The sequence below is a fragment of the Planctomycetota bacterium genome (assembly GCA_016125255.1).
Lineage (GTDB): Bacteria > Planctomycetota > Phycisphaerae > Phycisphaerales > Zrk34 > RI-421.
In genome coordinates this window covers 920,639-977,751 of sequence record WGMD01000002.1, presented here as the reverse complement: position 1 = coordinate 977,751, position 57,113 = coordinate 920,639, and the positions used below count along the sequence as shown (strand labels likewise).

Genomic DNA, 57,113 nt, shown 5'->3' with positions numbered 1-57,113 from the left:
GGCATCAAGATGACGAGCTTCGACCGTCAACAGATCGATGCGATCCGAAAGGAACTGAATCAGACCTTCAACACCCAACACCAACCCGCCGTCCAGACACCCGCCCCTTCACGAATTTACAGCACGACAGGGACTTGACCAGAGGTCATCGCCGCGTTCATCGCTTTGATGTCGAATCTCTCACCGTTGTGTTCATCCTTGACCATGTGCATATGATCGGAGATTCTCACTTGTAGTCAACCATGGACGTGATCAGCCCCCATGAACGTAGCCGCATTATGTCGTTGGTGCGGAGCAAGGACACGGAGCCCGAACAGATCGTTCGTCGGCTGGCGCATCGATCGGGATATCGGTTCGGTCTGCATCACCGCGATTTGCCTGGATGCCCAGACTTGGTTTTTCGGGCCTGTCGGGCGGTGGTGTTCGTGAACGGCTGCTTTTGGCACCGGCATGATTGTCCCAATGGTTGTCGTCTGCCCAAGACACGGCGAAAATGGTGGTGCGACAAACTCGAAAAGAATCGAAAGCGCGATCAGGCGACACGCCGCCGACTGTATCGCATAGGGTGGCGTGTCATGGTCATTTGGGAGTGTCAGTTAAAGGACATTGACCGTGTGCGACGACGATTGGAGAGATTTCTTGGCAATTGATTCGACAGACCGACGGATTGATCGGTGGTCTACACGCGAGATAAATTAGGTTAAGCACAGCAGACCCTTTGCATGGGGCGAATGGGGATGCCAAGTCAACGGGATCGTGAATACGCAAGCGTACTGTGGCGAGGTGGTTTGCGATGGATGGTTTTGTTCATCGCAGCGCGATGGGGACGGCGGCGTTTCGTCGGGCTTGCGGGTGAGGAGACGGCGGAGGGGCAAGGCACCGACCCGGGACGGGTCGGCTATGTGGGGGATGAAGGCGGGGGGATGCTTGTTTGATATGACCAATGACAAATAGCAAATGCCTAATGACCAATGCATTTGCTATTAGGCATTGGGCATTTGTTATTAGTTAAGTCGGAGTGGGAAGCGGAAGATCGGGCGGAATGATATGTGCTTGACGGGTTTCAGCCCCGGCGGGGCGCGGGGGTGTAGCCACGGGTGGAGCGGAGCGGAACCCGTGGTTTGTGAGTCATTCGCGTCTCGTCCGTTTCCTCCGCCCCGGCGGGGCGGGGGGAGTGTTCGATGGGGACCACGGGTTGCGCGCCGCCGGGGCCGGCGGCGCTTCACCCGTGGCTACAGTCGGTCGCCCCGTCGGGGCTCGAGAGGGCGACGCGGGGGATACTTGATTGATATGACCCATGACAAATGGATGATGCCTGATGGCGAATGCATTGGTCATTAGGCATTAGGTATTTGTCATTGGTCATATCGGAGGGGACGGGGGGCGATTTTCCATTGGTCATTTTCCGGTTTCCATTTTCCAGTGTGGGGAGGGGGCGGGGGGGCGGCGTCCCTGCGGGACGGCCGCTAAGGGGGGGGTGGAAAGTTGTTGGCGCAAGTTTTGTGGGGGGTTATTGTTATGGGGTTTGTCGGGGGAGATTTGGTTCGGGGGTGTCCAGTTTCGAGGCGCGGCGACAAGATTAGAGTAGAGGACCATGTCGAAGCTCAGTCACGACCAATTCATGCGTCTTTACATCCGCGATCAGGGGCGGGTGTATCGGTACGTGCTCACGCTGATCGGGAATCCGACGGATGCGGAGGAGCTTTTTCAGGCGACTTCGCTGACGCTCTGGGAGCGGCGGGATCAGTTTGATCCGGGGGCGGGGGAGTTTGCGGGGTGGGCGTATGGGATCGCGCTTAATCATGTGCGGAACCATCTGCGGAAGCAGACGCGGCGGGGCGAGCGGGGGTATTTGAACGACGCGGCGCTGGCGCAGATCGCGGCGGTGCATGCGGCCCATGATGAAGATCTGGCGGCACGGTCGGCGGCGCTGACGGATTGTCTTTCGAAGTTGCCGGCGGGGCAGCGGCGGCTGGTGGAGGAGTATTACGATGCGGACCGGACGGTGCCGGAGCTGGCGGAGCGGATGGGGCAGACGGCGGAGGCGATTTACAAGACACTTCAGCGCGTGCGCAAGGCGCTGTTTGAATGCGTGAACAAGGCGATGGGGACGGAGGGGACGCCATGAGTTCGCTGCGGAACGATGCGACGTTTTTCGAGTTGCTCGACGCGGTGTGCGACGGGTCGGCGACGGCGGCGCAGTACGAGGCGCTGAGCGGCCGAGTGTCGGGCGATGCGGAAGCGGCGATGTGCTACGTGACGTATCTGCATCAGCATGCGGATTTGTACTGGCGGCGGCGCGGGGTGGCGACGGGTTTGCCGGCGGGACGGATCGTCGAGCCGATCGCAGTGAAGCGGACGGGTCATGTGAAGTGGGCGATGGGGCTGGCGGCGATGATTTTGTTGGCGCTCGGGATGGCGACGTTTTTCAAGCCGGTCGAGTTGAAACAGGATTTGCGCGAGCCGCGGATTGCGGGGGCGGTGGCGCTGCTATCGGATGTGTCGTCGGATGCATCGTTCGGTGAATCGACGTTGCCGACGGCGCTGGGGTCGGATTTGCCGCCGGGGCGGTTGGAATTGAAGACGGGCAGTGCGCAGGTGATGTTCCGGAGCGGTGCGGTGGTGGATCTGGTCGGGCCGTGTGCGTTTGAGATGACCGGGTCCAACCGTGGGCGGCTGGATCGGGGGTTGCTGCACGCGGTGGTGCCGCGCGGGGCGGTGGGTTTTTGCGTGACGACGCCGCATGCGCAGGTGATTGATCTGAGCACGGCGTTCGACGTTGATGTTCGCGCGTCGGATCAGACGGTGGTGCATGTGACGCAGGGTCATGTGCGTGTGATCGATTTGCGGTCGGAGCGGGGGTTGTTTTGGAAGGGCGATCGCGTGGTGATCGGGCCGGGCGGGATCGGGGAAGTGACGCGCGGGGCGATTTTCGATTCGATCGCGACGAACAGCAAGCTGCATTATGCGATCGCGGCGGGGCGGCTCGGTGAGGATGCTGTGGCGCACACGGATCGCGATTATCAGTGGAACGGTGTGACGAGCGAGGGGATGCCGCGGGAGCTTGTCGGTGCGGAGTACATTCAGACGCCGATGGGCGACAAGGCGAATCACGAATTGAAGGTCACGCTGACGCTGACGCGGCCGGCGGCGTTGTATGTGTTCATGAGCGATCGGGAGGCGCCGCCGGATTGGGTCACGGAGGCGGGATTTGTCGATACGGGATGGACGATCGGGCTGGACAATTCGGCGCGCGGTGTGGGGCTGGGCGTCGGTGCGGGGGCGAGTATTGATTTGACGTATCGGGTTTGGCGCTTGTCGGTGCGCGGGCCGGGTGATGTGGTGCTCGGGCCGGCGCAGATGGGGAGCAATTCGGAAATCGGGACGTACGGCATCGCGGCGGTGGAGCCGGATGTGACGACACGGAACACGACCCGCTCGGCGACGGGCGAGGCGCAATGAGAATCGCAGCACCCTGTACAGGAGAATCGAACATGCAACGTCGAAAGGGAATACAAGTCGCGGCGGCTCTGCTGGCGGCACTGATCGGAACGCAAACGCAGGCGGCGCTTCAGGTGGACTTCAACACCAGTTCATCGGCGACGCAGTCGGGGTTCGCGGGCGTGACGAAGTCGGGGGCGACGGGGATTGTGACGGATGTGGGCGTGGTCAATGTGACGCCGACGGTGGTGAAGGGCAGTGCATTTGACGATCGCGATCGCGGTGCGGTCGGGGGCGACGGGGCGTCGCTGTCGGATGTGCTGCGTGATTTTATTTTCACATCGATCGCCACGGGTTCGGTGACGCCGACGAACAAGCCGACCATTGATGTGACGATCACGGGGCTTAACGCGGGGCACTACAAGGTGGCGACGTTCCTGCATGACAACAACGTGGTGCAGGGCTTTTTCGACATCAGCATTTCGAACAACGGGGGCACGACGTACGTGCTCAAGAACGACAATGTGGAGGTTTCATCGACGACGATGCCTTCGCCGATCGGCACGGACACGTTCGACTTTTACGCGGACGGGACGCACAGTGTGAAGCTGCGCGTGGCGTACGACAGCGGCGGGGCGGTCGGTGCGGGCAATCGCATTGCGCTCATCAATGGTTTCACGATGACGCCGCGCACCGGGCTGTTCGTCGACTTCAACGACAATGACAACGAGCAGTCGGGGCAGAACGACGCAGGCATCAGCTTCACGCAGGCCGGGTACATCTCGGTGACGCAGAACGGCGCGACGGGCATCGCCAGCGCGGTCACGAAGCTCAACACGACGACGAGCATCTCCTTCAACTCGATCTCCGCCGGGGGCAATCCCGACCGTGACCGCGGGGCGCTCAACAGCGCGCAGGCCCAGAGCAGTCTGCTCCGCGACTTCATCTTCAATCAGGTCTCGACCTTCGACATCACCGTCACGAACATCCAGGCGGGCGATTACGAATTCACCGGCTACTTTCACGACAACACCGCCAATCAGGGCACGGTCGACGTGCTCGTGAGCACCGACGGCGGGTCGACGTTCACCAACGGCGTGCTCGGCGTGGCGTACTCGACCGGAACCAATCCCGCCGCGGTCGGCATGGGCCGATTCTACTTCCACACGGACGGGACGCAGAACCTCGTGTTCCGCGTCGACGGGTCGGGGACCAACAATGTGATCAACGGATTCGACCTGGTGCTGCTGCCGACGCCGGCGGCGCTGCCGGCGGGGTTGGCGATGATGGGCATGCTCATGATGAGACGGCGTTCATGAAACACGCATTGACGGATCGCATGGCGTATGGCGAAGCGCATTTAGCGGCGGGGCTTGCCCCCCGCGGCGGGCGCATCGAGCCGCGCGGGGCAAGCCCCGCCGCTAAATGGACGCGCCGTCGCGCGCGTCATGCCTTCACCTTGATCGAACTGCTCGTCGTCGTGACGATCATCGTGTTGCTCATCGCGATTTTATTGCCGTCGCTTTCCAAGGCGCGCGAAGCGTCGTACCGGGCGGTGTGCGGATCGCACCTCAAACAGCTCGGCACTTCCGCCACGATCTACACCGTCGAGAACAAGGGCTGGTACATCCCCTGCGCCAACCGCGCGATTCAATTGAACATCTGCTCGGCCGGCGCGTACGGCGCGAGCACGACGACTGGTTGGACGGCGACGGAGGCGAAGACGAACTGGATCGCCGAGTGGGCGCGGCTGGGCACGATCGGTTCGATCGGCAAGCAGAGCGTGGCGGTGAGCGGGATGGACGCGGAGGCGCCGCTGTGGGATTGCCCCAGCCGCAAGTATCACAGCCAATGGCAGGGCAATGATGTGGTGACGACGAACTATCAGTACTTCGGGGGGATCAAGCGGTGGACGAATCCGTGGTGGAACGGCAAGTCGCGCGCGCCGGTGCAGGCGGTCGACTCGGACGGCCAGTGGGTCCTCGCCGCCGACAGCATGATCCAGATCGACGGCGCCTGGGGCCAGGGCAACAGCCCCGCGACGCCCTACGCCTATGTCGACATGCCTTCGCACAAGTCGTCGTACGCCGACGGGCGACCGGAGGGCGGGAACCAGGTGCACGTCGACGGCTCGGTCGGATGGGTGGCGTTCAAGGATACGGCGTACGTGCATTCGTGGAACACGTCCGTGCGCTACGCCTACATCTATCAGCAGGACCTGGGCACGTACACGCCGCCCGCCGCCGCGCTGGGGTATTGAATCGACCGCTGAACGCCGAGGGATGGCCATCCCTCAGCTTTCTAACGAACAAGAAAATACGTCGGGCCCGCATATGCTTTAGCCATGCATGAAGCGTTCTGGCATCCGGTCACGGAAGTGTTGATCCTCCTCGCGGCGGCGTTGGTGTCGGGGCTGATCTTCGAGCGGCTCCGTCAAAGCGCCATGCTCGGTTACCTTCTGGCCGGGACGCTGCTGGGCCCCGGGGCGCTGGACTGGATTCACGAGCGCGATGTCGTGTCGGCGATGGCCGAGTTGGGCGTGGCGCTTTTGCTGTTCACCATCGGACTGGAGTTCTCCGTCCGCCGGCTCATTCGCATCGGACCCATCGGTCTCGGCGGCGGGACGGCCCAGGTCGTGCTCACCCTGCTCGTCACCGCCGCCGCCTGCTGGATCGCCGGCACGACGCCCTCCGCCGCCGTCGCCATCGGCGCGATGATCGCCCTCTCCAGCACCGCCTGCGTCCTGCGCGTCCTCTCCGACCGCGCGGAGATCGACAGCGTGTTCGGCCGCGGCGCCCTGGGCATCCTCCTGTTTCAGGACATCGCCCTCGTCCCCCTCGTGCTGATCGTCACGCAGCTCGGCTCCGGCGGATCGAGCGCCGAGATCGCCGCCGCCGTCGGCCGCACCGTGCTGATGATCGTCGCCATGGTCGGCGCGTTCTATCTGCTGAGCACCTATGTGCTCGCGCCCATGCTGCGCACGTCCACCATGCTCCGCAATCACGAATTGCTCGTGCTGCTCGCGGCCGTGCTCGCGCTGGGGGCGGCCTGGGCGGCGACGAAGCTGGAGCTTTCGCCGGCCATGGGCGCGTTCGTCGCCGGCATCATGCTCGCCGAATCCCCCTTCGCCGTGCAGGTCCGCTCCGACATCGGCGCGCTCCGCACGCTGTTCGTCACGCTCTTTTTCGCCTCCATCGGCATGCTCGCCGACCTCGGCTGGCTGATGGAGCATTGGATGAGCGTCGCGGGCGTCGTGGCGCTCATCATCGTGGGCAAGACGCTGGTCACGGCGGCGGTCGTGCGGGCGCTGCGCTATCGGGGCCGCGATGCGGTGGCGACGGGCGTGTGTCTGGCGCAGGTCGGGGAGTTCTCGTTCGTGCTCGCCGGCGTGGCGCGCGACGGCAAGGTCATCGACGATGCGATGTTCCGTCTTTTCGTCTCCGCCACCCTTGTCACGCTATTCGCCACGCCGTACCTCGTCGCCCTCGCCCCGCACGCCGCGGCATGGGTCGCCCGCTTCAGCCGCCGCGCCGTCGACGACACCGCCGCCGCCTCCGACGCCGCGCCGGCGCATCACGATCATGTGGTCATCATCGGGTTCGGCCCGGCCGGGCAACGCGTCGGCGAACTGATGCGCTTCCGCGAGATCCCCGCCGTCGTCATCGACATCGCGCCGCGCAATGTGACCCTCGCCCGCACGATGGGCATCGGCGGGCAGGTCGGCGACGGGTCGAGCCCCGAAGTGCTTCATCATGTGCACGCCGCCGACGCCCGCCTGATCGTCATCACGCTCCCCGACCGCCGCTCGACCCTTGAAACGGTGCACAAGATTCGCGCCCTGGCGCCGAACGTCCCGATCATCGCGCGCGCCCGCTATCACGCCTTCGTCCGCGACATCGAGCTCGCCGGCGCGCAGGTCGTCATCGATGAAGAGCAGCAGATCGGCCGGCGGCTGAGCGTCGAGGTCCGCCGCCTGCTCGCCCTCGCTCCCGGCCAGGTCGCCCCGCCGCGCACGGGCAATGAACAAGCCCTCTGGCGCACCAGCGAATCTTGACAGCACGCGCCCGCCGCATGAAGCTGGCGATATGAGCGCCGCGTCTTTTAGCAATTCACGCACACGGCTCCGCGTCAGCATCGTCGTGCTCCTGTCCTTCGTCGTCATCAGCACCGTCGGCTACTACTGGCTCGGCTGGCCGGACCGCCGCTTCGTCCACGCGCTCTACCTGACCGCCATGATCTTCTCCACCGTCGGCGCGATCCCCGATCACATGACCAGCGGCGAGGAAATGTGGACCCTCGCCATGATCTTCGTCGGCATCGGCAGCGCCGCCTACGCTTTCGGCAACGTCATGGCCGTCATGACCAGCGGACAAATCCAGGCCCTGCTCGGGAGGCGACAATTGACCGGCAAAATCGAATCAATGAGCGATCACTACATCGTGTGCGGTTACGGACGGATGGGGCGGAGCGTCTGCGCGTCGCTTGGCGATGCGGGCGTCGACTTCGTCCTCGTCGATCACGCCACCGACCGGACCGCCAAGGCCGGCGACCGCAACTATCCCTACATCGTCGGCGAGGCCGCCGACGAAGTGGTCCTCCGGGCCGCGGGCATCAGCCGGGCGCGCGGGCTCGTGACCTGCCTCCCCCATGACGCCGACAACGTGTTCGTCACGCTCACCGCGCGCGGCCTCAATGAACATCTGACCATCATCGCGCGCAGCGAATCCGAAGCCACCGAGTCGCGACTCATCCGATCCGGCGCCAATCGCGTCGTGACGCCGACGCTCATCGGCGCACACAAAATCACCCGCATGCTCCTGCACCCCGCCGTCGAAGACCTCATCGACGCCACCGCCGCGGCGGACCTGGCCATCGACCGGGTGAGCGTGGGGCATATGAAGGGACTGGCCGGGCGATCGCTCAAGGAACTGGCTCTGCCCAAGGCGTTCGGCGTCATGGTGCTCGCGGTCGAACAGGAAGCGGGCAAACGACTCTTCAATCCGCCCGCCGATCATGTGCTCAAGGAATCGGACCAGATCATCCTCGTCGGCCCCAAGGGGTCGATCGAGCGTTTTCTCCGCGATCATGAACCGTGAATCGCTTTGGTACGATAATAGTGCGGAAAGATGTCATGAACCGGTTGCTGCGTACATGCGTGCTGTTGCATTTACTGATCGCGCCCTCGGCGCGCGCGGTCGAGCCGCCCGTTGATACGGATCATCTCCAAGGCCCCGCTTCGTTCAACACGCTCAAGCTCCCCGCCTCCGAGCAGCGCTCCGGCGACCCGCAGCGCGGGCGCGAATACCTCATCACCGGCCAGTACATCCGCGGCGGACTCCCGCTCAAATATGTTCGGCAGTTCATGGGCGACGGAGCGGGCAATGCGCTGAAGCGCGACGGCGACAACGCCATCCTGCCGCCCGACCTGACCGCCACGACCGCACGCAACGGCGTCCCCGTGGCCGCGCCCAATTGCCTCGCCTGCCATGCCCAGATGCTCAACGGCAAACTCGTCGTCGGACTCGGCAACGCCACCCTCGACATGACCACCGACGGCAGTCAGGTTTCCTCCGTCATTCAATTCGCCATCAATCAATCCGCCGGCCCCGACTCGCCGGAGGCGATGGCCTACGACGATTTCCGCAAGGTCGTCGCCGTGATCGGCCCCCGCGTCAGGACGCCGACGATCGGCGTCAACTCCGCCGATCGACTCGCCTTCGTCCTCGCCGCGTATCGCGATCCGGTGACGCTCAAGTGGTCCGACACGCCGCGCGATCCCCTGCCCGATGATCAGCCGACGATTCCGACCGACGTCCCGCCGTGGTGGGTGCTCAAGAAGAAGCACGCGATGTTCTACACATCCGTCGGCCGCGGCGATTTCGCCCGGCTGATGATGGCCAGTTCGCTCATGACGCTGCGCGACACCGACGAGGCGGCGCAGATCGACGAGCATTTCGTGGATGTGCTGGCGTATCTGAACACGCTCGAGCCGCCGCGCTATCCCGGGCCGATCGACCGGGCGCTGGCGCGCAAAGGCCGCGGCGTGTTCAGGCGCGAGTGCGCCGTGTGTCACGGCTCCTACGACACGCCCGCCGATTATCCCAATTACCTGATCAGTCTCGACGAAGTCGGCACCGACCGCGCGCTGGCGGACGCGACCGTCCGCACGTTCGAGCGTCAGGTGCGCAGCTACAACCATTCGTGGTTCGCGCTGACGGCGCATGGCGCCAAGCTCGCGCCCCGGCTCGGGTACGTCGCGCCGCCGCTCGACGGCATCTGGGCCAGCGCGCCCTATCTGCACAACGGGTCCGTGCCGACGCTCGCCGCGCTCCTCGATTCAACGACGCGGCCCAAATACTGGCAGCGCTCCTTCGGCACCGGACCCGCCGACTATGACCCCGACGCCGTCGGCTGGCGCTACACCCGGCCGCCCGGCGGCAGCTCCAAGTTCATCTACGACACCACCCGCCCCGGCCACGGCAACGCCGGCCACACCTACGGCGACCACCTCGAACCCGACGAACGCGCCGCGGTCATCGAATATCTCAAAACCCTCTGACCCCCTCTCCCCCCGGGAGAGGGCCGGGGTGAGGGTGCTTCCGGAGTGGGGCGCGCCCCTTTTGGGGTGTCATCAGAGGTGGTCGAAAACGCGCACCGGCCCCAAAGTCCCCCTCCCATTCGGCCGATATCTGCCATTAGACGCTTTGTACCTTTTGGGAGACGCACTATGAATACGAACTCGGATCGGCGATTCGATTCACGCCAGGCGCGGCAGTGTCCGGTCAAGATTTTCGACCCGCTCCGCCGCCGATACGCCTCGGGCGTGTCGCGGAATCTTTCGCACGGCGGGGCGCTGATCGAATTGACGAGCCCGATCACGATCCGCGCGGGCGAAGCGGTGGGCGTCGCGGTGGATCTGACCGGCGGCCGGGCGGTGGTGCGCATGACCGACCTCGTCGCCGCGACCGTCGTCCGCCGCGATACCGATGACTCCCGCGCCCGGCTCATCGCCGTCCGCTACGTCTGCCCGCAGTCGATGGGCCAGACGGTCGCCGCCGAAGCCGATCGCCGCGCGGCCTGAGTCTCCGCAATACAACGTCTTGCCACGACGGCTCAAAATCGCTAGTTTTGACGTTCCCCGAAAACGGATTGGAGCGTCTACATGGCGAGTCTGAGTTTTGATTTGAGCGGCAAGGTCGTGCTGGTCACGGGCGGGACGAGCGGGATCGGTCTGGCGATCGCCGAGGCGATGCTCGACGCCGGGGCGAAAGTCGCCGTCGGCTCCCGCAAGCCCGAGAAGGTCACCGGCGCTCTCGAACAATTGTCCAAGGGGCGGCCGCAGGGCGTCGTGCTCAGCACGCAACTCGACGTCGCCGACCGTCATTCGATCGACGCCGCCATCGGCTCGACGCTCAACGCCTTCGGCCGCGTCGATGTACTCGTCAACTGCGCCGGGTCGAACCTCAAGAAGCCGACGATCGACGTGGAGGAAGCGGAGCACAAGTGGCTCTTCGACGTCAACTACTTCGGGCCGTTTTATGCTTCGCAGGCCTTCGCCCGCCAGTGCATCAAGCAGGGCAAGCCCGACGAAGCCGCCGGCGGATACAGCATCATCAATGTTTGCTCCGTCACGAGCTTTTTAGCGCTCAGTGAAGTGACCACGTACGCCTGCACCAAAGGCGCGCTGCTCGCTCTGACGCGCCAGCTCGCCGTCGAATGGCCGCGGCTTTACGGCATCCGCGTCAACGGCATCGCGCCGGGCTTCGTCCCCGCGGATCAGAATCGGCAGATTCTTCAGAGCGGCGACCGCGGCCGGCGCATTCTTGAATGCACCCCCATGCAGCGCTTCGGCACCCCCGACGAAATCGCCGGCGCCGTCGTCTACCTCGCCAGCCCCGCCGGCCGATTCGTCAACGGCGAATGCATCAACATCGACGGCGGCTTCATGATCCACGGCGTCAGCGACGCGATGAAGCCGCTGACTTAAAAGCTTTCAGCGGTCAGGCGTCAGCCGTCAGCAAAGGACGGCGGCGACGACTGGCTGATCGCTGACACCTGACCGCTGACACCTTTTTTAGGAGCCCCCCATGTCGCAATCGATTTCCCGCCGCACGATGATGCAGCTCGCCGCCGCCGGCAGCGCGCTTTCGATGACCGAGTTGCTGACGCCCAAGGCGCGCGCCGCTGATGGCGCTTCGCCGCTCAAGGAAGGGGCGGTGATTCTGTTTCAGGGCGACTCGATCACGGATGCGGGTCGCAATCGCGGGCGCGAAGGGTCGCCCAATGATCTGGGGCAGCTCGGCAACGGGTATCCGATGATGGCGGCGATGGCGCTGCTCGGAAAGTATCCGTACCAGAATCTGAAGATCTATAACCGCGGGATCAGCGGGCACAAGGTTCCCGACTTGCAGGCCCGGTGGCAGAAGGACACGCTGGACATCAAGCCGGACGTGCTGAGCATTCTGATCGGCGTCAACGACATCTGGCACAAGCTCGGCGGGCGCTACAACGGGACCGTCGAAGACTACGACACCGGTTTCACCAAGCTGCTGGCGGACACGAAGGCGGCGCTGCCGGACGTGAAGATCATCATCTGCGAGCCGTTCGTCCTCAAGACCGGCGCGGTCAATGACAAGTGGTTCCCCGAGTTCGACGAACGCCGCGCGGTCGCCAAGAAAGTCGCCGACGCCGCGGGGGCGACATGGATGGCGTGTCAGGCCATGTTCGACGAGGCGGCCAAACACGCCCCGATGAACCACTGGCTCGGCGACGGCGTGCACCCGACTACCGCCGGTCACGCACTCTTCGCCGCGACGTGGCTTGAAACGATGAAGCTGTGAAAAAGCGGTCAGCGTTCAGGTGTCCGCGGTCAGCCGGGAGCGCCATCGCCTTGAGCTGATTGCTGAGGGCTGATGCCTGACAGCTCTTAGAGCGGTTTCAGTAAATGTGTAGCCGCGCATCCTAACGAGCCGCGCGCGTCAGCAAGCGGTCGAGCCCGCATCCAATCACATTCCTTGACCGCTCCCTCACGGTCGCGGCTCGTGGGGAACGCGATTTGATTTGTGAAACCGCTCTAATCGTCCAGCTCGACTTTCAGATCGTCGTACGCGAGCCGGACGTGTTCGGGGAGGCGGGGTTCGAGGTCGGCGTGGGAGATTTCGTGGGCGATATGCGTGAGGTAGGCCCGCTTGGGTTTGACCTGTTCGATGACCGCCAGTGCCTGATCGACGGTCATGTGCGTCGGGTGATGCGTGTAGCGCAGGCCGTCGATGACCAGCACGTCCAGATCGTCAAGGTGCCGCCAGGTTTCCGGCGCGATCGCCGAGCAGTCGGTGCAGTAGGCCATCGCGCCGAGGCGGTAGCCGAGGATGGGCAGTCGGCCGTGCAGGATGCGCAGGGGCGTGATGTTCTCGTGTGCGATCGAGACCGCCTCGCCGGGGATCACCGGATGCAGAATGAGCTGCGGGACGAAGGAGCGGTTGGGATTGTGCTTGGGGTCGAACATGTAGCGGAAGGTTTCGCGGAGCCAGTCGATGACGTACTGCTCGGCGAAGATGTCCAGCGGGGCGTCCATCACGGCGTTGAACCGGCGCAGGTCGTCGATGCCGAAGACATGGTCGGCGTGGTTGTGCGTGTAGAGCACGGCGTCGAGGCGATGGACCTTGTGGCGGAGCATCTGATGACGCAGGTCGGGCGTGGTGTCGATGAGGATGAGCTTGTTGTCGCGCTTGACGAGGACGCTGGGGCGGTCGCGGCGATCGCGCGGATCGCTCGAATGACACACGGCGCAGTCACAGCCGATCAGCGGCACGCCGGCGCTGGTGCCGGTTCCGAGGAATGTCAGCGTCCAGGACATGGCAAGAGTGTATGTTGAAGTGGGGGAGGGGGGAAGTAAGTGGCGATGTGGCGAAGTAGTGAAGTGGTGAAGTCCCGATCCCCCAAGCCGCGTTCAACCCGCGGCTTTATGGATTTTGCATATCACCACATCACCACATCACCACATCACCACATCACCACATCACCACATCACCACATCACCATTTGTTCACCGCGTACGTTGTAGCTGCAGGCGCTGGTGATTGGCGGTGAAGTGGCTGAGCAGGTCGGTGAGGAAGGGTTTGTATTCGGGGAAGTGGTCGAAGTGGAAGCAGACGCCGACGCGGATGAGCTTGGCGTTTTCATCGCGCCAGTGCGCGACGCGGCTGACGGCGAAGAGGGGTTCTTCGATGTCGGGGAGCGTGATCTTGGTCCACAGCAGCGGGGCGGTCGGCAGGAGCCATTCAATGGTGCGCGGCAGAAGCATGCCCAGCCCGCCGCCGCTCACATCCATGACCATCGCGGCGAAATCCTCGCCGATCGGCGGTTCGGTCGGGGCTTTGAGTTCCTGCCGCTGCGACTCGGGCGTGCGGTGACGGAGCATGGTGTACTGCTGGTACTCGGCGCAGGATTCGATGTCCATCAGATGCCACAGGTGCACCGACGGAAAGGGCGAACCGGCCGTGTCGACGCGGAAAAAATCGCGCCGCTGACCGTCATGCACCTTCAGCGGGCGGCTCAGTCGCAGCGCGATCACCTTCTTGGATGCGTTGAGCGCGAACATCGACTGACCGAGCACGACGCACTGGAAGGTCCATCGTCGCTGGCCTTCGACCATCAAAACGTCCAGCAGCTCGTCACTCTCGATCGTGATCGACTTCTTGGCGGACCAGGGGCGCTCGACGATGATCGCCGCGCGGTCCATGTCGAAGGCCCGGACGCGCCAGGTATTGATGTTCGCCACCTGGTGCGACCCGTCGGCTTCGTGATGGATCGTCATCTGCTCGCAGGCGTCGGGCGTCTTGCGGCGCGACAGCTCGATCACGCCGGATCGTGCGGCGATGCGTCGGAAGACCTGCTCCCATTCGGGAATGGCGGTGGTGAAATGCGGCATGGTCCGAGGTCCGGAGCTGTGCGGAATATCCGCTTTTTTAGGGACATTCTGACCATCGGCGGGATCGCCGGCGGACTTGACCGGCGGGGGATTATCCGGACGTCATCACGCGCATCGTCCGCCGCAACCGCTCCAGATGACGCCCGATCCGCCGCGCCCGGTCCGCATCAAGCGGGCGGCCCCCGAAGCGGATCTCGTAAAACAGATCGGTCAGCGGCACGACCGTCTCGAAGCGATCCGGGTCGCGATGCGTCAGATGCTCCGCGAAGCTCGCCGGCGTCTGCCAGAGCGGCTTGGAAAATCCCGCCTTCTCGAGCACCTTGAGCATCTGCACGTAGAACTCAAGATGCTGGGCGAGCCGCCGCTGGAGCTTGCGCGGCGCGATCTCAAGCTGAAGCTGACGAATGTAGCGCCGGCGGCGGAGGATGGTGTGAACCAAAAGAACGATGCCCGAGAGGATCGATCCGAGCACGATGACGATCAGCACATAGCCCCAGAATCCGAACGTCCACCGCTCGCGGAAATCCTTGATCCACGCCACGATCGACTCCCACAACGATTGCCCCGCGCGCGTGACGGAGTTGAGGTTCGAGTCGATGTTGACCATGACGCTGCGCCGCTGGTTGGCATCGTAGGTGATGACGCCGTTGATCCAGTGGAACTCCATGTACTCGTAGAGGTCGCGGACGAGCGCGAGCAAGCCGGAGCCGGGGGCGTGGAGCCGCTCGATGGCCAGCGGCGGCGAGGGATCGAACGCGCGCCATCCGACGCCCGGTTGATACGCTTCGACCCAGGCATGGGCGTTCTTTTCGCGCACGACGTAGTACCCGCCGACGCTGTTGAACTCGGTGGCGCGGAAGCCGGTGACGACCCGGCTGGTCACGCCGATCGATCGGAGCAAAGCGGTCATCGCCGAGGCGAAATACTCGCAATGCCCGCGCTGATGCTCGAAGAGGAACGCCATGATCGGGTCGGTGCCGTCGGGCACGGCGGGGAGGTCGAGCGTGTAGGCCATGTGCGTTTGCAGATACTGCTCGATCGCCGCGGCGATCCGCATGTCCTGCGGGGTGGAGACAAGCTTGGGATCGCGGCTCAGATTCGCCACGCGCAGAATCCGCAGCGCCTCGGCCCGAAGGCGCGGCGAATCGAGCACGCGCTCGCGGTCGGTGTCGAGCGGCGCCGCTCCGCCGCGCTCTTCGAGCTGGGCGTACATCGGCGTCATGTCCAGCGTCGGCTCGGCCAGGGCGTCGACGGTGTACTGAATGCTCGGCGGGGCGGGCTGGCGGGCGCTGAGCACCTGATCATGCACGTTAAAGAGCATCGATCGCACCTGCGGGCAGACGATGCGCACCGGCGGATAAGCGGAGAACAAGACGCCGTGCGTCTGCGCCCGCAGCGTGATCTGCTGCGAGAGGATCGGCGTGCGGTCGGGGACTTGTGCGAGGACGGCGGCGCCCTGTGCGTCCATGTCCAGCGCATGATCGCCGCGCGTGCTGCGCGTCCAGCGATGGCTCGCCCGGTCGTAACGGTCCAGCGACGTGCCGCGCACCAGGAATGAAAAGTCGTCGGACCCGTAGGGTTGTCCGTCGCGCGTGAGCGTGATGTTCATGACGGGGACGCGGCTGGTGGCGATGTGGGTGCCGCTGGTCAGTTCGATGGTGTCGTCGAACCCGCTGACGTTGCGGCGCGTCGGCGGGGACCAGTCGCCGAGCAGCCCCTTGCCTTCGCCGCGCGGCATGGCGACGAACACGACCGCCGACAGCGCCATCGCGCCGATGCCGCAGCAGGCGGCGACGAGATTGAAGTGGCGTCGATGCCCGCGGGAGACGACGGGCTTGGGGCGGGTCGAGCGCTGGCCGGGCGGGGCCTGTTTTATTCCCGCCTCGCTCACTTCGTCGTAGCCCATCTTGAGCTGAAACTGGAGCAATGTGAAAAGCGTCAGCACCAGGTAGATGATCAGCAGGATGCCGAAGACGATTTCGGCGCTGATGATCGCGGCGCAGATCATCTGCATCCGACGCAGGACAATGAGCTGGGCGTAATCGCGATTGGATTTGCGTTCGTAGAGTTTGAAGATCTGGATGAAGAGGATGAATTCACCCAGGCCGAGGATCAGTTCCTGCTGCCGCGTGACCTGCGAGTAGAAGAGCCATGCGGTGACGCACAGGACGCCGAGATTGATGAGCCATCGGGGCAGCGGTTTGCCGCGCGGTCCTTCGACGACGTACCAACTGAGCGTGCCGAGGGTGCCGGCGACGAGGACCATGACGGCGCTCTGCTCGGCGACGGCGTAGGCGATGACGCCGAGGATCACCTGCGCGTACATGAGCCGGCGAAACGAGAGGATCATGCTCATGCGCTGTCCCTCCCGCGCCCGCCGCCGCGCCGGACGCGCGCCGCCAGATGGACCGGCCGATCCTTGCCCTCCGGCTGGGCGAGCCAACTGTCCAGGTCCGCATCGCTCAAGTGCTGCACGCCCGGCGGGCCGTAGCTCTCATCGATCGGCCCGGCGTGAATGACCAGCCAGTTGACCTCGTGCGCCCGGGGAATGGACCACGGGCTGATCTGCCCGCAGCTTAAGTCCAGTTCGCCCAGCGCATGGAGCATCCGCGTGCGGTGGATGCGGCCGTGATGCGGGGCGAAGGTATGACATTGCGCGCCCGCGACGGTGAGCCCGACGTCGAACCCGTCCAGATACGCCTGCACGATGATCGAGGCGGCGAACGAGATGGCGCGCTCGGCCCGAGCGTGCGGCCAGGGCCCGCGATTGCGAACGTCCAGCAGCACCATCAACTTCGGCGGCGTCAACCGCGTCATGTCCCGACACACCACGCGCGACGTCCGGGCCGTGTGCTTCCAATCGATGAGCTTCATCGAATCGCCGTGCCGATACTCGCGCAGGCCGAAGAACTCCTCGGTGCCGCCGCCCTCCGCGGCGTTGCGCGAGCCGGCCAGATCGCGCGCGTGGATGTCCCACAGACTTCGCCGGCGGAGGCGATAGAGCTTGGGGAACACGAGCACGCGTCCGGGCTGCGAAAGCGTGATGCTTTTTCGGAGGATGCCGAAGGGGAAAGTCGTGGCGATGCGGATGCGGTCGAAGTGGATGGCGCCGCGTCGGGTGGGCCAGCCGACGGTTTGGGCTTGCAGCGTCGCGCGCGGGCCGCAGTGCAGGACCCAACCGTGGGGCTTGCCGCGCATGGCGCCGTCGGCGTCGGCGTCGAGTTCGGCGATGATGAGCCCGAACGCGGGGATCATCCATTTACGGTTGTGCAGTTCGTAGCGCACGAGCAACGGTTCGTCGACCGTGCCGTGATCGGGAAGAAGTCGTTTGATGGACAGACCGATCATCATCAACCCGCTGAAGACCGCGGAGACGATCAGCCCGCCGACCATCAGACCGAACGTCCAGAACAGCAGATTGGTCTGCGAACTGATCGCGCCCAGGCCGATGAACATCGCCATCAACAAGTACACCCATCCCCCGAGCCGCAGGGCGTACCGGCGTTTGATGCGCGGTCGCTTCATGAGGGGCGATTATAACGAATGGGGCGAGGGGGGAGGGGGGAAAGGGGAGGGATGTGGTGATGTGGTGATGTGAAAATTCTACTAAGCCGAGGGATGAGCGCAGCGAATCCCCGGATTGTCCTGGTGCGCGAGATCCGGGGCTTCGCTTCGCTCAGCCCGCGGCTTGGCGGTGTCTTTACATCACCAGATCACCAGATCACTGCTTGGTGAGCGTCAGTTCGAGCACCTTGCCGGCGGTGGTCATGATGCGGCCGGCCCAGCCGCCTTTGCCGTCGGGTTCGAGGTCGAGGACGGCGTTGTCGGCGAAGGTGAATTCGCCTTCGATGCCCGCGGCCTTGGTGAGCGCGTTGATCTGGGCGAGGTTGTTGAGGCGGATGGCGATGGGGACGCTGACAAGCTGGGCGGACAGTTCGGGCGGGCCGATGAGGATGTTCTCGCCATTGACGGCGAGGTTGGTGGCGCCGAGTTGGGTGACCGCGCCCCCGTCGAGCCGCAGGGCGATGCGATACGCGCCCGGCGCTTTGGCGAGCTGGTCGGCGACAATCTTCTCGCGCACATCCTTCCAGACCTTCAGCAGCGTCTGTTTCTGCTCGATGGGGTCGGCGATGTTGCCGGCGGCGGCGAGGGCCTGCGTCTGAAAGCTGCGGGACTGATCGGGCGTCGGGTAGGTGACGGTGGCGAGCATGGCGTCGGCGCAGGCGAGGCCGTAGTCCTTGTCGGCGTTGACGATGCCCATGATCATCACATCCTGATCGCCGAGTGCGGCGGCCCAGTCGCGCGCGGTCGGGCGGAGGCGCTTGCTGACCTGCTCGCTGAACCAGGTGATCATCGGCGTGGGGTTGCCGGCGGTCTGGGGATCGGGGCGAATGAGTCCGGCGGCGAGCGGGGCGGTCATGTCCGGCTCGATCTTCGGCGCGTCGCCGCCGGGCGGGGGCGTCGCGGCCGAGGGCTCGGGGTAACGTTCGTACCAGACGCGCGCCGCCTGCTGGCGCTGATCGGGCGTGAGCTTGGTGAGCCAGGTGGGGAAGCCGCCGGTGATGAACGTCTGCATCGCCGCCATGGCGGACGGCCCGGTCGATTCGAGGGCGATGCGCTGCATCGCCGCCGTGCGCAGGTCCTGCGCGGACTGCGCATCGATGAATTCGACAAGCTGGCGCGGCGTGGGTTTGACGGTCAGGACGGCGTTGATGAAACCGGCGTAGATCTTGTCATTGGCGACGACTTCGGTCGGCGCGGCGGAAGTGCGATTGGTCGCGGCGCCGAGGGCGAAGTAGGGCAGGGCTTTCCACGCCAGATCGCGCAGCGGCCCGGCGGGCGCGGTCAGCAGCTTGATCAGCCCGTGGTCCGGCTTGTAGATCGACAGGCGGGTGCCGGGGACTTCGGGAGTGGTGATGTACTTGAGCGTGCGGAGCTGATAGTCCATGTCCGTCCCGCCGAGCAGTTGATCGGAGAGCCAGGCCTCGGCGAGCGGCTCGAACTTGGCGGCGCGATCGACGATGGTCTTGACCACCTCGTCGCGCCGGGCGGCGGGGGTCGCGGCGAGCTTGACCTGCTCGGCGAAGGGCGCGACGGTCGGGTACTGCTTGGCGGCGACGCTCAGCGGGACGGCGAGAATATTCGCCGGCGGCTGATCGGCGGCGTCGGCGAGCAGGCGCGTGGTGTTCTCGGCCATGGCGTGAATCTGATCGGGCGTGTACCTGGTCGTCTCGGTGGCGGCGGTGGACTGGGCCTGCATGGCGATGAGGCCGATCTGCGGATCGGCGTCGGCCATGGCGCGCGTGAGCATGGCGGAGGCGATCGGGATGCCGGTGATGTCGGCGGCGAGAGCTTTGATGAGCGTGGTGCGGGTCAGGGCGTCGCCCTTGGTGACGAGCTTCTCGACGGTAGGCACGAGCGGGCTGTCGGCGGTGATGTTGCGGAGGTTGGTGCTGGAGGCCAGAAGCATCGCGGCCATCCGCTGATTGTAAGGATGGTCGTTTGAGAGCAGATCGTTGATGACGACGCCGAGTTCGAGGGGATTGGCGTTGTTGGTCGCGCGCTTGATGCGTTCGAGCAGGTCGATGCTGATGCGCCAGGGCAGGGGCTCGGGGCCGGTCAGCTCGATGTCATGCTCGGTGGAGGGCAGATCGAAGATGGCCCAGATGACGGGCGGCGTGGGCTTGGAGAATTCGGTGGGAAGCTGGGTGGCGAGACGGATTTTGCGGTTGTAGGCGTCAAGTTGCTCGCGATAGGTGACCATCGCCGCGGCGCGTTCCTTGGAGCCGAGGCGTTCGACCTGCGGGGGCTCGGGGCGGGGCAGGGCGGCCCGGTTGACGACGATGACGTAGGCCTGATTGGCGTCGGTCGCTTCGCCGAACGTCACCCGCCGCGCCAACTCCCACGCGATCATCTTCTGCGGATGCACGGTGGCGCTGGTCGTGACATTGGGCGGGATCATCTGCAGATCGTTACTGGAGCCGGTCGCCAGCGCGTGGTTGACCTCGTCGGGCAAATCCCATGCGAGCATGCGCCCGCGGGTGATCTTGATGCTCTGTATGTCGATGGGCGTCGGGCTGGTGACGGGCTTGACGTTGAAGGGGATCATGAGGATGCGTCGCCCGGTCGGCGCGGTGAACTTCCAGACCGCGTCGGCGATCGAGGGATTGAGCACGTTCGGATCGGTCATGAGCGTCTGCAGGTCCAGCTCGACGGGCGCGGGACCGGCGGCGGCCGCGGCGGTTTCCTTCGCCTCCGTCGCCGCCTCCTTCTGCTCGCGCTCCATCTTGGCTTTCTGCAGCGCTTCCTGGGCTTTGCGGATCATCTCCTGCCGCTGCTGCTCTTCGCTGAGCGGCGGCGTGCCGGGAGTCTGGGCGATCAGACGCCCGGGCAAAAGACATCCGCAAGTCAACACGATCCAGACGGCCAGGCGGTGCATCGTCATGTGGCTCTCTCTGATGTTGGACCGGGTCGGGCGAGGTCAGCCCAGAGCGGGAAATGATCGGAGCAATAGGGCGCGAATCCGCCGCGCTCCACGTCCGCGCCCACCACGCGTTCGACAAGGTCGCTGCTGAGGAAGATGTAGTCTAATCGTAGCGCCGGGAAGCCGGTTGTAAAGGTCACGGCCGGGGCATCGGGATGACAAAGGTCATAGGCGTCGGCATACCCCGCCTTTTCGATGCGTGCGATCACATCGCGGTCGATTTTGCCACCGCGCTCGGCGAGCCGCTGACGCCGATGCGGGGCCAGCGCGGCCGAATCGACGTCCGCCGCCGGCGCCACGGCGTTCAAATCGCCCATGAGCATCGTCGGCCTATTTCCGGGCGTCATGGCGCGGAAGATCGCCTCCAGCTCCGCGAGCCGGTCCGCTTCGTGATCGAAATGCGGGGCCAGGTGCATGAGCACCACGCGCAGCGCTTCGCCGTCGACGTCGAGGACGCTCTCCATCGCCGCGCGATTCAGTTGCGGGGCCCCGACGCCGAGGTTGATCATCTGGACCACCGGCAGGCGGGTGAGCATGGCCACATGATGCGGCCCATTGGGCGACTCGGCGATGAGACATTGCATGCCGAGTTTGTCCGCCAGGTACTGCGCCCCCGCCGGGTCGTCGGCTTCGCAGAGGCCGATCACGTCGGCGTCGAGGTACGCGAGCGTTTCGTAGATCGGATCGAGCCGACCCAGCCCGCCGTTGAGGATGTTGTACGACACGAGGCGCAGCGGCTTGGGGAAAGTCGGCATGAACGAAGTTTAACGCAGGGAGCGGTGCGTGACCATGTCGGCGGGGGACCGGGGCCGCGTAGCGGCCCGGCTATCGAATGAAAGTGACATGAGCGCAAAAAAATCCCCCGTTTGCACGGGGGATTGATCAAAGTGCTGCATTGGAGCGATTCGCTCAGGGGACCGAGTAGAGCGACAGGTGCGTCGGGCGGTCCAGAAGCAGGATGCGGTCCAGATCATCCCAGACCTGCCGGCCGTTGGTGTCGAGCATGCGGGCGTGACGGGTGGTGCGCTCGGCGTGCGTCTCGGCGACGGACTCGAGCTCGGGGCTCATGTCCCACCACACATCGTTGGCGGTGATCTTCTTGGGCCCGCTGGACTTGAACCAGTTGCCGGGCCAGAGGGCGTCGCCCAGCCCTTCCTTGTTGTCGTCCTCGTAGGCGACGGTCTGCGGCTGGGGCTTGTCGTCATTGTCCCAGAACGCCAGCGATTCGAGCACGCCCTTCTTCTTGGGCTGCGCATCGGGCATCCCGATGCTGTTGTCGAGACTGGAGGTCTTCTCTTCCTGACAGCCGACGCTGAGCATGGCCAGGCACCCGACCATCGCCGCGACGTACAGTTGCTTCGTCATGAATGAACCTTTCGAAGAATTTGGCTCGACCCCTACTTGTAACACGGGTCCCGGAGACTGTCAAGCGTTAACCTGCCGCGCGGTCCGCGTTTGTGATCGTGCGGCAGGGAATTTACCCCCGCCTCAAAAAGCGTGTGTTATAATGGAGGCAGGTTCTTTGAAATCGGACCGTTGCCGGCGGGGTTCGAGACGCGATGCGTTATTTGCTCGAACCTAAGAACCCCAAGGGATCGCACATATGGGTGGCGACGATCAAGCCATCAACGAGTGGAAGATCAGGATCATCCGAGGCGTTCCCACCTGAACTTGGGGTTCGAGCAAATCCTTCGATACGGCCCAGCGGACAACGGACCTGAACCGAAAGCGACCCGCCGAAAGGCGGGTCGTTTTTTATGTGCGGGAGGCGGGGGGACTTGAGTCCCCCCGTTTACGCGATGATGTCCAGGATCGGCTCGCCGTTGGCGATGCGGCGGGGGCGGTTCAGGGCGTCGTTGATGTAGGTGTTGGGGTCGATGCCCAGCAGGTAATAGATCGTGGCGGCGATATCATCGGGGCGGACGGGGTTTTCGACGGGCTTCTCGCCGCGCTCGTCGCTCTTGCCATAGACGAACCCGCGCTTTACGCCGCCCCCGGCCATCAGCACGCTGTAGCACTGGGGCCAGTGGTCCCGGCTGGCGTTGGCGTTGATCTTGGGCGTTCGTCCGAACTCGCCCATCCAGACGACCAGCGTCTCATCGAGCATCCCCCGCTGCTCCAGATCCTCCAGCAGCACCGGCAGCGTCGCATCGGTCATCGGCAGGTGGAACGCTTCGATGATCGGGAACATGCGCGTGTTGTCGAACCCGTGCGTGTCCCATCCGCCTTCGGTCTTGCTCCGCCCGCCGATCGAGCGGGAGAAGTACACGGTCGTGAACTTGACGCCCGACTCGGCGAGCCGGCGGGCCAGCAGGCAGGCCTGCCCGTATTCCGTCCGCCCGTACCGGTCGCGGATCCACTTGGGTTCCTGCGACAAGTCGAAAGCGTTGCGCACATGATCGGATTGAAGCATCGCCATCGCGCGCTGGTAATACGCATCGATGCCGCGCGCTTCGGCGCTGTAGCTCATCAGGCGGCTCTGCTCGTCAATGAGCTGTTGGAGCCCGCGGCGGGCGTGGAGCCGATCGAGCGTGACGCGATCGGGCAGACTCAACTCCGGCAGCGAAAAGTCCGGGTCATTGGGGTCGCGCGGCACGAAGAGCGGATCGTGCTTCTTGCCCAGGAAACTGGCGTGCTGACCGGGTGTGATGGACCCATCGGAGATGACGTGCGGGTAGCTGACGAAGGTCGGCATCGTGCCGTGCACCGGGGCGAGCTGATCGACGACCGACCCGTACGCCGGGTAAAGGTCCAGCGAATCGCGCAGTCGCTGATCGTCCGTCGGCGGGGCGGCGCCCGTCAGCGCGTAGTATCCCGCCGAGTTGTGGTTCTTCATGTCGTGATGCACGCTGCGGATGACCGTTATCTTGTCCATCACCCTGGCAAGGCGCGGCAGATGTTCGTTGATCTCCAGGTCGTCGCAGGAGGTGCGAATCTGTTGATGCGGGCTGCGGTACTTGTCCGGCGCGCCGGGCTTCATGTCGAACATGTCGACATGACTGGGTCCGCCCCACTGGAACAGGAAGATCACCGACCGCGCCCGCACCGGCGGCGCGCTCCCCGCCGGCTGAACCGCCGCGGCGCGAAGCAGGTTCGGCGTGGTCAATCCCATCGCCGCCATGCCCCCCGCCTTGAGCAACTGCCGCCGCGAGAGCATCGTCGTCTGGCGGAAATTGCAGCAGGCCGTCGAATGCGTGCGTCGTTTCATGATCGTCTCAAATCAATGTCGCAGCAGGAACGTCTTGGCGTTGAGCACGCCCCAGGCCATGTCCTCCAAAGCCGCCCGCCGGTCCGGCGAATCGTGCAGATACTTGACCATCGCCACCAGCTCGCGCTCGCTCGGCCCCCGGTTCAGCGCCCGCCACAATAGCTCATCCACAATCTCGCCGTCCGACAACTTCGAATCGACCCACCGGCCCAACACGTTGTCCGTCCGCGTCAGTGCTTCATGAATCATCGGCCCGCTGGTCAGCTCCAGCACCTGACCCAACGCCGTCTCGTCCGATCGCTCGCATTCGCTCGATAAAAGTCGCGGCGGCTTCCCGAATAGCCGCAGAAACCGGGCGCCGTTCGTCAGTTCATGCCGCCCGAAAACCGCAGCGACGCCCGGCAACTGCACCGCGCGTAGGTCGCTCTCGTCCTCGCTGTACGCCACGGGCACGTCCAGCGTCCGGCTCACCGCGTCGGCGATCACCTCCGCCGGCAGGCGACGAACGATCGCGCTGGCGAAGTTGCGATCGTCGCCCGCGTTCGTCTCGTTGGGCTCCGACGAAAGCTGGTACACGCGCGAATTGGCGATGAAACGGATCATGTCCCGCAGGTCGTACCCGCTGGCGACGAATCGGCGCCTCAGCACATCGAGCAGCGCGGGATTCACCGGCGGGTTGGTGATGCGGAAATCATCGACCGGCTCCACCACGCCGCGACCCATCATGTGGTACCAGATGCGATTGGCCTGCACTTCGGCGAAGCGCTGCCCGCCGGCCGTCGACGGATCGGTGATCCACCGGGCCGCGGGTTCGAGGCGGTTCGACTCATCCGCGAACACCAGCTTCGTCGTCCCGTCCAGCATCGTCGGCTCCGGGTTCGCCTTCGTGCGCGGGTCCACCACTTCCCGCTTCCCGTCGAGCTGAACGATCTGTTCGCCGATGAACTGGTTCTTGTCGTTCTTGTCGGTGCGCTTGTTTTCGACGATGTCGTAGCCGATCCCGTCGAACGCCGCAGCGAAGCTGTAATACGTGGACTGGGTCAGCGGTTCATACGGATGATTGTGGCACTGGGCGCACTGGAGCCGCGTGCCGAGGAAGATCTGCGCGATGGTTTCGCTGCGGTTCGTCGGATGGCGCAGGGCGCGATAGAAATTGGCGGGCGGATTTTTGTAGCTGCTGCCGACGGTCGAAAGAATCTGCCGCGCGAAGACATCCAGCGGCATGCCTTCGTCGATCGCCTGCCGCACCCAGTCGTGAAACTTGCTCACGCCCGTCTTGTCGAGCACCTTCTCCTCATTGCGCAGAAGGTCCGACCACTTGAGCGCCCAGAAATCCGCGAATTCGGGGCGATTGAGCAGGGCGTCGATCACCCGCGCCCGTTTGTCCGCCGCGGTGTCGGCGACGAAACGGCGGGCTTCGTCGGCAGTGGGGGGCAGGCCGAGGATGTCCAGGTACGCCCGCCGGACGAACGTCGCGTCGTCGCACAAGGCCGACGGATCCATCCGCAGCGTCTTGAGTTTCGCGAAGACCGCCTTGTCGATGTCATTGCTCGCCGGGGGATCGGCCCAGACGAACCCCGGCCGGCGGGGCACGAACGCCAGGCGCACCGCCCGCTGCTGATTCAGATAGCGCACCACCACCGTGCTTTCGCCCGCCCGCTCGGTGGTGATGCGGCCGCGTGCATCGACTTCCGAGAGCAAGTCCGCCGGCTCGTACACCGCCAGATCGCTCACATCCCGCGTCGAACCATCGGAGAACACCGCGATGGCTTTGACCTCTACCGACCAGTTCGGCTCGGCGAGCACCGATTCCGCCGGTGTCACCTTCAGGTCCGTCAGCTTCGCCAGCCCCGCCGCGTCGTCATGCGCGCCATCCGCGATCCATGCGCGCAGAATGCGGAACGCCATCGAGTCCGCGTCAAATCGTTTGCCGCCTTCGTGCGTCACTTTGAGCGTCGGTTTGCGAAGGATGAGACTCGCATCGGGATCGGCGGGCACGACGCGCTTGGTGCTTTTGGTCAGTGCGACGAAGTCCAGGCCCGGGTCCTGCCCGCGCAATGAAAGTTGGAATCCGCCCTTGCCTTCCTTGCCGCCGTGACAGGCCCCCATGTTGCAACCGGCCTTGCTGAGCACAGCCATCACATCGCGCTGGAAGCTGACCGGTTCACCCGCCCACGCGCCCGCCGCCAGCGCCATCACGACGCCGACCGCCGCCCATCGGGCAAGCTCGCGTCGTGTTCGCATCGGTTGGGCCCTCACGGCGGATTCCCCTATTGGAGCGGATCATCAAAAGCCGATCCCCGTCGGCGATCGGATCGTTCAAGTATATCGCTCCCCCGGCGGTCGCGACCCCCGATTGATCGAAAAATCCCCATGAAATTCGCCCATCCGCCGCAGCGGTCAATCGGCAAGGCCCAGCACATCCTTCATGCCGTACCGACCCGCGGGCTTACCCGAAAGCCAGGCCGCCGCCTTGAGGGCGCCGCGGGCGAAGGTGTCCCGGCTCGAGGCCTTGTGCGTCAGCTCCAGCCGCTCGCCGACGCCGGCGAAGAAAGCCGTGTGCTCCCCGACGACGTCGCCCATGCGCAGCGACTGCATCGTGATCTTGCCGCGCTCGCGGACGCAGTCGTGCCCGACGCGCTCCATGACCAGATCGCCCGACATGCTCTTGCCCGTCGCCTTGCAGATCGACTCGGCGATCGCCAGCGCGGTCCCGGACGGGGCGTCTTTTTTATGGTGATGATGGGCTTCGAGAATCTCGATGTCGTAGTCGTCGCCGAGCTGCTGGGCCGTGCGGGCGACGAGCGAAAGCAGCAGATTGACGCCCAAGCTGGTGTTGGGGGCTTGCAGGACGGCGATGGTTTTGGCGGCTTCGTCGATCAGGGCGTGATCCTCCCCCGTCAGCCCGGTCGTGCCGATCACCATGCTCACATCGCGGTCCACGCACCTTGCGATCAGCGCCCGCGTCGCCGCCGGGGCGGTGAAGTCGATGACCACCGCGGCGGGGCTGTGGAACCCATCGGTGATGGGGACGCCGTTGGGCTTGATCCCCGCGGTCAGCCCGCTGTCAGCCCCGACGGCCGGGTTGCCGGGGGCTTCGAAGGCCCCGGCGAGGTGGAACTGCGGCATGGCGGCGGCCAGCGCGATGAGCCGTTGGCCCATGCGCCCGGCGGCCCCGGCGATGGCGAGTGCGATCGGATTGGCGTTGGCATTCATGAGGGGCATTGTAGCGTCTGACCCACTCGGCGCAACTGGCATCGACAGGTGATTGTGATACGATGAAGCTTTGGCCGGTCCGACCCGGTCGTTTCCTTCCGCAAGCACGAGATGCGCCATGCCCAGCATTACCATTGGTGACAAAGTCTGCACCTTCGAAGGCCGCAAGACCGTCCTTCAGGTCGCTCAGGAAAACGGCATCGAGATCCCCAGCTACTGCTATCACCCCGGTTTGAGCATCGTGGCCTCCTGCCGCATCTGTCTGGCGGAGGTGTCGGAGCCGAACCCGCGCGACAATGGCAAGCTGGCGTTGATCCCCAAGCTCGTGCCGACCTGTCAGCACCCCGCCGCCGACGGTGCGGTCGTGCACATGCAATCCGACAAGACGCAGGCGAATCAGAAGGCGGTCATGGAGTACCTGCTTCTGAATCACCCGCTGGACTGCCCCGTCTGCGATCAGGCCGGCGAGTGCTACCTGCAGGACTACAGCTATCGCTACGGCCGGGCCAGCTCGCGCTTCGAAGAGAACAAGGTCAAGCAGCCCAAAAAAGACATCGGCGAGCATGTGCTGCTCTACTCCGATCGCTGCATCATGTGCACCCGCTGCGTCCGCTTTACGCGCGAAGTCAGCGGCGAGGGCGAGTTGAGCGTGCAGGGCCGCGGCAACAAGGAGGAGATCGACGTGTTCCCCGGTCGCCCATTGGACAATGAACTGTCCGGCAACGTGGTGGACATCTGCCCCGTCGGGGCTTTACTTGATAAGGATTTTCTGTTCGAGCAGCGCGTGTGGTTCCTCAAGTCCACGCCGAGTATCGACCCGATCACGTGCTCGGGCGACAACATTTGGATCGATCACAATCAGGGCCGCATCTGGCGCATCAAGCCGCGGGAGAACGCCGCGGTCAACAAATGGTGGATCAGCGACGAAGTGCGCTACGGGTGGAAATTCGTGCATGACGAGTCGCGGCTTGTTTCGCCGATGGTCGATGGCGAACAGACGGACTGGAAGACCGCGCTGACCCGCGCGACGATGGGGCTGTCGGGCAAGAAAGTCGCCGTCGTGATCTCGCCCATGCTCAGTTGCGAAGACGCGTACACGATGGCGACGGCGATGCGGACGCTGCATCAGGGGGCGCTGCTGGCCGTCGGCCCGGTGCCGCGGCAGGGCGAAGACAAGACCTTCGGCGGCGGATACACCGTCTATGCCGAGAAAGCCCCCAACGCGCGCGGCGTGCGTCGCATGCTCGCTCAGATCGCCGGCGACAACGGGTTCGTCGAGTACAAGGATCTGATCGCCAAGCTCAAGGAAGTCGACGCCGTGGTGCTGACGGGCAATTACCCGTCGGCATGGGTCACGAAGGAGCTCGTCGACGTCGCCAGCGGCAAATTCACCGTGCTCATCGACACGCTGCCGAACGATCTGACGAAGAAGGCGAACGTGGTGCTGCCCGCCGCGACGTGGGCCGAGAAGGCCGGGACGTTCGAGAACGTGAACAATCGTCTTCAGGCCTTCGAGGCGGCGCTGCCGTTGGCGGAGTTCGTGCGGCCGGAGGGCCAGATCGCGCTGGACCTGCTCGTCGCCGCCGGGAAGATCGAGCCGGCGCGCTTCGACGTCGCCGCGGCGCGTCAGCAGATCGGCGGGGCGCTGGTCAGCGAAGTGCATCCGCCCGCCGGCAAGTCCGCCGCGCACGCGCAGATGCAGTACGTGGAGCTTTGACGGAAAATTTGCTTGATGTCGGTTCAGCGCCAATAATGAATAGTCGATTCTCAAAACATCAATGATTTTCAAAGGGGCTTGGGAGGTCTTCAGGACCATTGGGGCGAAACCCCACCCGGGCCTCCTTTTTTATGTTTATTCTTTACGTAGACGCTTCCGGCCAGCCTGAAGTCGCACATGGCGCTTCACCTCTGTATGCGATGGCGGGTATTTGTGTCCACGAAGGTACTTGGTTTGCACTCGAAAGCCGATTCAATACGCTCAAAGCACGTTACTCGTGTCCTGGCGTTGAGTTTGAACTTCACGCCAAGGACTTCTGCACGACCATCAGCGAACAGGATGAAATCGAAAATTTTTGTGAACTGAATTGGAATGAACGGCGATGTGCCGTATTGGAAAGGCGGTCCCAAAAAATCGCATTACTCAAGGGCGAGGAACGCCGCCGGAAGCTAAAAAAGTATCGAGCCACGGATCCGTTTGTCCACTTGCTGCGAAGTGAGCGAACGCGACTGTTGCAAGAAGCGATTGAATTGATTGGCACTCATACAGGCATTCAGTTGTTCGGCGAGGTTGTCGATAAAGGATACTTGGCGAAGCAAACGGGTGCGCGCGATGCTGTCGAACACACGTTCACACAGTTGGTTTCCCGTTTTGATATGTTTCTAGATCGTTATAATCGCAACGCCCCAGGTACGGGTGTCGACAAAGGCTTAATGGTCATGGATGATGAGCCGTCACATGCGGAGACAATGCGAGACCTATTCACGCGATTTCGCGCCCAAGGCCATCCTTGGGGTAAAGTCAATCATGTGCTTGAATCACCGTTCTTTGTTGACAGCAAGATGGTCTCCGCCGTTCAGGCAGTGGACTTGTGTGCATATGTGCTGAGGCGGTATGTGGAGCGGGCGAATACTCGGCCCAACTTGGAAGAAGTCAATTTTCGTCGCATTTTTCATCAGTTTGATCGAGCGGGCGGGCATCTGCACGGTTTGCGCCACTACTGCTCCAGGCAATCTTGCAGGTGCCTGATTTGTCAGGAAAAAGGACATGCGCCAGTGGATGCCGGGTTGTTTGAAGATGTCGACGACTTACGTGATGAGAATGGCGATGCCGGCAGAGCAACTTAAACGAACGGTCGGTCTCATCAGCGCGATTCTGCTCGGCCTTGGGTCGATTCTCGGCACGGGCGTGTTCATCAGTCTGGGCCTCGCCGCCGGTTCCGCCGGGCCGTCGCTGCTCGTCGCCATCGTTCTCGCCGGCGCCGCCGCCCTGTGCAGCGCCCTGTCCAGCGCCCAGCTCGCCGCCAGTTTCCCCGTCAGCGGCGGAACCTACGAATATGGCCACCGCTACCTCACGCCCGGTCTCGGGTTCCTCGCCGGCTGGATGTTCCTGACCGCCAAAAGCGCTTCCGCCGCCACCGCCGCGCTGGGCATCGCCGGCGCCGCCCTCGCCCTGACCGACATCACTTCGCCCGCCGTGCACGTCTGGGTCGCCGTCGGCTCCGCCGCGCTGCTCATCATCATCGCCGCCGGCGGCATTCGGCTCTCCAATCTCGTCAACGCCGCGCTCGTCGCCGTGACGCTGGCGGCGCTCCTGAGCTACATCGTCATCGGCATGCACCCGGCGATCGTCGGGTCCGTCGAGTACATGCATCCGTTCTGGCCCCAGGCGCCCGTCGACGTGAGCGGCGACTGGCAGCGGAACTTTTTCTCACTCCACGAATTCCTCGAAGCAGCCGCACTCGTCTTCGTCGCCTTCACCGGCTTCGGCCGCGTCGCCACGCTCGGCGAAGAGATCAAACACCCGCAGCGCAACATCCCCATCGCAATCGTCACTTCGCTGCTCATCGCCGTCGCGCTCTATCTGGCCGTCGCGTTCGTGAGCGTCGGCAACGTCGGCCCGCGCTTTTACCTGCACGCGACCGAGCACGGCAACGCGCCGCTTCAAGCCATCGCCGAGCAACTGGAAAAGCATCGGCTGGCGATCGCGCTGAGCATCGGGGCGATCACGGCGATGGGCGCGGTCCTGCTGAATCTGCTCTTGGGGCTCTCGCGGGTCGTGCTGGCGATGGGCCGGCGGCGCGACATGCCGCGCTTCCTCGCCTTGCTCGACGAAGAGGGGCAGACGCCTTATCTGGCCGTCCTGTTTGTAGGACTGATCGTGATCGGATTGATCTACATCGGCAATGTGCGCTACACATGGTCGCTCAGCGCCTTCACCGTGCTGATCTACTACGGGCTCACCAATCTCGCCGCGCTGTGTCTGCCGGCCAAACACCGCCGGTTTCCGCGCGTGTTCGCCGTGCTGGGCCTCTTGGCGTGTCTGTCTCTGGCGGCGTGCGTCGATCGCAAGGCGCTGATCACCGGGCTGATCCTGCTGGGCGTCGGTCTCGTGTGGCGCACCATCACGGCCTATTACCGCCATCGCACGATCGGCGGCTCCGTCCCGCCCGCTCCCGCCGAGCCCGACAAGTCCTCGACCCATTCAGGGTGAGGCGAGCTCCATCAGCTCCCGCGCGGTGCGGACAATGTCGTCCGCCGACAGACGCAGCAGCTTCAATAGATCATCGGGCGTCTTGCCGCTCTTGGGCACGCGCTCGACGGTCATCTGCTTGAGCGTGAAGCTTCCCCCGTCCTCCGCCAGCGCCGACGCCACCGCGCCGCCGACGCCCGCGCCGTAGTTGTCCTCGACGGTGAGCACCATGCCGTTGTTCTCCTGCGCCAGATCGAGCAGCGCCTCTTCGTCGAACGGCAGCGAGTACAGATCGACCAGCGTCGCCGAGATCCCCGCTTCCTCCAGTCCGTCGAGGGCGCGGTTCGCTTCGTGCACCATGTACCCGCTGGCGACGATCAAAAGATCGTTGCCCTCGGCGATGACCTCGTGTCCGCCGAGCGTGAACTCGGTCTTGTCGTCGTAGAGCAGCTCGGTGTCGGGTCGCAGCGTCCGCATGTAGCACGGCCCGTCATGCGCCGCCATCGCCTGCACCAGCGCATACGTCGCGAACGCATCGGACGGCTGAAGCACATACATCGCCGGCCTGCCGTCGGGCAACTTCACCGAGGTGAACGAGCGGAACCACGCCACGTCCGGCAGCGCCATCTGGCTCGGCCCGTCGGCGCCCAGCGAGACGCCCGCATGCGAGCCGATGAGCTTGAGGTTCGCGCCGCTGTTGATCGACATCTCGATCTGGTCGTACGCGCGCGTCAGGAACTTGGCGAACGTCGAGATGAACGGAATCTTCCCGCCCGCCGAGAAGCCCGCCGCGACGCTCACCATGTTCTGCTCGGCGATGCGGCAGTCGAAGAATCGCGCGGCCAGGTCGGCGTCCTTGGCGAAGTCGTCGGCGTAGGTCGAGCCGCGCACGTCGGCATCGAGCGCGACGATGCGCGGGTTGGCGTGACCGGCCGCTCGCACGGCGACGCCGTAGGCCCGCCGCGTCGAGAACTTGCCCTTGGCCAGCGCGTCCGCTTTGCCGAATTTGATCAGCGCTTCGGTGAACGAAGGCGCGGGCGTGACGGCCGGGGCGTCGGGAACCTTCGCGGTGATGGGCGCGATCGCCAGATCGCCATCGGTCCATGCCGCACCGACGTGCGCGGCCGTCGCGTCCAGCTCGGCGAAGATGTGGTCGACCTCATTGGGTTTGATCGGTGTGCCGTGATGACCGTTGCCCTGCATCGACGCGGCGCCCCATCCTTTGGTCGTGCGGGCGACGATGGCGATGGGCTGGCCGGGGCCGGCGTCAGCGCGGGCGGCGTGTTCGGCGAGCGCGGCGAGGATCGCATTGGGGTCGTGCCCATTGATGTCGCGCACGTCGTAGCCGAAGGCCTTGAGTTTGGCGACCATCGTGTCGGCCTGCTGCTGCGGGCTGGCCTTGTCCGACTGCGCGTACACGTTGCAGTTGAAGATCGGCAGGACGGCGGTGAGCTTGGCATCCATGATGTAGTCGAGCGCCTCGGCGACCTGCCCCTCGCGCGACTCGCCGTCGCCGATGATGCAGAAGATCCGCTTGGCGATCCCGTCGAGCTGCGCCGCCTGCGCCAAGCCCGCCGCCGTGGACAGTCCCTGCCCCAGCGAACCCGTCGCCGAATCGAAGAAGGGGAAGCCCTCCAGCGGATTGGGATGCCCGTCGACGACGGAGCCGACCTCGCGCAGCGTCATCGCATCGTCGCGCGTCATCGGATGCAATTTGCCCTTGCCGATGGCGACGCCCAGATCGGCGCACGCCGCGTAGACGATCGGCACGGCGTGGCCTTCGGAGAGCACGAGTCGATCGGAACCCGGATGCTTCGGGTTCGCCGGCTCGTAGCGCATGTGTTGATACATCAGGCAGGTGATCAGATGCGAGAGACTGGCCGCGGTGGACGGATGCCCGCTGCCCGCCGCCGTCGTCATCTGAATCGACAGCTTGGTAAGCTCGACCGCTTTGGCGTGAATGGAGGCGTCGATCGCCATGGTCGGAGTCCTTTCGATATTGAAGGCCGGATTATCCGCCATGCGCGCGACGGGAGCAAGCACGAATCGTCAAGAAACCTGCCCGTTTCACACCGGCGTCGCTTCGCATTCGAGCAGGTGGTACTCGAAGGCGTCGATGATGGCGGCCCATGCGGCTTCGACCACGTTCTCGCTCACGCCGATCGTCGAGAAGTAGCGGTCGGCCTTGTCCGGGTCGGCGACGGCGAAGTCGATGATGACGCGCACCTTCGCGGCCGTCTCGTCGGCGGCATTCACCACGCGGACCTTGAAGTCGCGCAGGTGCACGGTTTGAAGCTGCGGGTAGTGGTCCTTGAGGCATTTGCGCATGGCGGCGTCGAGAGCGTTGACCGGGCCGTCGCCTTCAGCCACGCGATGCTCGATCTCCCCGCCGACGGAAAGCTTGACGATCGCTTCGGTCGTCGGGGCGTCGCCGTTGGTTTTGAGAATCACGCAGCGGTAGTGATCGAGCTTCCAGTACGGGCGGCGCTTGCCCATCTCGCCATACAGCAAAAGCTCGAAGCTGGCGTTCGCCGCTTCAAATTGATAGCCGGCGTTCTCGAGTTTCTGCACACGCTCGAGCACGCGGCGCTGCACCTCCTTATCGTTTTCGATGTTGAACTTCCGCCCGAGCGTGGCGCTGATGTTCGACACGCCCGACAGTTCGCTGACGAGCACGCGGCGGGTGTTGCCCACCGATTCGGGCTCGACGTGCTCATAGCTGCGCGCGAGCCGGTTGACGGCATGCACGTGCATGCCCCCTTTATGCGCGAACGCCGCCGGGCCGACGTAGGGCTGATTCTCCCGCAGATTCATGTTCGCCAGCTCATACACGAACCGGCTCGTCTCGGTCAGGCGCTTCAGCGCATCGGCGCCGTTGTCGTGCAGACACGCGGTCCGGTACTTGAGTCGGAGGTTGGCGATGACGGTCGTCAGATCGACGTTGCCGCAGCGTTCGCCGATGCCGTTGATCGTGCCCTGCACCTGCATCGCGCCCTGTTTGAGCGCGGCGAGCGTGTTGGCGACGGCCAGACCGGCATCGTTATGCGGATGAATGCCGAAGTTCACATCGGCGCCGAGCGCTTCGCGCAGTTCGCTGACGACCTGCGCGACCCATTCGGGCATCGACCCGCCGTTGGTGTCGCAGAGTACGAGCCGGGTCGCTCCGCCTTCGAGCGCCGCCCGCAAAGTCTGCAAGGCGTATTCACGATTGGCGCGGTACCCGTCGAATAGATGCTCCGCATCATAAAACACCTCGCGTCCCGATTCAGAGCAGAACCGCACGGACTCGCGGATCATCGCCAGGTTTTCCTCACGCGAGACTTGAAGCACTTCGTCCACGTGCAGGTCCCATGTTTTGCCGACGATGGTGACGATCGGCGTCTGCGCGTTGACGAGGGCTTTCATGCCGACGTCGTCCGCCGCCTTGACGCCGCGCCGACGGGTCATGCCGAAGGCGCAGACTTTGGCGTGCTTGAGCCGCGTGCGCGCCATCTCCTCGAAGAACGCGATGTCCTTGGGATTCGAGAGCGGGAACCCGCCTTCGATGTAGTCCACGCCGAGGGCGTCAAGGTGATGAGCGATCTTGACCTTGTCGATGAGCGAGAAGCTCACGCCTTCGCCCTGTGTGCCGTCGCGCAGGGTGGTGTCGTAGATTTCAACGCGGGTTGGTAGATGCGGTTGATCGGTGCTCATGGGGGTTCTCGAAAGTGGCTCTACAAAAAAACCCTGCTCGGCGGCAGGGTTTGGTGGTTCGTGTGTATGATCGCCAGCCCTACCGTTTGGTATGGTTTGAAATAATAATGATGCTGGCGATTCGGCTGTTCATACGGACTCCATTATACCCCTCTCATCGGCGAAAACAACATGACGCATCAGTCCCCGCAGAGCCCGATGGTCCATCCCTTCACGCTCGGCCCGTGGCAGACGAACTGTTACGTGACCCACCCGGCCGGTTCCAAAGCGTGCTGGATCATTGACGCCGGGTTCAATCCGCAGCCGATGATCGACGCCATTCGTCAGCGGCATCTCGCGCCCGAACTGATCGTGCTGACCCATGCCCACGCCGACCACATCGCCGGTCTGCGTGAAGTGCGCGATGCTTTCCCGGATGTCCCGATTCTGATTCACGAGGCGGAGGCGGATTTTCTAACCGATGCGGAGTTGAATCTCTCGGCGGGGTTCGGGTTTCCGATCGTTGCGCCCGCCGCCGATCGACTTTTGCATCACGGTGACACGCTCTCGCTCGCCGATCTGACTTTTGAAATCCGTCACACCCCCGGCCACAGCCCCGGCGGCATCTGTCTCCATCAGCCCGATCATCAACTCGCCTTCACCGGCGACACACTCTTCCGCGATTCGATCGGCCGCTACGACTTTCCGACGTCCGATCCGCAGGCGCTGATGCGATCGATTCATGAGCAGCTTCTGACCCTGCCCGACGAAACGAAGATTTACCCCGGTCACATGCAGAGCACGACCATCGGCCGGGAGCGCCGGATGAATCCATATCTGCAATGATGTTTCATCATCGCCGCAGGCGACGCGAGCTGATGAGCACCAAGCTGAGCATGACAAAGCCGGCGGTTGGTTCGGGGACGGCGCCGATCGGGCGGCCGTTTTCATCGACGAGGATGAGACCGATGCCGTCGGTGTTGGAGAACAGGCCGGCCTGAAGCGTGTTGAAGAAATCGGAGAAGGCGCCGTTGACGGAGTTGGGCAGGATGTCGCCGTTGAGCGTCGGGCCGCCGTAGGGCAGCAGTCCGCCGACGCCGCTGACGTTCGTGGTCAACTCGACCTGAAGCGCGACCAGATCGCCGACGTGGACCGCCCCATCCGCAAAGAAATGCTCCACATCCTCAAACGCATTCTCGATGAATCGTGAGACATTGACGGACCAGAAATTGACGTCCGACGCCGAGGGAATCTTTTCGAGAAGGAACGTATTGACGGGGTCCACCGTATCGTTCAACCCCCGGCCGTTGCGCGCCACGTCAGCGACGGTGAACGCGGCTCCATCGAAGAGCACGGCGGTGCGGCCGTCGACGGTGACGGAGATTTTCAGACTGATTTCCGAATGGGGGAAGACGGGCGAATTATTGGATGTCTCATCGGTCAGGGGCGGGAAGGTGCCGTCGTCGGCCTGAAGGAAACCGTCGAAGGTGAAGGCCAGGCCGACGGTCGTCGGATCGCCGAGATTCCCGCCGATCGCACGGTAATAGGAAACCGCTTTGGCGATGGCCTGAACTTCGGTGAAGGTGCTGCGGCGGCGCAGCTCCGGATCGGAGTTGATGTCGGCGTTGTAGGATTTTTCGTACTGGGCGGCGCTAATGGCGCGGACCACCGGGCCGAAGACGCCGGGCATGAAGGGCAGTTCCTGCTCGGTCGCCTCGGCGTTGACCCGGGCGAAGTTTTCATCGAACGAGACATCCGCCACCGCGCCCGGCGGCTGAAGATTGTAGCTGGGCGTGAGCTTGCGCTGGACCGAAGCGAAGGTGCGGTCATCGACGACTTCATCGATATTGCTGACGACCTGATAGACCGTGTCGGGAAGCACTTTCAGGAAGGTCAGATCGTCGTGATGCTCGAGATGGGCTTCGACGTGAAATCCGCGCCGGGGCAGGGCGGCGTCGGGGTCGGCCCCGTTTTCGAGGTCGACGTAGTAAAGCCCGTTGCCGCCGTCTTCATAGTCGGTGTAGACGATGGCGTGCCTTCCGTCGAAGGCGTCCTTGCTGAGCCGGATGCCGGCGATGGTGCGGCCGTCGATCTGATCGCCGGCGGACAGCAGCGGCGTGTAGGTCATGTCGGTGCCGTCGCTCAGGGCGTGATAGAGCGTTCCGTCTTCGGTGAACAGCACGTTGGCTTTGCCCTGCGTGACGGTGCCGAAGGCCAGATCGCCGAAGTTTGAGAAGTTGCCGCCGGTGGGCCGGACGGAGGTGTTGTTGACGATGAGGATCGGATCGGTCGAACCGCCGATCAGCGCGTAAAACCCGCTGTTTCCCCCGGTGCCGGAGAATCCGAAGAAGGCCATCCCGCTGTCGCGCGCCGAAAGACTCTCATATTGCGTGAACTGGCCGGACCCGTCGGGGATCGGCGTGGTATTGTCCAAGACGGTCGAAAGCGACGCCGTGCCGGGGTCGACGCGCTGGAGCCGCTCCTGAATCGGCCCGCCGGAGTAGAAAGCGCCCTGCGATGTGAGCGTGGGGTTGAACACCTTTTCGGTCGGCGGTGCGATTTCCTTCACGCTCGTTCCGTTCCAGAAATACAAGCCGCGCCCGCTCGAGATCGTCGGACTGCCGTTGAAGATGACGCCCTGCGGCCCGACGCTCACATCGTTGGGGAACTGCACGCTTGTCGTGCCGCCGCCGATCAGATCGACCGGCGTCGTTGTGGTGGCCACTTCATGGAAATCCTTGAAAAAGCCGTCGTAGTACATGAGCTTCGTCTGCCCGTTGACGCCGGCGCGGAAGGCGACGTTGCCATCGTAGATCGAGATGTCGCGGAACCCGCCGTTGAAGGCACCGCCGCCGGGCGCTGCGGTGTTCTGATCCGCCAGCAGAATGATGTTGCCCGGCCCCAGCGCTTCGTACAGCACGCGATTGCCGTCGTCGAGCGTCGCGCCGAAAATCGCCGTGCCCCGATCCAATGCCGGCAGCGGCGATGATTCCTCCGATAGATCGCCGATCGTCGACATCGTTCCCGGCGCCGCGCCGCCCGAAGCGACCAAGAGATCAAACGTCACCGCCGACGCCGATCGACAACAGATCGCCACGACAACCGCCATGCCGCATGCAACGGACCACTTTCTCCACATGTGTCGATTCCTTGAAATGGAGTACCCGACCCGAAACAAGAACTATTCTAATGCCTCCCATTCCGAAGGCAAGCTAATTTATCTCACTAAAACATCACATTTCCCAGCATTTTGGCCTCAATTTAACCGAATTCGGGCATTTTGCTGATGGGTCTTGAACATCAATCCGTTCTAAAGGACGCTCCTCTTTGTGATGGGAGCATTGGAAATGATTGGAAAGTCGTTGGCTGCGTTGTGCCTGCTTTGTTCCACCGCGTTCGGCATCGTCACGCATGTCGATCTTTCGCAATATGACCTGACGGGGACGTTCGACCTCGACCCCATCCTCGCGTCGGAAGCGTCGGCGATGGCGTACAACTTCGACACCGACACGTTCTTCGTGCTCGGCGACGAAGGCGATGCGGTGGTTGAGGTCGATCGCATGGGTGTGACGCTTTCGTCGATGACGCTGACAAACTTCGACGACACGGAAGGCATGACGTACATCGGCAACGGACAGTTCGTGCTTACCGAGGAGCGATTGCAGGATCTGTTCAAGTCCACTTATGTGTCCGGCGGCACGGTGGATCGTTCGAGTTTGAAGAGCGTTTCACTCGGGCCGACGATCGGGAACATCGGCATCGAGGGCGTGTCGTTCGAGCCGTCGACCGGCAAGTATTACGCCGTGAAGGAAAAGCAACTTCAGGCGGCGTACGAGGTGGACGCGGACTTTGACGCCGGGACGGCGGCGGTGATGGACCTGTTCACGCCGAACCTTGGCGTCACGGACCTGTCGGACATTCAGGTGCTTTCGATCGTGCCTTCGCTGGCCGGCTCCATGGATCGCGACAATCTGCTGATCATCAGCCAGGAGTCGCAGAAGCTTCTTGAAGTCGATCGCGACGGCAACGTGCTGAGCATGTTCGACCTGACCGGGCTCGGCGGGGACCTAGAAGGTGTGACCATCGACTTCGACGGCAACATCTACATCGTCGGCGAAGCGCCCAAGCTCTTCGTGCTGACGCCGCGTGCTTCGCTCACGCCCGAGCCCGCCAGCGGACTCGTCGGCTTCGCCGCACTGGCGGGCCTTCGCCTTCGCAAGCGCCGCGCGATGAAAACCTGCTGAAAAGTTCGAGAAAGCACCCTTTTATGCCTGTCGTTCACGCAGGCGGGAGACCACCATGTTCGCAAAGAAGAATGCGTTTTTGTCCGTGATGATGTTCGCCGTCGCTTTCGCCGCCGCGAGCCCGGCTCACGCGGTCGTCCGCATCACCGAATGGATGTACTCAGGCGTGCCCGGCGAGTATGTCGAGTTCACGAACGTCGGCTTGACGAGCGTCGATCTGACCGGATGGTCGTATGACGATGACAGCCGCACGCCCGGCGTGCTGGACCTGTCGGCCTTCGGCACGCTCGCCGCCGGCGAATCGGTCGTCATCACCGAAGCCACCGAAGCCGACTTCCGCGCCGCGTGGAGTCTGCCCAACTCGGTGAAGGTCATCGGCGAGTACACCAACAACCTCGGCCGTAATGACGAGATCAACCTGTTCGACGACATGGGCAACCTCGTGGATCGTCTGACCTACGGCGATCAGAACTTCCCCGGCACGCTCCGCACGCAGGACGTCAGCGGGAACATTCAGCTTGGCGCGCTGGGCACGAACGATCCGTCGGCCGTTGATACTTCGTTCGTCGGCGACGTGTACGGTTCGTATCTGGCCACGTCCGGCGACCTGGGCAACCCCGGCCAGTACCTCGTGTTCGGGCCGGTCCCCGAGCCGGCCTCGCTGAGCATCCTTCTCGCCGGCGCCGCGCTGATCGGTCGCCGCCGTCGTCGGTGATGAATTGACTTCAATGCTTCAGCATGAGAGCAGCGCTGCGTTCGATTCCAGAAACTGTTGGTGCCAGAGGTAATGGTCGAGGAGGCCGGTCGTGTCCCGGCCGAGGAGGTGGTACGCGATGAACAGCGCCTCAATGCTCGCCAGTCCGCGCGTCGGGTCGGGGCAGGCGGTTTGGCAGCGAGGGTACGCCGTGACGAAATCGCCCGGCAGGGAGCGCGGGATAGTTGTCGCCAGTTCACGCCGCAGGCCGCTGGTCATCCGCTCCGCATGACGCCACGTTGCATCCAGCAGCACCAGCCCCGTGTCGGCATCGTCGCGCGACAGCGGCGGGGCGTCGAGCGTCAGCGCGATGCGGCCGGTCAAATCGATCGGCCCCTTGAGCGGATAGCGCAGCATCTTCACCTCCGCCCGCGCGCTGATGCCTTTGAGTGAACACTTGGCGAGGTTCTCTTTCTGATGTCGAATGATGATCGTCGCAGGCGCATCGGGCATGATTCGATTCTACCGCTTCGCGACGCCGCTCGCGGCGGGCTCGACTATAATGGCACGCATGTCGGAGCCGCAGCACATGAAACGGATTCAACGACTGACCGCCGTGATCGAACGCGAATCGGACGGTTTTGTCGCGCTGTGTCCCGAACTGGACATCGCCAGCCAGGGGGCGAGCGTCGAAGAAGCGCAGCGGAACCTGACCGAGGCGGTGGAACAGTTTTTCGAGTCCGCTGACCCGCGCGAAGTCGAGCAGCGGATCCCGGCGAACCCCGTTGAGTGAGAGCGGGGTTCGATATGACCAATGACAAATGCCTGATGCCTAATGACAAATGCATTGGTCATTAGGCATTAGGCATTTGTCAATTGTCATCGCAAGGCAAAAGACGACGCCGCTCGCGGCGGGTGAGTCGAGCGTGTACCGTATCGTGATGCACGAACCCAATCGCAAACAGGCGCAGGCGCTGGTGATGAAGATGATGGCGATCCCCGGGCAATGGGGGCGCGAGACGCAGATCGCGGCGTTCATCATCGAGCAGCTTCGCGCCGCCGCTGTACCCGCTTCTTCAATCAAGCGCGACAAGGCGCATACGGAAAGCCCCTTCGGCGGCGAATGCGGGAATATCATCGTGACGCTCCCCGGCTCGACCGGCCGCACGCGCGAACCACGCCGCATGCTCTCGGCCCACATGGACACCGTGCCCATCTGCGTCGGATGCAAACCCGTCCGGCGCGGCAACCGCATCGTCTCCGCCGATCGCAACACCGGACTCGGCGGCGACGATCGCGCCGGTTCGGCGGTGATCCTCACGGCGCTCACGACGCTGCTGAAGTACAAACTCCCCCACCCGCCACTGACGTTCCTGTGGTGCGTGCAGGAGGAAGTCGGGCTCATCGGGGCGCGGCATGTGGATGTGAAACTGCTCAAATCGCCGCGGCTGGGGTTCAACTTCGACGGCGGGAAGCCGGCGGAGCTCGTCATCGGGGCGACGGGGGCGTATCGGATGAACATCGACATCCGCGGCGTGGCGTCGCATGCGGGCGTGCATCCGGAGCGCGGCGTCAGCGCGACCGTCATCGCCGCCCGCGCCATCGCCGACCTCGACGCCGGCGGATGGCACGGCCTCGTCCGCAAAGGTCGCCACCGCGGCACGAGCAACGTCGGCGTCATCGAAGGCGGGGCGGCGACGAACGTCGTCACCGATCATCTGCGCCTCCGCGCCGAAGCGCGCGCTCACGATCGCGCCTTCCGCAAGCGCATCGTCGCCGCGTATCGCAAGGCGTTCGCCTCAGCGGCGCGGCACGTGAGGAATGATGCGGGTCGCCGCGGCTCGGTGAAGATCAGCGTGCAGCACGACTACGAGGCATTCGCGCTGCGCCCGACGGCGCCCGTCGTCCTCGCCGCCGCCGAGGCCGCCCGCGCCGCCGGGCTCAAGGCGACGTACCGGATCGCCAACGGTGGGCTCGACGCCAATTACCTCAACGCGCACGGCATCGCCACCGTGACCCTCGGCGCCGGTCAGAAGGACATTCACACGACGAAGGAATCGCTCAATCTCCCGCAGTATCACGCCGCCTGCCGCATCGCCCTGCGTCTGGCTGGGGCATGATTTTGCGAGGGGCTGGGATTTTTCGATTGTCGTGATTTCTCGTGGTTTGTATACTGATTTGGAACGCTCATCGCGCCGGTTGGGGGCGATACGGTGCGTGGGCAGCGCTTTCACTTCGTGGATGATGACATTGCGACGAGGCACGGCTTTCACGTTAATCGAGCTTCTGGTGGTGGTGGCGATCATTGCGCTGTTGATCGCCATTCTGCTCCCCTCGCTGACCGAGGCGCGGAACGTCGCGAAGGTGACGGTGTGCGCATCGAATCAGCGTCAGGTCCGCATCGCCACCGAGTTCTACATGCAGGCCTACCGGCAGACGGAGCCGTGGATCTTCGGCAATGGCACGGCGGACTACGGTTGGGAAGGGCAGGAGGAGGCGTTCCCCAACAAGCTGGGCAATCCCGCCATCGCGCTGATCGGCCTGCGCTCCGATCAACTCGAACCCGGCAAGCCCACCGCGCAGGCCAAGCCCGGCGGATTCCTTTCGGAGAAGGACCACTATCTGTTCTTCTGTCCGCTCTCGGAATATGACCGGGACAAGCAGTACACACCCAACCCGCCCGACGCGGGCGATCCGGCCCTGGGCAAGTACTGGGGCTCGTACACGTGGTTCTGGAAGCATCAGACCATGGATGAGGACCGCTTCGATCAGGGCGGCGGGAAGCTGCACTCCAATCAGATTCTCTTCGTCGGCGAGCAGTCGCGCGACAAGCTGGTCATGTCCGACTATCAAAGTCTCACCTACGACCACTACAACGCCCTGATGATCGACGGCTCGGTGCAGCTCATCACCAAGGACTTTTCCGAGTTCCGCAGGTGGCTCTGGGGCCCCGGCGGGACGGCGTATTGATTGCATTTGGTGCGCGGCGCGGCGGTGTGATATCATCCGCGCGTGTGCCGATTCCCGTTCAACAACCGCTCATTTACCGGCTGGGGGCTTCCATGCTGATGCGTCATCCTGTCCTTGCGCTGCTGCTGTTCGTGTGCATTCAAAACGCCCTGATGGCGCAGCCGACGCCAACCGCGCCGCCCGCCCCGACCGACACGCCCGCGCAGGTCGACAAGGTGCGCGAGTCGGTGGTGAAGATCCTCTCGACCGTCCGGCGGCCCAACGTCTTTCGCCCATGGGCCAAGGAGAACCCCGCCGATATCAGCGGGTCCGGCTCCGTCATCGATGGGCACCGCATTCTCACCAACGCGCACGTCGTGGCGTTCGCGAGTCAGATTTACGTGCAGCCCAATCACTCGGCCCAGAAGATCGCCGCGAAAGTCGAGTTCGTCGCGCCGGGCATGGATCTGGCGATCCTCAAGCTCGATGACGAATCGTTCTTCGACACGCACGAACCGCTCAAGCTCGCCGCGGCCCTACCGGCGATGCGCGCCAATGTCACGGTGTACGGCTACCCGATGGGCGGGACCGAAATGTCCGTCACGCAGGGCATCGTCTCGCGCATCGAGTACGGCACGTACTACCACAGCGTCGGCGGACTCCGCATGCAGATCGACGCGGCCCTGAACCCCGGCAACTCCGGCGGCCCCGCCATCGTCGACGGCGTCATCACCGGCGTCGTCTTCAGCCGCATGCAGGAAGCCGAGAACATCGGCTACCTCATCCCCGCCGAGGAAGTGAAGCGCTTTCTCGACGATGTCGCCGACGGTCAGTACGACGGCAAGCCGACGCTTTCGACGATGCTCTTTCAGGATGTCGAGAACGAGGCGCTGCGGGCGCGGCTCAAACTGCCCGAAGGGACGGGCGGCGTGATGGTCGAAAAGCTCTTCGACCCGGATGCATCGCTCTTGTCCGGTGATGTGATCACGAAAATCGGCGACCATCCGATCGACTCCGAGGGCAGCGTCGCCGTCGGCTCCGACCTGCGCCTGCGATTCGACTACCTTGTGCCGATATTGGCCAAGGACGGCAAGCTCGACGTCACGGTTCTCCGCGACGGCAAGCCGATGCCCATGCAATTGCCCGTCGAGACGCATCGGCCGCGACTGATTCCCGCCAACGACGATCACTATCCGCGCTACTTCGTGTACGGCCCGCTCGTGTTCAGCCCCGCCGATACGCTGACCCTTCAGTCCGCCGGCCGGCTCATCGGCTATCTGGCCGTGTCGGCCAGCCCGCTGGTGACGCGCACGCTCGATCAGCCCGGCGAGGTTCAGGAGTTGGTGATCATCGCTTCGCCCTTCCTCCCGCACAAACTCGTCAAGGGCTATTCCGATCACACGATGCAGGTCGTGTCGAGCGTCAACGGCGTAGAGGTCAAGAGTCTGCATCAATTGGCGCAGCTCCTCCGCGACGCCAAGGACGAGTACATCACCTTCGAGTTCGCGGGCAATCACGGCGAGATGCTCGTCTTCCGCCGCGCCGAGATCGAGGCGGCGTCGGAGGACATTCTCAACGACAACGGCATCCGCCAGCCGTACTCCGACGATCTGCGCGATGTGTTCGAGAAGAAGACGCCGTGATGGAGTGATGCGGTGATGTCGAGCCCCTACGCGCAGCTCATCGACCACGTTCAGCGGATCGGCCTGCTCAATTCGACGGTCGCGCTGCTCAATTGGGATCAGGAAGTGATGATGCCGCGGCACGGCGGGGCGGTGGAGTTTCGCGCCCGGCAGATCGCGCAGACGGCGCGGCTCGTGCATGAATGGCGCACCGATCCGCGCATGGACGAATGGTTGAGCGCGTGCGAGGCCGACGCGTCGTTGACGAACGATCCGCTAAGCGTCAGCGCGGTCAATCTGCGGGAAATCCGCCGGGATTTCGACCGGAATACGAAGCTGCCCGCGTCGCTGGTCGAAGCGCTGTCGCAGGCGGTGACGCTGTCCAAGAGCGCATGGGCGGAGGCGCGGAAGCGCGATGACTTCGCGGCCTTCGAGCCGTGGTTGAAGAAGATCGTCGGGCTGCTGCGTGAGAAGGCGGCTTGTTTGGGCTGGGGGGAGGGCGAGCCGTGGGACGCGCTGGCGGACGGGTTCGAGCCGGGGTTGACGGCGGTGCAGTCGGCGGCCCTGTTCGCGCCGCTGCGCGGCGAGTTGGTCGAGCTTGTGGGCGAGCTGCTCGATGACGGGACGCCGCCGAGCGATGCGTTCAATACGCTCGAGCTTCCGATCGACAAACAGCGCGCGTTCGTGCGTCACGTCGCCGAGCAGGTCGGCTTCGATTTTTCGCGGGGGCGGGTCGATGAGTCGTCGCATCCGTTCTGTCTGCCGCTGCATCGTGATGATGTGCGCATGACGACGCGGTTTCAGAAGTACATGCTCAACGATTCGCTGGGCTCGACCCTGCACGAATCCGGGCACGGCATCTACAACCAGCACGTCCCCGGCGGCGAGCACACCGGGACGCCGATGGGCAACGCCGTGCGGCTGTCGATTCACGAAAGCCAGTCGCGCCTGATCGAGAATCAGGTCGGCCGCAGCGCCGCGTTCTGGCGATGGTGCTATCCGAAGCTGCGCGAATTTTTCGGCGCGGCGACGGACGGGTTGACCTTCGACGACGTCTACGGCGGGGCGAACATCGTCGCACGCAGTCTCATCCGCACCGAGTCCGACGAAGCGACCTACAACCTGCACATCATGGTGCGCTTCGACCTGGAGCGGGCGCTGGTCCGCGGGGACTTAAGCGCGGCGGACGTGCCCGCGGCCTGGAACGAGAAGTACAGGCAATACCTGGGCATCGACGTGCCGGACAATCGGCGGGGATGTTTGCAGGACATGCACTGGGCGCAGGGCGCGATCGGATATTTTCCGACGTACACGCTGGGCAATCTTTACGCGGCCCAATTCTACGAACAGGCCCGGCGGGACATCGGCGATCTGGACGGGCGCTTCGCCGCGGGTGACTTTGCGCCGCTGGTCGACTGGCTCGCGGCGAACATTCATCAGCATGCGATGCGCTACCGGGCGGACGAATTGTGCATGCACGTGACGGGCGAAGCGCTCAGCGCTGAGCCGCTTCTGCGCCATCTGCGGCAAAAACTGCGGCCGATTTACGGATTGAAGTGACGGCCGATCATTCGGTGGGCAGGAGCGCGGGGGGATTCATCGGCGTGGACTCGGTGTTCCAGGTCAGGCCCCAAAGGTCGGCCAGCTCGATGCGTCGGGCGCTGCCGTCGGCGAAGACGACGTTGATCGCGCCTTGATGGCGATCGATGCAGATGCGGCCGGCCCCGCCGTTGGCGCCGGTCAGTCGCGTCGGCGGGAAGGTGATCGAGCCGTTCTTGTTGTTCTGGAACCAGTTGTCGACCCACATGCCGTCGGACCAGAGCGGGGCTAGGTCGGTGAGCTTGGGTTTGGACAAGCCGTTGAAATGCTTTTTGTAGTCGGCGGCGTCGGAGGCGGGGCTGGCGCCGTCGGTGATGCCGTAGTTGCGTCCGCCGTGCATCCATGCGTTCCAGGTGTACGACCCGTCGAAGCCCTTGATGAATCCGCCGCCGGTGTCGGGGGCGCCCCATGCGACGCTGACCGTGCCCCATCCGCTGTAGGGATGCACGGTGTCGGTGGTGTAGTCCCATTGATGTTCGTAATCGACGGGCGCTTCGGGGCAGAGGAGGACGCGGTCGTCATCGCCGATGTAGGGGCTGATGACGTGCATCCAGAAATGGTCATAGGGGAGGCCGCCGGTGGAGATGCCGCCTGATTTGTAGTAGGGGAAGATGTGATCGCGATACTCGACGGAGTAGGAAGCGAGCGCCACGCCGAGCTGGCGCAGATGCGTGGCGCAGACGAGACTCTTGGCGTCCTTGCGCGCCTGCGAAAGCGAGGGGAGCAGGATCGCGATGAGCAAAGCGATGATGCTCACGACGACGAGGAGTTCGATGAGGGTGAACGCCCGGCTGAACGGCGCGCCGCGGACAGCGCGTTTAGCGGCGGGGCTTGCCCCGCGCGGCGTGCGCATCTGGCCGCGCGTGGCAAGCCCCGCCGCCAAATGCGCTTCGGATTGGACATATCGATTTGTCATTTTCTGCGTCGCACCAGGATCATTCCCATCAGCGCGAGTCCGGCGGGCAGCGCGGCGGGCGTCGGGACGGCGGCAATGGCGTAGTCGATGTTGTAGCTGTCGTTGGAATCGTTGCCGTTGGACCCGACGCCGACGGCGACGTAGACGACGTCGCCGGCGGAGAGGAAGCCCAGCGCGGTGTTGAAGTGCGCATCGGTCACGCCGGCGAAGGTGGTGTCGAAGAGCGCGGTGAGTGCGTCGAGACTGGTGAAGACGCGGACGTTGTTGCCGTCGCCCTGCGCGTCGCCGGTGCTGAAGTGGCTGTCGATGATTTCGTAGAGGCCGTCGGTGTCGATGGTGTAGGCGTAGATGACGTAGCGGTCCTGATTGTTGCCGATGCCTTCGCCTTGGGTGAAACCGGCGCCGGGGTGACCGGAGACGAGGGAGCCGCTGAGGTTGCCGGTGTTGAGATAGCGCGAGGGCGGACCGTCGTTGTTGAGCGCGTCGCCGTCGGGGCTCCATCGTCCGCCGCCGGCCTTGAGGAATTCGAAGTCTGCGATCGAGGTGATCGCGCCGGTGGAGCCGTCGCTGCTGGTGGTTCCGTCCCAGTCGGCGGGCGCGTTCCAGAGGTAGGCCCATCCGGTGCCAAGGTTGGCGAAGGACGCCTGGGTGCCGTCGGCGAAGGAGCCGGAGAGTTTGTAATCGTCATGCAGGTCGGCGACGACGATCGGCCCGTTGACGGAGTTGGCGAAATGCGAGAGGGTGAAGTCGAGGGCGAAGCCGTCGGACCCGTCGGCGCCATCGGGGCTGACGGCGACGTAGACGGTGTCGCCGACATTGAGGTTGCCGAGGGCGGCGTCGAAGCTGATGGGGGCGAGGGCGGTCTGGACTTTGTTGACGACGAGCGTGTCATTGACGTAGACCAGAGCGCGGAGCGTGCCGGTGTGCGTCGGGTTCGTGCCTTGCAGAAGCGTGTTGGTCAGATACACGGGACCCGCATCGCCGGCCTGGAGGGTGTACGCGGCGATGGGGGCGCGGTCCTGATTGTTGCCGATGCCGTCGGATTGCGTGGACCCGCGGCCGGGGTGTCCGCCGGTGCTGGTAAGCAAGAGAAAATCGGCGGGGAAGCCATTGTTATTGAGCGTGTCATTATCGGCGCGCCAGGTGCCGCTGACCGGATTGAGCGCGACGTAATTGGCGGAGGTGCCCAGCGGATTCGTCGACGCGTCGCTGCTGCTGGACCCGTTCCAATCGAGCGGGGCGTTCCAGAGGTACTGCCATCCGGTCGGGAACGCCGTGCCGGAAAAGTCATCGCGGAAGTCGGCGATGTTCGCGGCGTTGGCGAGCGAAGCGGCGGAGAGAATCAGACCGGTCGTGACAAGCTTGGCGCATCTCATGGGGGTTCTCCTGAAAATGATCTTCTCGGTTTCCTTCAAGGTTTTTGCTCTTGGGCGGCCGGTCGAATGACCGGGGTGAACGCGATGGAGAAGTCGAGCGTGAACGAGTCGGAGCCGTCGGCGCCATTGGGTCCGACGGCGACGTAGATCGTCTGTCCGGCGCGGAGGTAGCCCAGGTCGGCGTCGAACGAAGCAGCGGCGCCGTCGGCGGGGACGACTTCGTCCACCAGCGCGCGGACGGCGGAGTACGAAGTGAACACGCGGACGTTGAGGCCGTTGCTCGGCTCGTTGGTCGAAGCGAGGGCGCTGTGCGTGATGGCGTAGAACCCGTCATGATCGGCGGTCCACGCGGCGATGGCGAAGCGGTCGCGCCGGTTGGGTTTGATCGGGGCGAGGCCTTGGGGCAGTTCGGTCTCCGGCTGCGTCATGCCGCGGCCGGGGTGCCCGCCGATTTTCGTGAGCGTCAGAAACCGGGCGGGCGACCCATTGGTCGGATCGCGATCGCCGTCGGCGGTCCACGCCCCGCCGGCGGGAAAGAGCGGGCGATAGCCGGCCAGGTCCCAGATCGCGCCATCGGATTCGTCGCGGCTGATGCCCTGATGCCAATCGCGCGGCGCGTTCCAGAGATAGCGCCATCCCGCCGGCAGATGATCGGCGGCAAAGTCATCCGCATAATCAGCGACGATCATCGGCACCGCGTCACGGTCCTGCGAAACGCCCGGCGGCGGCGTCTGACGCACGGCATCCTGCGGGGGCTCGAATCGATCGGCGTCGAGCGCGAGGGGTTCGACGGTTCCGTCGGGCTGCACGGCGGCGGCGAAGCCGGACGTGACGCGACGGAGTGTGTGGTTGTCGGCGTCACGCAGCTCGACTTCGCCCACCAGCACGTGCAGTTCGACCCGGCCGGAGGGTTCGACGATGCTGGCGAATTCGGTGCCCAGGTCGATCATGCTCACGCGCGACGGCGTGGCGAGCACAAAGCCGCGCGCCGCGACGGGGATGTATGCCTGAATCGTGCCGCGCCGGAGCAGACCGCGGTTAAGCCCGGTCAGTTCGAAGTCGCATGGGCCGGTCAGGTCGACGACGGCGCCGGAGTGGAACATGATCTGCGCGGTGCCGGCGTGGAGCGTGAGCCGCCCGGTGGAAAGCTCGCTGCCCAGCGCGGTCGGCAACATCGTGTCGCCCCAGTCGGCGCCGACGGCGTCGGAGAGCATTGCGATGGTGTTGGCGTGGGGAGCGGGGAGTGCGGAGCGGGGAGCAGTCGGCAGGAAGAAGAAGAGGAGCGCGGCGGCGAGCATGATCAGCGCGGCGAGATACCAGACGCTTCGCCGCGAAGCGCGGCTCAGCGTCGGCGTGGAGGATTCATCCGCAGCGCGCCACGCCGACGCTGAGGCGGCTTTGAGCCGAAGCGTCTGGTACCGCGGCGCCGGCACGCCCGCACATTCAAATCGCAGATCGGCGGCCAACAGCATCGACTCGACATACAGCCGCCGGGCTTCCCCATCGCGCACGATCAGCGACTGGAGCGCCGCGGTCTGCACGGGATCGAGCAGCCCTTCGCGGGCGCCGTCGATGAGTGCGACAAGTTGGGCGTTTTCGTGCGTCATGTTCAGACCTGCTCCGCCATGCGGCGGCGCACGCAGGCGAGCAGCGCCTGATGAGCGGCACTGAGCATGCGGTAAATCGTCTTGCTGGATCGGCCCAACTGCTGCGCGATCGACTCGACGCTCGCGTCCTGCTGGTAACGCAGGTCGATGAGCTGGCGATGGCCGGGCTCGAGATCGTTCATGCACGAGCGCAGGGCTTCGAGGCGGTGATCGAGCTGCGGGCCCAGCGCGTGCATGTCGTCGGCGAGGAGGTCGAGCGTGGCGGGGTCGAACGCCGGGCCGGCGTCGCGCTTCGTGCGATGGCGATATTCCAGCACGCGCAGCTTGGCGACCTTTAAGGCCCATGCGGCAAAGTCCGTCCCCGGCTGAAACTGCTCGAACATCCGCCACATCGCCATGAGCGTTTCCTGGTACACGTCCTCCGCATCGCCGGGGCGGGGGACCATCACGCGGATGTACCCGTAGATGCGGCGTTGATGCGCGGCGAAGAGGCCCATGAACCGCTCGACCTGTCGGCCGGCGACGGGGGTATCGTCGGATGTGGGGAACTGCGTCATGGGTCAGACCGCTGCGCGTTTTCCGAACGACCGCAAAACAATGACATGGGCCTCATTCCATAGTGGATAGGACGCACCCGCCCGGATTTTCTCAAAAATGCTCCCCCATTTTAGAATCTTTTTTCACCCGGCCCGCCGGGCAAATCGGCGGCGATCGGGCTCGGCGGTTTAACACGCCGCTCATTCGGCTACAATGGCGTTGACGCATCAAGGATCGATCCGTCCGTATCACCCACGGAGTCCAGAGCCCATGAGCGATGTCGAACCGATACACCCCACCGGGGGCGCGGGAATTTCCGGCAGCGGGCGGCCCAAATGGGGCCTCTTCGCCGCGGCACTCTTACTGACGATTGCGATCTACGGCGTGGCCTTCGCCCAAAACGCCCCCGATGCGGCGGCCGCCGGCGGGTCCGTGCCGGGGGTCGAAATGGGCAAGGGCGTGCCGACGGTCTGGGCGCTGTTCATGACCAGCAAGTACATCAACGGCGCGATTCTCGCGCTGTCGGTGATCGCGCTGTTGCTGTTCCTTTTTCTGCTGCTGACGCTCACGAGCGGGTCGTTCAATCCGCCGCGGTTCGTCGATGATGTGACGAAGCTGATCCTCAATCGGAACTTCGAGCAGGCGACGCACCTGTGCCAGCAGCGGAGCCACATCTTTTCGTCGAGCATCATTCAGCGGCTCATCGAAAATCGCGACAAGGAACTGGGCGTGCTCATGGAGATTCTCTCGGCGGAGGGCCGGCGCAGAAGCGAAGTGATCTGGAACCGCGTCGGCTACCTGGCGGAGATTTCCAACATCGCGCCGATGCTCGGGCTGCTCGGCACGGTGGTCGGCATGATCAAGGTGTTCTTCACGTTGACGGAGCGCATCGCCGGCCCGAACGTCGGGGCGCTGTCGGCGGGGATCGCGGAGGCGATGAGCACGACGATGTTCGGGCTGATCGTGGCGATCGCGGCGGGCGTGTTCTACACGATCATCCGCTCGCGCGCCACGGCCGCGCTGACCGAAGCCGAGCAGGTCTGCCACACAATCGCTGATCACACGCACCGGGCGGCGTCGGATCCGCGCTTGAAGAAGATTGACGCGCTGGCGGAAGCGGCGCGGCAGAAATTGGCGACGCGCCAGAGCGGGGGGACGGCATGAGCTTCGCGCAGCCCGTGGAGCAGCGCCGCCGCGCGAGTGTGCCGCTGGCGCCGATGCTCGACATCATGTTTCTGCTGCTGATCTTCTTTGTGACGACCAGTTCGTTCCGCGCGGAGGAGCAGCAGATCGATGTGAAGCTGCCGACGGCGCAGGCGTCGAGCCCGACTCAGCCGCGGCGCACGGAGGTCATCGTCAACGTGAAGTCCGACGGGACCATCGTCGTCGGCAATCAGTCGTACAATCCCCCGGCGCTCTTTGAGATGATGCGCTCGCTCACGACGGACTATCCCGATGAGCACGTCATCATCCGCGGCGACAAGGACACGCGCTACGAGACGATCGTCTCGGTGATGGACGTGGCCCGCTCCGCCGGCGTCAAGAGCATCTACTTCGCCACCGTCAAGGAAGGGCGGCAAGTGGGCAAGTGAACATTGATGTGGCTTGAAGGCATCACGAGACGGAAGCTGTGGCACGGCCGCCCCCGGCCGTGCGATTGTCATGTTGCACCCGCCCAGCCGAGGGCGGCTGGGCCACAGCGTCAGCGACGCACGTCGATCGTGATGATGGCGATTGTGCTCGTGGTGACTTCACTGGTTGTCGCCTCCCCCGACGGCGATCGCCAGTTCACCTTTGCCGTGCGGCTCATGCAGCAGGGCGAGCGGAAGCTGGCGGAGGATGCATGGAACGAGTTCGTCAACAAATACGCCAACGATCCGCGCGTGCCCGATGCGCATTACTACATGGCGCTATTGGCCCGGCAGCGCGGCGATCTGAAGGCGGCGGATGCGCAGCTCGGCATGGTCGTCAATCCCCTGCATGTCACGCCCGAAGCCGTCGGCGTCCTGCGCGGGCAGATCAAACTCGAGAGCGGCGACGCGGCGGGCGCGGTCGGCATCCTCGAAAAGATCGACGCGGCGAAACTGCCCGATGCCGAGTCGAAGGCGTCGTGGGCGTATCTGCTCGGCGTGGCTTATCGGGGCGTGGGGAACATGACCGGGGCGGCGAAGCAGTTCGACCTCGCGTCCGAAGCGGGGTCGCGCGTGCGGGGCATGGCGCTGATCGAACTCGGCAAGGCGCGCATCGCGCTCAATCAGCCCCCGGCGGCGATCGAGGCGCTGACCGCCGCCGTGCAGACGCCTGACCTTGACGCCGACGCCGCCGCGGAGGCGCGCAGTCTCGCCGCCGACCTGGCGTACAGCCAGAAGCAGTACGCCATGGCCGCGGACCTGTATCAGCAGATCATCGCGCACAACCAGAGCAGCGCGTATTTCAAGTCGGCGCTGATCGGCATGCTGCGCTCGCACTACGCGGCCGGTCAGGATGCGGAACTGCTGCGTCAATATGACGCGGTGCAGAAGCTCTTGCCGATCGATGCGCAGGCGCAGGCCCTGTATCTCGTCGCGGCTTCGCAGGTCCGGCTCGAAAAATACGCCGACGCCATGAAAAGTCTGACTGACTTCTTCAACCGCGGCGGGCGCGACAGCGATCTGGCGGACGAGGCGGCGTACCTCTATGCCGTGTGCTACTTCCACACCGATCTGCCCGGCTTCGAGAAATGGATCGCCACCGTGGAAGCGCAGCTTCCGAAGATGGCGCATCACGATCAACTTCAATATCTGCGGGCGCAGGCGGCGGTGCAGCTCAACAAGCCCGCCGAGGCGGCTCGCTATCTGGCGCCGCTGATCGATCAGCCCGACAACGTCTACGCCCGCCAGTCCCTCCTTCAGCGCGCCGGCTTGTACGAACAGCTCAGCGAACCCGACAAGGCCGCCGCCGATTACGCGCTTTATTCGCAGCGCTACGGGCAGGACCCCAAGGCGACGGAAGCCGGCCGCCGCGCGATCGATCTCGCCTTTGCAGCGGGCAAGTTCGATCAGGTCGCCGAGCTGGCGCAGGCCTGGCTCATGCAAAAGAATCTTGACGCCACCGAAGCCGCCCCCGTGCAGTTGCGACTCGCTCTGTGTCTCATCAAGCTCGGCCGCAGCGACGGCGCGATGGCGACGCTCGACAAACTCCTCGCCGACAAACCCCCCGCGGCGATCGACGCGCTGGCCCATTATTACCGCGGCCTCCTCCTCGCCGGCCGCGCTTCGGCGCCGGAGGCGGGTCGGCCCGACACGATCACCCCCGCGCTCGACGAACTCAAAGCCGCGCTCGCCGGGGCGCTGCCGGCCGATCAGCAGGTGGAGGCCTCCTCGCTCGCCGCGCGGCTGCACCGCATGGCCGGCCGGGATGATCAGGCGATCGCCCAGTACGAAGACCTCCGCAAGCGTCACTCCGCCGCAAGCTTCGATACGCCGACCGCGCTGTGGGTCGCGCAGGGACTCAAACAGCGCGGTGAACATGAAGCGTCGCTGGCGTGGGCGCTGGCGGTGCTCGATCGCAAGGAGGAGTCGCCCGATGCGCTGGCCGAGGCGATGGACCTCGCCGGCGAGGCGTATCAAAAGCTTGGCAAGTTCGACGAGGCCGTCAACACGTTTCGCCAGCTCATCGCCTATTCGCACGGCTACGGCGATCAGGCCCGGCTCGGCCTCGCTCAGTGCCTCTCCGCGCAGAACAAGAACGACGCCGCGATGGACGAATACGACGGGCTCATCAGCGCCCCGGCCAGCGCCATCGCCGCCGCCGCGCTGTACGAAAGCGCCATGCTTCGTCGCGATCACGCCGCCGCGCTGGAAAAGGCCGGCGACCAGGTCAAGGCCGACGCCGAGCGCGAGGAAGCCCGCAAGCGGCTCCATCGCGTGGTGATTCTTTACGACCTGCCCGAACTGGCCCCGTTGCCGGTGCGCGCGATGATGGCGCTGGGGCGCATGGAGGCCGACGGCGGCGAGCGCGACAAGGCCCGCAAGACGTTCGAGTCGATCACGCAGCGGGCGGACAAGTCCGCGTGGCAGACGGCCGCGCAGGCGGAGTTGCTTTTGGTGGACGGCAAACGTGGCGATGCGCTGTTTCTGATGCGTAAAATGCTCAAGGACGCGCCCGGCGATTCGGCCGCGGCGTACGTCCGCGAGCGTCTGGGTCAGCTCGGAGAAACGCCATGAATCTGCGCCAGCGTCTCTCGATGTTCTTCGCGACGGGATTGAGTCTGCTGCTTCATGCGCTGGTGATCTGGCAGGTGATGAATCTGACGATCGGCGGGTCGAGTCAGTCGTCGCTCTTCGCCGCGGTGCCCGAGCGGAAGCCCGAAGCGGCGATGCGCGTTTTTCGCGCCAATGAGGACGAGATCGTTGAGGAGGCGCCGCTGACGCCGGCGGTCGATGCGATCAAGCCCGAGTCGGATGCGAAGAAGGTGCAGGCGCAGACGAAGAAGCTGCTGGAGACGATCGACGCGAGCAAGGTGCTTCCGCCCAAGCCGCTCAGCGAAGCGAATCTCAAGCCGGACACGGATCTTCATAATGATGCGCCGTCGCCGCCGGGCGTGACGCCGACGCCGGGACCGTCGCGGGCGCTGGACACGACGGACAAGTTGCTTCGGATGGCTCAGCCGTCGATCGTGCTGCCCAAGTACGTCGGCCCGACGGACGAGATTCGCACGCCCACGCCGGGCAATGGCGCGATCGACCCGGGGGCGAAGATCGACGTGAGCGAGATGCGCAAGCTTGATGCGCTGCTCGGCGGATCGGGCGTGGCGGGATCGGGCATTGCGGGCGGCGCGACGAATACCACGGGTGGCTTGGCGTCGACGGCTCCGGTGGCGCCGCCGCCGATTGATGAGCCGGCGATGAAAAAGCCGATCGAAGTCGCCAAGGCCGCCCCGCCGAAGTTGCCGGATCTGATCAAGACCGTCACGCCGCCGACCGTCGGGCCCGGCGACGATGGGTCCAGGAAAGAGCCGATCCATCTCGACAATGACTTCGACTACAAGCTGCGCAAGTATTACGCGCCGCCGCGCCGCACCGGCGGGCTCTTCGGCCTCGGCGCTCAGACGCTCGAGCAGGAACCGGGTTGGTTCCAGATTCAGATCACGCCCAAGCGTTCCCTCCGCCGTCTGACCGCGCTGCACAAGGATGTCGTCTGGGTCATCGACACGTCCGGCTCCATCCGCGAGAAATGGGTCGAACAGGTCAAAGCCGGCGTCGGCGTCTCGCTCGACAGTCTCAACCCCGGCGACCGCTTCAACCTTGTCATGTTCAAGGACACCGTCAACGTCCTCAATCCCGCCGGCCTGCTCGAAGCCAATGACGCCACGCGCCAGCGCGCCCGCGATTTCCTCAACGCCGCCAAAGCCAGCGGCGACACCGACGTCAACCGCGCCCTCGCCGGCCTGATCGTCCGCGATGTCGCGCCCGATCGCGTCTACCAGATCATCCTCGTCAGCGATGGCAAACCCACCAGCGGCGCCCTCGATCCCCGCACCATCATCAATCTCATCACCAAGGAAAACGACCTCGTCGCCGGCATCTACTGCGTCGGCGTCGGCGATGCGCAGGACCGCGAACTGCTCGAGTTCCTTGCGTACCGCAACAAGGGCTACGTCGTCTATCCCGATACCTTCGCACAGACCGCCGCGACGATCCGCCAGCTTGCCGCCGGTCTGCGTTATCCGATCTTGAAGGACGCGACGTTCGATGCCGTCGGCGTGGACACCACGCAGATTTTCCCCCGCATACCCCGTGACATTTATCAGGGCGAGTCCGTCAATCTGTACGGCCGATACACGCCCGACGCTTCGAAAATCTCCATGCGACTGACCGGCTCGAACTCCGGCGATGTCCTCGACTTCACCTTCAGTCTCGACTTCCCCTCCGCCCAGGTCGGCGACGAAACCATCGCGCATCAATGGGGCTTCTGGAACCTGCATCACCTCTACAGCGAAGTCATCCGCCAGGGCCCGACCGAGGAACTGAAGCGCCGGATGGACGAACTCAAAAAGCGCTACGACCTCAAGACGACGTATTGATCGGACCCCCTCTCCCTTCGGGAGAGGGCTGGGGTGAGGGTGGCCCCGAAGTAGTGCGCGTTACAAACCGTGCGCCGCCAGCGATGATGCGCCCCCTCACCCGGCCTCTCCCCGAGGGAGAGGAGAACGCATGGCCCGCTCGATCCTCATGCAACAATCGACCGCTTTCGGCGTTGGAATCTCTACCTGCTGATTGGAGATGTCGATGCGCGGTTGGCGGTGGGTGATTCTTTGGATGTTGTCGGCGTGCTGTATCGTTCATGGCGCGGACAAGCCGAACATCGTGCTGATTCTGGCGGATGATCTGGGCTGGACCGATCTGCATTGTTTCGGCAGCGGGTACTACCAGACGCCGCATATCGACA

Annotated in this window: 44 protein-coding genes and 1 pseudogene (1 of these 45 cut by a window edge); 27 read left to right on the top strand and 18 right to left on the bottom strand. The window is 64.3% G+C overall.

Going from position 1 to position 57,113, the window contains the following annotated elements:
* Nucleotides 1-242: 242 nt before the first annotated feature.
* The 11 genes and pseudogenes from vsr to GC162_05260 all read left to right on the top strand — a co-directional run bounded on the left by vsr (nt 243) and on the right by GC162_05260 (nt 12,281).
* Nucleotides 243-650 (top strand): DNA mismatch endonuclease Vsr, encoded by a 408-nt coding sequence (gene vsr / locus GC162_05310; protein ID MBI1368054.1) that lies wholly within the window; start codon nt 243-245, stop codon nt 648-650.
* Between the two features lie 944 nt (nt 651-1,594).
* On the top strand, nt 1,595-2,128 hold the full coding sequence (locus tag GC162_05305; protein ID MBI1368053.1) for a sigma-70 family RNA polymerase sigma factor: 534 nt from the start codon (nt 1,595-1,597) through the stop codon (nt 2,126-2,128).
* A complete protein-coding gene (locus GC162_05300) occupies nt 2,089-3,462 on the top strand; it encodes a hypothetical protein (GenBank protein MBI1368052.1) in 1,374 nt (457 codons plus the stop codon). The genes GC162_05305 and GC162_05300 overlap by 40 nt, the downstream gene beginning before the upstream one ends.
* A 32-nt stretch (nt 3,463-3,494) precedes the next feature.
* Nucleotides 3,495-4,760, top strand: coding sequence for a hypothetical protein (locus tag GC162_05295; GenBank protein MBI1368051.1), 1,266 nt, complete (start codon nt 3,495-3,497; stop codon nt 4,758-4,760).
* 20 nt (nt 4,761-4,780) lie between these two features.
* Nucleotides 4,781-5,026, top strand: a pseudogene (locus tag GC162_05290) (prepilin-type N-terminal cleavage/methylation domain-containing protein).
* Between the two features lie 759 nt (nt 5,027-5,785).
* On the top strand, nt 5,786-7,495 hold the full coding sequence (locus GC162_05285) for a sodium:proton exchanger (GenBank protein ID MBI1368050.1): 1,710 nt from the start codon (nt 5,786-5,788) through the stop codon (nt 7,493-7,495).
* Entirely contained in the window at nt 7,461-8,537 is a 1,077-nt protein-coding gene (locus tag GC162_05280; GenBank protein ID MBI1368049.1) for a hypothetical protein, read from the top strand. The genes GC162_05285 and GC162_05280 overlap by 35 nt, the downstream gene beginning before the upstream one ends.
* A 35-nt stretch (nt 8,538-8,572) precedes the next feature.
* Nucleotides 8,573-10,000 (top strand): c-type cytochrome, encoded by a 1,428-nt coding sequence (locus GC162_05275; GenBank protein ID MBI1368048.1) that lies wholly within the window; start codon nt 8,573-8,575, stop codon nt 9,998-10,000.
* 168 nt (nt 10,001-10,168) lie between these two features.
* Nucleotides 10,169-10,522: a hypothetical protein gene (locus GC162_05270; protein MBI1368047.1), complete on the top strand. Its 354-nt coding sequence runs from the start codon at nt 10,169-10,171 to the stop codon at nt 10,520-10,522.
* An 81-nt stretch (nt 10,523-10,603) separates the two neighbouring features.
* Nucleotides 10,604-11,428, top strand: a complete 825-nt coding sequence (locus GC162_05265) for an SDR family oxidoreductase (protein MBI1368046.1) — start codon at nt 10,604-10,606, stop codon at nt 11,426-11,428.
* Between the two features lie 100 nt (nt 11,429-11,528).
* Nucleotides 11,529-12,281, top strand: coding sequence for a lipolytic protein G-D-S-L family (locus GC162_05260; protein ID MBI1368045.1), 753 nt, complete (start codon nt 11,529-11,531; stop codon nt 12,279-12,281).
* A gap of 233 nt (nt 12,282-12,514) precedes the next feature.
* Here the strand turns inward: GC162_05260 and GC162_05255 are convergent, their stop codons facing one another.
* The 10 genes from GC162_05255 to GC162_05210 form a co-directional block, all read right to left on the bottom strand.
* Nucleotides 12,515-13,297 (bottom strand): MBL fold metallo-hydrolase, encoded by a 783-nt coding sequence (locus GC162_05255; GenBank protein MBI1368044.1) that lies wholly within the window; start codon nt 13,295-13,297, stop codon nt 12,515-12,517.
* A 189-nt stretch (nt 13,298-13,486) separates the two neighbouring features.
* Entirely contained in the window at nt 13,487-14,371 is an 885-nt protein-coding gene (locus GC162_05250; GenBank protein ID MBI1368043.1) for a hypothetical protein, read from the bottom strand.
* A 91-nt stretch (nt 14,372-14,462) separates the two neighbouring features.
* Nucleotides 14,463-16,727, bottom strand: coding sequence for a DUF3488 domain-containing protein (locus GC162_05245; GenBank protein ID MBI1368042.1), 2,265 nt, complete (start codon nt 16,725-16,727; stop codon nt 14,463-14,465).
* On the bottom strand, nt 16,724-17,896 hold the full coding sequence (locus tag GC162_05240; GenBank protein MBI1368041.1) for a DUF58 domain-containing protein: 1,173 nt from the start codon (nt 17,894-17,896) through the stop codon (nt 16,724-16,726). The genes GC162_05245 and GC162_05240 overlap by 4 nt, the downstream gene beginning before the upstream one ends.
* A gap of 196 nt (nt 17,897-18,092) precedes the next feature.
* Nucleotides 18,093-20,816, bottom strand: a complete 2,724-nt coding sequence (locus GC162_05235) for a hypothetical protein (GenBank protein MBI1368040.1) — start codon at nt 20,814-20,816, stop codon at nt 18,093-18,095.
* Nucleotides 20,813-21,610, bottom strand: a complete 798-nt coding sequence (locus tag GC162_05230; protein ID MBI1368039.1) for a hypothetical protein — start codon at nt 21,608-21,610, stop codon at nt 20,813-20,815. Before GC162_05230 ends, GC162_05235 begins: the two co-directional genes overlap by 4 nt.
* A gap of 154 nt (nt 21,611-21,764) precedes the next feature.
* The gene (locus GC162_05225; protein ID MBI1368038.1) at nt 21,765-22,220 is read right to left on the bottom strand and encodes a hypothetical protein; all 456 of its coding nucleotides are present in this window, start codon (nt 22,218-22,220) and stop codon (nt 21,765-21,767) included.
* A 427-nt stretch (nt 22,221-22,647) separates the two neighbouring features.
* Nucleotides 22,648-24,063 carry a DUF1501 domain-containing protein gene (locus GC162_05220; protein MBI1368037.1) on the bottom strand — a complete coding sequence of 472 codons (1,416 nt, stop codon included), beginning with the start codon at nt 24,061-24,063 and terminating at the stop codon, nt 22,648-22,650.
* A gap of 12 nt (nt 24,064-24,075) precedes the next feature.
* The gene (locus tag GC162_05215) at nt 24,076-26,307 is read right to left on the bottom strand and encodes a DUF1549 domain-containing protein (GenBank protein MBI1368036.1); all 2,232 of its coding nucleotides are present in this window, start codon (nt 26,305-26,307) and stop codon (nt 24,076-24,078) included.
* Nucleotides 26,308-26,463: 156 nt separating this feature from the next.
* Nucleotides 26,464-27,279: a 4-hydroxy-tetrahydrodipicolinate reductase gene (locus GC162_05210; protein MBI1368035.1), complete on the bottom strand. Its 816-nt coding sequence runs from the start codon at nt 27,277-27,279 to the stop codon at nt 26,464-26,466.
* Nucleotides 27,280-27,397: 118 nt separating this feature from the next.
* Here GC162_05210 and GC162_05205 point away from each other — a divergent pair, with 118 nt between their 5' ends.
* From GC162_05205 to GC162_05195, 3 genes are all read left to right on the top strand, one after another.
* The gene (locus GC162_05205) at nt 27,398-28,996 is read left to right on the top strand and encodes a molybdopterin-dependent oxidoreductase (GenBank protein MBI1368034.1); all 1,599 of its coding nucleotides are present in this window, start codon (nt 27,398-27,400) and stop codon (nt 28,994-28,996) included.
* 131 nt (nt 28,997-29,127) lie between these two features.
* Nucleotides 29,128-30,123, top strand: coding sequence for a DUF3800 domain-containing protein (locus GC162_05200; GenBank protein ID MBI1368033.1), 996 nt, complete (start codon nt 29,128-29,130; stop codon nt 30,121-30,123).
* Nucleotides 30,092-31,489, top strand: a complete 1,398-nt coding sequence (locus GC162_05195; protein MBI1368032.1) for an amino acid permease — start codon at nt 30,092-30,094, stop codon at nt 31,487-31,489. The genes GC162_05200 and GC162_05195 overlap by 32 nt, the downstream gene beginning before the upstream one ends.
* Here GC162_05195 and GC162_05190 read toward each other — a convergent pair.
* A complete protein-coding gene (locus tag GC162_05190) occupies nt 31,481-33,448 on the bottom strand; it encodes a transketolase (protein MBI1368031.1) in 1,968 nt (655 codons plus the stop codon). The genes GC162_05195 and GC162_05190 overlap by 9 nt on opposite strands.
* 87 nt (nt 33,449-33,535) lie before the next feature.
* The gene (locus tag GC162_05185) at nt 33,536-35,161 is read right to left on the bottom strand and encodes a citramalate synthase (GenBank protein MBI1368030.1); all 1,626 of its coding nucleotides are present in this window, start codon (nt 35,159-35,161) and stop codon (nt 33,536-33,538) included.
* Nucleotides 35,162-35,332: 171 nt separating this feature from the next.
* Here GC162_05185 and GC162_05180 point away from each other — a divergent pair, with 171 nt between their 5' ends.
* Complete coding sequence (locus tag GC162_05180) at nt 35,333-35,986, top strand: MBL fold metallo-hydrolase (protein ID MBI1368029.1); 654 nt, start codon at nt 35,333-35,335, stop codon at nt 35,984-35,986.
* 7 nt (nt 35,987-35,993) lie between these two features.
* On the opposite strand, the gene GC162_05175 is transcribed toward GC162_05180, so the two are convergent.
* Nucleotides 35,994-38,159 carry a hypothetical protein gene (locus GC162_05175; GenBank protein MBI1368028.1) on the bottom strand — a complete coding sequence of 722 codons (2,166 nt, stop codon included), beginning with the start codon at nt 38,157-38,159 and terminating at the stop codon, nt 35,994-35,996.
* A gap of 313 nt (nt 38,160-38,472) precedes the next feature.
* Here GC162_05175 and GC162_05170 point away from each other — a divergent pair, with 313 nt between their 5' ends.
* Both GC162_05170 and GC162_05165 read left to right on the top strand, forming a co-directional pair.
* Nucleotides 38,473-39,384, top strand: coding sequence for a PEP-CTERM sorting domain-containing protein (locus GC162_05170; protein ID MBI1368027.1), 912 nt, complete (start codon nt 38,473-38,475; stop codon nt 39,382-39,384).
* Nucleotides 39,385-39,439: 55 nt separating this feature from the next.
* Nucleotides 39,440-40,099: a PEP-CTERM sorting domain-containing protein gene (locus GC162_05165; protein ID MBI1368026.1), complete on the top strand. Its 660-nt coding sequence runs from the start codon at nt 39,440-39,442 to the stop codon at nt 40,097-40,099.
* Between the two features lie 18 nt (nt 40,100-40,117).
* Here the strand turns inward: GC162_05165 and GC162_05160 are convergent, their stop codons facing one another.
* Nucleotides 40,118-40,591: a hypothetical protein gene (locus tag GC162_05160; GenBank protein ID MBI1368025.1), complete on the bottom strand. Its 474-nt coding sequence runs from the start codon at nt 40,589-40,591 to the stop codon at nt 40,118-40,120.
* A gap of 76 nt (nt 40,592-40,667) precedes the next feature.
* Between GC162_05160 and GC162_05155 the strand changes: the two genes are divergently transcribed.
* From GC162_05155 to GC162_05135, 5 genes are all read left to right on the top strand, one after another.
* Nucleotides 40,668-40,871, top strand: a complete 204-nt coding sequence (locus tag GC162_05155) for a type II toxin-antitoxin system HicB family antitoxin (GenBank protein MBI1368024.1) — start codon at nt 40,668-40,670, stop codon at nt 40,869-40,871.
* A gap of 148 nt (nt 40,872-41,019) precedes the next feature.
* Nucleotides 41,020-42,198, top strand: a complete 1,179-nt coding sequence (locus tag GC162_05150) for a M20/M25/M40 family metallo-hydrolase (GenBank protein MBI1368023.1) — start codon at nt 41,020-41,022, stop codon at nt 42,196-42,198.
* 121 nt (nt 42,199-42,319) lie between these two features.
* Nucleotides 42,320-43,048, top strand: coding sequence for a prepilin-type N-terminal cleavage/methylation domain-containing protein (locus tag GC162_05145; GenBank protein MBI1368022.1), 729 nt, complete (start codon nt 42,320-42,322; stop codon nt 43,046-43,048).
* A 92-nt stretch (nt 43,049-43,140) separates the two neighbouring features.
* On the top strand, nt 43,141-44,670 hold the full coding sequence (locus GC162_05140) for a trypsin-like serine protease (GenBank protein ID MBI1368021.1): 1,530 nt from the start codon (nt 43,141-43,143) through the stop codon (nt 44,668-44,670).
* Between the two features lie 15 nt (nt 44,671-44,685).
* On the top strand, nt 44,686-46,209 hold the full coding sequence (locus tag GC162_05135) for a carboxypeptidase M32 (protein ID MBI1368020.1): 1,524 nt from the start codon (nt 44,686-44,688) through the stop codon (nt 46,207-46,209).
* Between the two features lie 7 nt (nt 46,210-46,216).
* Here the strand turns inward: GC162_05135 and GC162_05130 are convergent, their stop codons facing one another.
* The 4 genes from GC162_05130 to GC162_05115 are packed head-to-tail and all read right to left on the bottom strand — an operon-like array spanning nt 46,217 to nt 50,704.
* Nucleotides 46,217-47,164, bottom strand: a complete 948-nt coding sequence (locus tag GC162_05130; protein MBI1368019.1) for a prepilin-type N-terminal cleavage/methylation domain-containing protein — start codon at nt 47,162-47,164, stop codon at nt 46,217-46,219.
* Nucleotides 47,161-48,540 carry a hypothetical protein gene (locus GC162_05125; GenBank protein MBI1368018.1) on the bottom strand — a complete coding sequence of 460 codons (1,380 nt, stop codon included), beginning with the start codon at nt 48,538-48,540 and terminating at the stop codon, nt 47,161-47,163. The genes GC162_05130 and GC162_05125 overlap by 4 nt, the downstream gene beginning before the upstream one ends.
* A 35-nt stretch (nt 48,541-48,575) precedes the next feature.
* Nucleotides 48,576-50,147, bottom strand: a complete 1,572-nt coding sequence (locus GC162_05120) for a hypothetical protein (GenBank protein MBI1368017.1) — start codon at nt 50,145-50,147, stop codon at nt 48,576-48,578.
* Between the two features lie 2 nt (nt 50,148-50,149).
* A complete protein-coding gene (locus tag GC162_05115) occupies nt 50,150-50,704 on the bottom strand; it encodes a sigma-70 family RNA polymerase sigma factor (protein MBI1368016.1) in 555 nt (184 codons plus the stop codon).
* 193 nt (nt 50,705-50,897) lie between these two features.
* Here GC162_05115 and GC162_05110 point away from each other — a divergent pair, with 193 nt between their 5' ends.
* The 5 genes from GC162_05110 to GC162_05090 all read left to right on the top strand — a co-directional run.
* Nucleotides 50,898-51,848 (top strand): hypothetical protein, encoded by a 951-nt coding sequence (locus GC162_05110; protein ID MBI1368015.1) that lies wholly within the window; start codon nt 50,898-50,900, stop codon nt 51,846-51,848.
* On the top strand, nt 51,845-52,276 hold the full coding sequence (locus GC162_05105) for a hypothetical protein (protein ID MBI1368014.1): 432 nt from the start codon (nt 51,845-51,847) through the stop codon (nt 52,274-52,276). The genes GC162_05110 and GC162_05105 overlap by 4 nt, the downstream gene beginning before the upstream one ends.
* 6 nt (nt 52,277-52,282) lie before the next feature.
* The gene (locus tag GC162_05100; GenBank protein MBI1368013.1) at nt 52,283-54,889 is read left to right on the top strand and encodes a tetratricopeptide repeat protein; all 2,607 of its coding nucleotides are present in this window, start codon (nt 52,283-52,285) and stop codon (nt 54,887-54,889) included.
* Nucleotides 54,886-56,748 (top strand): VWA domain-containing protein, encoded by a 1,863-nt coding sequence (locus tag GC162_05095; protein MBI1368012.1) that lies wholly within the window; start codon nt 54,886-54,888, stop codon nt 56,746-56,748. Before GC162_05100 ends, GC162_05095 begins: the two co-directional genes overlap by 4 nt.
* 199 nt (nt 56,749-56,947) lie before the next feature.
* On the top strand, nt 56,948-57,113 hold the start of the coding sequence (locus GC162_05090; GenBank protein ID MBI1368011.1) for a sulfatase-like hydrolase/transferase. It continues 1,232 nt past the right edge of the window; only the first 166 of its 1,398 coding nucleotides appear in the window; it begins with the start codon at nt 56,948-56,950; the stop codon falls past the right edge of the window.

Excerpts from the sequence above, each read along its gene's own strand:
- vsr (MBI1368054.1), top strand. The coding sequence starts at position 243 with ATGGACGTGATCAGCCCCCATGAACGTAGCCGCATTATGTCGTTGGTG.
- GC162_05305 (MBI1368053.1), top strand. The coding sequence starts at position 1,595 with ATGTCGAAGCTCAGTCACGACCAATTCATGCGTCTTTACATCCGCGAT.
- GC162_05300 (MBI1368052.1), top strand. The coding sequence starts at position 2,089 with ATGCGTGAACAAGGCGATGGGGACGGAGGGGACGCCATGAGTTCGCTG.
- GC162_05295 (MBI1368051.1), top strand. The coding sequence starts at position 3,495 with ATGCAACGTCGAAAGGGAATACAAGTCGCGGCGGCTCTGCTGGCGGCA.
- GC162_05285 (MBI1368050.1), top strand. The coding sequence starts at position 5,786 with ATGCATGAAGCGTTCTGGCATCCGGTCACGGAAGTGTTGATCCTCCTC.
- GC162_05280 (MBI1368049.1), top strand. The coding sequence starts at position 7,461 with ATGAACAAGCCCTCTGGCGCACCAGCGAATCTTGACAGCACGCGCCCG.
- GC162_05275 (MBI1368048.1), top strand. The coding sequence starts at position 8,573 with ATGAACCGGTTGCTGCGTACATGCGTGCTGTTGCATTTACTGATCGCG.
- GC162_05270 (MBI1368047.1), top strand. The coding sequence starts at position 10,169 with ATGAATACGAACTCGGATCGGCGATTCGATTCACGCCAGGCGCGGCAG.
- GC162_05265 (MBI1368046.1), top strand. The coding sequence starts at position 10,604 with ATGGCGAGTCTGAGTTTTGATTTGAGCGGCAAGGTCGTGCTGGTCACG.
- GC162_05260 (MBI1368045.1), top strand. The coding sequence starts at position 11,529 with ATGTCGCAATCGATTTCCCGCCGCACGATGATGCAGCTCGCCGCCGCC.
- GC162_05255 (MBI1368044.1), bottom strand. The coding sequence starts at position 13,297 with ATGTCCTGGACGCTGACATTCCTCGGAACCGGCACCAGCGCCGGCGTG.
- GC162_05250 (MBI1368043.1), bottom strand. The coding sequence starts at position 14,371 with ATGCCGCATTTCACCACCGCCATTCCCGAATGGGAGCAGGTCTTCCGA.
- GC162_05245 (MBI1368042.1), bottom strand. The coding sequence starts at position 16,727 with ATGAGCATGATCCTCTCGTTTCGCCGGCTCATGTACGCGCAGGTGATC.
- GC162_05240 (MBI1368041.1), bottom strand. The coding sequence starts at position 17,896 with ATGAAGCGACCGCGCATCAAACGCCGGTACGCCCTGCGGCTCGGGGGA.
- GC162_05235 (MBI1368040.1), bottom strand. The coding sequence starts at position 20,816 with ATGACGATGCACCGCCTGGCCGTCTGGATCGTGTTGACTTGCGGATGT.
- GC162_05230 (MBI1368039.1), bottom strand. The coding sequence starts at position 21,610 with ATGCCGACTTTCCCCAAGCCGCTGCGCCTCGTGTCGTACAACATCCTC.
- GC162_05225 (MBI1368038.1), bottom strand. The coding sequence starts at position 22,220 with ATGACGAAGCAACTGTACGTCGCGGCGATGGTCGGGTGCCTGGCCATG.
- GC162_05220 (MBI1368037.1), bottom strand. The coding sequence starts at position 24,063 with ATGAAACGACGCACGCATTCGACGGCCTGCTGCAATTTCCGCCAGACG.
- GC162_05215 (MBI1368036.1), bottom strand. The coding sequence starts at position 26,307 with ATGCGAACACGACGCGAGCTTGCCCGATGGGCGGCGGTCGGCGTCGTG.
- GC162_05210 (MBI1368035.1), bottom strand. The coding sequence starts at position 27,279 with ATGAATGCCAACGCCAATCCGATCGCACTCGCCATCGCCGGGGCCGCC.
- GC162_05205 (MBI1368034.1), top strand. The coding sequence starts at position 27,398 with ATGCCCAGCATTACCATTGGTGACAAAGTCTGCACCTTCGAAGGCCGC.
- GC162_05200 (MBI1368033.1), top strand. The coding sequence starts at position 29,128 with ATGTTTATTCTTTACGTAGACGCTTCCGGCCAGCCTGAAGTCGCACAT.
- GC162_05195 (MBI1368032.1), top strand. The coding sequence starts at position 30,092 with ATGAGAATGGCGATGCCGGCAGAGCAACTTAAACGAACGGTCGGTCTC.
- GC162_05190 (MBI1368031.1), bottom strand. The coding sequence starts at position 33,448 with ATGGCGATCGACGCCTCCATTCACGCCAAAGCGGTCGAGCTTACCAAG.
- GC162_05185 (MBI1368030.1), bottom strand. The coding sequence starts at position 35,161 with ATGAGCACCGATCAACCGCATCTACCAACCCGCGTTGAAATCTACGAC.
- GC162_05180 (MBI1368029.1), top strand. The coding sequence starts at position 35,333 with ATGACGCATCAGTCCCCGCAGAGCCCGATGGTCCATCCCTTCACGCTC.
- GC162_05175 (MBI1368028.1), bottom strand. The coding sequence starts at position 38,159 with ATGTCGACGATCGGCGATCTATCGGAGGAATCATCGCCGCTGCCGGCA.
- GC162_05170 (MBI1368027.1), top strand. The coding sequence starts at position 38,473 with ATGGGAGCATTGGAAATGATTGGAAAGTCGTTGGCTGCGTTGTGCCTG.
- GC162_05165 (MBI1368026.1), top strand. The coding sequence starts at position 39,440 with ATGTTCGCAAAGAAGAATGCGTTTTTGTCCGTGATGATGTTCGCCGTC.
- GC162_05160 (MBI1368025.1), bottom strand. The coding sequence starts at position 40,591 with ATGCCCGATGCGCCTGCGACGATCATCATTCGACATCAGAAAGAGAAC.
- GC162_05155 (MBI1368024.1), top strand. The coding sequence starts at position 40,668 with ATGAAACGGATTCAACGACTGACCGCCGTGATCGAACGCGAATCGGAC.
- GC162_05150 (MBI1368023.1), top strand. The coding sequence starts at position 41,020 with ATGCACGAACCCAATCGCAAACAGGCGCAGGCGCTGGTGATGAAGATG.
- GC162_05145 (MBI1368022.1), top strand. The coding sequence starts at position 42,320 with ATGATGACATTGCGACGAGGCACGGCTTTCACGTTAATCGAGCTTCTG.
- GC162_05140 (MBI1368021.1), top strand. The coding sequence starts at position 43,141 with ATGCTGATGCGTCATCCTGTCCTTGCGCTGCTGCTGTTCGTGTGCATT.
- GC162_05135 (MBI1368020.1), top strand. The coding sequence starts at position 44,686 with ATGTCGAGCCCCTACGCGCAGCTCATCGACCACGTTCAGCGGATCGGC.
- GC162_05130 (MBI1368019.1), bottom strand. The coding sequence starts at position 47,164 with ATGACAAATCGATATGTCCAATCCGAAGCGCATTTGGCGGCGGGGCTT.
- GC162_05125 (MBI1368018.1), bottom strand. The coding sequence starts at position 48,540 with ATGAGATGCGCCAAGCTTGTCACGACCGGTCTGATTCTCTCCGCCGCT.
- GC162_05120 (MBI1368017.1), bottom strand. The coding sequence starts at position 50,147 with ATGACGCACGAAAACGCCCAACTTGTCGCACTCATCGACGGCGCCCGC.
- GC162_05115 (MBI1368016.1), bottom strand. The coding sequence starts at position 50,704 with ATGACGCAGTTCCCCACATCCGACGATACCCCCGTCGCCGGCCGACAG.
- GC162_05110 (MBI1368015.1), top strand. The coding sequence starts at position 50,898 with ATGGCGTTGACGCATCAAGGATCGATCCGTCCGTATCACCCACGGAGT.
- GC162_05105 (MBI1368014.1), top strand. The coding sequence starts at position 51,845 with ATGAGCTTCGCGCAGCCCGTGGAGCAGCGCCGCCGCGCGAGTGTGCCG.
- GC162_05100 (MBI1368013.1), top strand. The coding sequence starts at position 52,283 with ATGTGGCTTGAAGGCATCACGAGACGGAAGCTGTGGCACGGCCGCCCC.
- GC162_05095 (MBI1368012.1), top strand. The coding sequence starts at position 54,886 with ATGAATCTGCGCCAGCGTCTCTCGATGTTCTTCGCGACGGGATTGAGT.